At 71.1% G+C, this 57,671-nt stretch carries 49 protein-coding genes (2 of these 49 running past the window's edge); 14 read left to right on the top strand and 35 right to left on the bottom strand.

Annotated features, from left to right (window positions below; genetic code table 11):
- The 5 genes in view from rplB to rpsJ are tightly spaced (at most 16 nt apart) and all read right to left on the bottom strand, a layout consistent with a single transcriptional unit that may run on beyond the window.
- Positions 1–381: the beginning of a 50S ribosomal protein L2 gene (gene rplB, locus J2X63_RS11895; RefSeq protein WP_309977302.1), read on the bottom strand. It extends 459 nt beyond the left edge of the window; the window shows 381 of its 840 coding nt (coding positions 1–381); it begins with the start codon at positions 379–381; its stop codon lies off the left edge, out of view.
- A 16-nt stretch (positions 382–397) separates the two neighbouring features.
- Positions 398–703, bottom strand: coding sequence for a 50S ribosomal protein L23 (gene rplW, locus J2X63_RS11890; protein WP_309977301.1), 306 nt, complete (start codon positions 701–703; stop codon positions 398–400).
- On the bottom strand, positions 700–1,374 hold the full coding sequence (gene rplD, locus J2X63_RS11885) for a 50S ribosomal protein L4 (protein ID WP_309977299.1): 675 nt from the start codon (positions 1,372–1,374) through the stop codon (positions 700–702). Before rplD ends, rplW begins: the two co-directional genes overlap by 4 nt.
- Before the next feature lie 3 nt (positions 1,375–1,377).
- Positions 1,378–2,034: a 50S ribosomal protein L3 gene (gene rplC, locus J2X63_RS11880; protein ID WP_056734926.1), complete on the bottom strand. Its 657-nt coding sequence runs from the start codon at positions 2,032–2,034 to the stop codon at positions 1,378–1,380.
- An 8-nt stretch (positions 2,035–2,042) separates the two neighbouring features.
- Entirely contained in the window at positions 2,043–2,351 is a 309-nt protein-coding gene (gene rpsJ / locus J2X63_RS11875; protein WP_017201594.1) for a 30S ribosomal protein S10, read from the bottom strand.
- 503 nt (positions 2,352–2,854) lie between these two features.
- Here rpsJ and J2X63_RS11870 point away from each other — a divergent pair.
- The gene (locus J2X63_RS11870) at positions 2,855–3,331 is read left to right on the top strand and encodes an OsmC family protein (RefSeq protein WP_309977296.1); all 477 of its coding nucleotides are present in this window, start codon (positions 2,855–2,857) and stop codon (positions 3,329–3,331) included.
- Here J2X63_RS11870 and J2X63_RS11865 read toward each other — a convergent pair whose 3' ends face one another.
- The 18 genes from J2X63_RS11865 to rpoB all read right to left on the bottom strand — a co-directional run bounded on the left by J2X63_RS11865 (position 3,332) and on the right by rpoB (position 29,453).
- Positions 3,332–4,552, bottom strand: coding sequence for an acyltransferase (locus tag J2X63_RS11865; protein WP_309977294.1), 1,221 nt, complete (start codon positions 4,550–4,552; stop codon positions 3,332–3,334).
- A gap of 160 nt (positions 4,553–4,712) precedes the next feature.
- The gene (gene tuf / locus J2X63_RS11860; protein ID WP_159600513.1) at positions 4,713–5,903 is read right to left on the bottom strand and encodes an elongation factor Tu; all 1,191 of its coding nucleotides are present in this window, start codon (positions 5,901–5,903) and stop codon (positions 4,713–4,715) included.
- Between the two features lie 132 nt (positions 5,904–6,035).
- Positions 6,036–8,150 carry an elongation factor G gene (gene fusA, locus J2X63_RS11855; protein ID WP_309977291.1) on the bottom strand — a complete coding sequence of 705 codons (2,115 nt, stop codon included), beginning with the start codon at positions 8,148–8,150 and terminating at the stop codon, positions 6,036–6,038.
- A gap of 84 nt (positions 8,151–8,234) precedes the next feature.
- The gene (rpsG, locus tag J2X63_RS11850) at positions 8,235–8,705 is read right to left on the bottom strand and encodes a 30S ribosomal protein S7 (protein ID WP_159600517.1); all 471 of its coding nucleotides are present in this window, start codon (positions 8,703–8,705) and stop codon (positions 8,235–8,237) included.
- Positions 8,705–9,079, bottom strand: coding sequence for a 30S ribosomal protein S12 (gene rpsL / locus J2X63_RS11845; RefSeq protein WP_022889720.1), 375 nt, complete (start codon positions 9,077–9,079; stop codon positions 8,705–8,707). The genes rpsG and rpsL overlap by 1 nt, the downstream gene beginning before the upstream one ends.
- Before the next feature lie 313 nt (positions 9,080–9,392).
- The gene (locus J2X63_RS11840) at positions 9,393–10,040 is read right to left on the bottom strand and encodes a spermidine/putrescine ABC transporter substrate-binding protein (RefSeq protein ID WP_309977285.1); all 648 of its coding nucleotides are present in this window, start codon (positions 10,038–10,040) and stop codon (positions 9,393–9,395) included.
- A 73-nt stretch (positions 10,041–10,113) separates the two neighbouring features.
- On the bottom strand, positions 10,114–10,596 hold the full coding sequence (locus J2X63_RS11835; protein WP_309977283.1) for a DUF6121 family protein: 483 nt from the start codon (positions 10,594–10,596) through the stop codon (positions 10,114–10,116).
- 23 nt (positions 10,597–10,619) lie between these two features.
- Positions 10,620–11,531: a hypothetical protein gene (locus tag J2X63_RS11830; RefSeq protein WP_309977281.1), complete on the bottom strand. Its 912-nt coding sequence runs from the start codon at positions 11,529–11,531 to the stop codon at positions 10,620–10,622.
- Positions 11,528–12,091 carry a hypothetical protein gene (locus tag J2X63_RS11825; RefSeq protein ID WP_309977279.1) on the bottom strand — a complete coding sequence of 188 codons (564 nt, stop codon included), beginning with the start codon at positions 12,089–12,091 and terminating at the stop codon, positions 11,528–11,530. Before J2X63_RS11825 ends, J2X63_RS11830 begins: the two co-directional genes overlap by 4 nt.
- Positions 12,088–12,690, bottom strand: a complete 603-nt coding sequence (locus J2X63_RS11820; RefSeq protein WP_309977277.1) for a hypothetical protein — start codon at positions 12,688–12,690, stop codon at positions 12,088–12,090. The genes J2X63_RS11825 and J2X63_RS11820 overlap by 4 nt, the downstream gene beginning before the upstream one ends.
- Before the next feature lie 31 nt (positions 12,691–12,721).
- Complete coding sequence (locus J2X63_RS11815; protein ID WP_309977275.1) at positions 12,722–14,068, bottom strand: hypothetical protein; 1,347 nt, start codon at positions 14,066–14,068, stop codon at positions 12,722–12,724.
- Between the two features lie 13 nt (positions 14,069–14,081).
- Positions 14,082–14,408 carry a hypothetical protein gene (locus J2X63_RS11810; protein ID WP_309977273.1) on the bottom strand — a complete coding sequence of 109 codons (327 nt, stop codon included), beginning with the start codon at positions 14,406–14,408 and terminating at the stop codon, positions 14,082–14,084.
- An 85-nt stretch (positions 14,409–14,493) separates the two neighbouring features.
- A complete protein-coding gene (locus tag J2X63_RS11805) occupies positions 14,494–14,781 on the bottom strand; it encodes a WXG100 family type VII secretion target (protein WP_159603581.1) in 288 nt (95 codons plus the stop codon).
- A 123-nt stretch (positions 14,782–14,904) separates the two neighbouring features.
- The gene (locus J2X63_RS11800) at positions 14,905–19,395 is read right to left on the bottom strand and encodes an FtsK/SpoIIIE domain-containing protein (protein ID WP_309977270.1); all 4,491 of its coding nucleotides are present in this window, start codon (positions 19,393–19,395) and stop codon (positions 14,905–14,907) included.
- A complete protein-coding gene (locus J2X63_RS11795) occupies positions 19,392–20,585 on the bottom strand; it encodes an RDD family protein (protein WP_309977268.1) in 1,194 nt (397 codons plus the stop codon). Before J2X63_RS11795 ends, J2X63_RS11800 begins: the two co-directional genes overlap by 4 nt.
- Before the next feature lie 104 nt (positions 20,586–20,689).
- On the bottom strand, positions 20,690–21,826 hold the full coding sequence (locus J2X63_RS11790; RefSeq protein WP_309977266.1) for a hypothetical protein: 1,137 nt from the start codon (positions 21,824–21,826) through the stop codon (positions 20,690–20,692).
- Between the two features lie 197 nt (positions 21,827–22,023).
- A complete protein-coding gene (rpoC, locus tag J2X63_RS11785) occupies positions 22,024–25,920 on the bottom strand; it encodes a DNA-directed RNA polymerase subunit beta' (protein ID WP_309977263.1) in 3,897 nt (1,298 codons plus the stop codon).
- Positions 25,921–25,961: 41 nt separating this feature from the next.
- Positions 25,962–29,453, bottom strand: coding sequence for a DNA-directed RNA polymerase subunit beta (gene rpoB, locus J2X63_RS11780; RefSeq protein ID WP_309977261.1), 3,492 nt, complete (start codon positions 29,451–29,453; stop codon positions 25,962–25,964).
- A 346-nt stretch (positions 29,454–29,799) separates the two neighbouring features.
- Here rpoB and J2X63_RS11775 point away from each other — a divergent pair, with 346 nt between their 5' ends.
- Positions 29,800–30,570, top strand: a complete 771-nt coding sequence (locus tag J2X63_RS11775; RefSeq protein ID WP_309977259.1) for a fused MFS/spermidine synthase — start codon at positions 29,800–29,802, stop codon at positions 30,568–30,570.
- Between the two features lie 70 nt (positions 30,571–30,640).
- Positions 30,641–31,501, top strand: coding sequence for a fused MFS/spermidine synthase (locus J2X63_RS11770; RefSeq protein WP_309977257.1), 861 nt, complete (start codon positions 30,641–30,643; stop codon positions 31,499–31,501).
- A gap of 40 nt (positions 31,502–31,541) precedes the next feature.
- Here the strand turns inward: J2X63_RS11770 and J2X63_RS11765 are convergent, their stop codons facing one another.
- The 4 genes from J2X63_RS11765 to J2X63_RS11750 form a co-directional block, all read right to left on the bottom strand.
- Complete coding sequence (locus tag J2X63_RS11765; protein ID WP_309977255.1) at positions 31,542–33,179, bottom strand: family 10 glycosylhydrolase; 1,638 nt, start codon at positions 33,177–33,179, stop codon at positions 31,542–31,544.
- 101 nt (positions 33,180–33,280) lie between these two features.
- On the bottom strand, positions 33,281–34,141 hold the full coding sequence (locus J2X63_RS11760) for a biotin-dependent carboxyltransferase family protein (RefSeq protein ID WP_309977254.1): 861 nt from the start codon (positions 34,139–34,141) through the stop codon (positions 33,281–33,283).
- Positions 34,138–34,770 carry an allophanate hydrolase subunit 1 gene (locus J2X63_RS11755; protein ID WP_309977252.1) on the bottom strand — a complete coding sequence of 211 codons (633 nt, stop codon included), beginning with the start codon at positions 34,768–34,770 and terminating at the stop codon, positions 34,138–34,140. The genes J2X63_RS11760 and J2X63_RS11755 overlap by 4 nt, the downstream gene beginning before the upstream one ends.
- On the bottom strand, positions 34,767–35,528 hold the full coding sequence (locus J2X63_RS11750) for a 5-oxoprolinase subunit PxpA (RefSeq protein ID WP_309977249.1): 762 nt from the start codon (positions 35,526–35,528) through the stop codon (positions 34,767–34,769). The genes J2X63_RS11755 and J2X63_RS11750 overlap by 4 nt, the downstream gene beginning before the upstream one ends.
- 47 nt (positions 35,529–35,575) lie before the next feature.
- On the opposite strand from J2X63_RS11750, the gene J2X63_RS11745 reads away from it, so the two are divergent.
- From J2X63_RS11745 to J2X63_RS11735, 3 genes are all read left to right on the top strand, one after another.
- Positions 35,576–36,805 carry a PQQ-dependent sugar dehydrogenase gene (locus J2X63_RS11745; RefSeq protein WP_309977247.1) on the top strand — a complete coding sequence of 410 codons (1,230 nt, stop codon included), beginning with the start codon at positions 35,576–35,578 and terminating at the stop codon, positions 36,803–36,805.
- A 91-nt stretch (positions 36,806–36,896) separates the two neighbouring features.
- The gene (locus J2X63_RS11740; protein WP_309977245.1) at positions 36,897–37,394 is read left to right on the top strand and encodes a SprT-like domain-containing protein; all 498 of its coding nucleotides are present in this window, start codon (positions 36,897–36,899) and stop codon (positions 37,392–37,394) included.
- Positions 37,395–37,492: 98 nt separating this feature from the next.
- Positions 37,493–38,104, top strand: a complete 612-nt coding sequence (locus J2X63_RS11735) for a CGNR zinc finger domain-containing protein (RefSeq protein ID WP_309977243.1) — start codon at positions 37,493–37,495, stop codon at positions 38,102–38,104.
- 49 nt (positions 38,105–38,153) lie between these two features.
- Here J2X63_RS11735 and J2X63_RS11730 read toward each other — a convergent pair whose 3' ends face one another.
- A complete protein-coding gene (locus J2X63_RS11730) occupies positions 38,154–38,981 on the bottom strand; it encodes a 2-phosphosulfolactate phosphatase (protein ID WP_309977241.1) in 828 nt (275 codons plus the stop codon).
- Between the two features lie 259 nt (positions 38,982–39,240).
- Positions 39,241–40,560, bottom strand: coding sequence for a hypothetical protein (locus tag J2X63_RS11725; RefSeq protein ID WP_309977240.1), 1,320 nt, complete (start codon positions 40,558–40,560; stop codon positions 39,241–39,243).
- Between the two features lie 130 nt (positions 40,561–40,690).
- Here J2X63_RS11725 and J2X63_RS11720 point away from each other — a divergent pair, with 130 nt between their 5' ends.
- The 5 genes from J2X63_RS11720 (at position 40,691) to J2X63_RS11700 (ending at position 45,356) form a co-directional block, all read left to right on the top strand.
- Entirely contained in the window at positions 40,691–41,236 is a 546-nt protein-coding gene (locus J2X63_RS11720; RefSeq protein ID WP_309977238.1) for a hypothetical protein, read from the top strand.
- A complete protein-coding gene (locus tag J2X63_RS11715; protein WP_309977236.1) occupies positions 41,233–41,862 on the top strand; it encodes a DUF1684 domain-containing protein in 630 nt (209 codons plus the stop codon). Before J2X63_RS11720 ends, J2X63_RS11715 begins: the two co-directional genes overlap by 4 nt.
- Before the next feature lie 242 nt (positions 41,863–42,104).
- Positions 42,105–43,661: a DEAD/DEAH box helicase gene (locus J2X63_RS11710; RefSeq protein WP_309977234.1), complete on the top strand. Its 1,557-nt coding sequence runs from the start codon at positions 42,105–42,107 to the stop codon at positions 43,659–43,661.
- A gap of 167 nt (positions 43,662–43,828) precedes the next feature.
- Positions 43,829–44,332, top strand: a complete 504-nt coding sequence (locus J2X63_RS11705) for a GNAT family N-acetyltransferase (RefSeq protein ID WP_309977232.1) — start codon at positions 43,829–43,831, stop codon at positions 44,330–44,332.
- A 64-nt stretch (positions 44,333–44,396) separates the two neighbouring features.
- Positions 44,397–45,356, top strand: coding sequence for a nucleoside hydrolase (locus J2X63_RS11700; RefSeq protein WP_309977231.1), 960 nt, complete (start codon positions 44,397–44,399; stop codon positions 45,354–45,356).
- Between the two features lies 1 nt (position 45,357).
- On the opposite strand, the gene J2X63_RS11695 is transcribed toward J2X63_RS11700, so the two are convergent.
- On the bottom strand, positions 45,358–45,939 hold the full coding sequence (locus J2X63_RS11695; protein ID WP_309977229.1) for an NUDIX hydrolase family protein: 582 nt from the start codon (positions 45,937–45,939) through the stop codon (positions 45,358–45,360).
- Positions 45,940–46,145: 206 nt separating this feature from the next.
- Between J2X63_RS11695 and J2X63_RS11690 the strand changes: the two genes are divergently transcribed.
- On the top strand, positions 46,146–46,793 hold the full coding sequence (locus J2X63_RS11690; RefSeq protein WP_309977228.1) for an alpha/beta fold hydrolase: 648 nt from the start codon (positions 46,146–46,148) through the stop codon (positions 46,791–46,793).
- 31 nt (positions 46,794–46,824) lie between these two features.
- On the opposite strand, the gene J2X63_RS11685 is transcribed toward J2X63_RS11690, so the two are convergent.
- Positions 46,825–47,217 carry a DUF5997 family protein gene (locus J2X63_RS11685; protein WP_396133153.1) on the bottom strand — a complete coding sequence of 131 codons (393 nt, stop codon included), beginning with the start codon at positions 47,215–47,217 and terminating at the stop codon, positions 46,825–46,827.
- 140 nt (positions 47,218–47,357) lie between these two features.
- Here J2X63_RS11685 and J2X63_RS11680 point away from each other — a divergent pair, with 140 nt between their 5' ends.
- Both J2X63_RS11680 and J2X63_RS11675 read left to right on the top strand, forming a co-directional pair.
- Complete coding sequence (locus tag J2X63_RS11680; protein ID WP_309977226.1) at positions 47,358–48,125, top strand: LysR family transcriptional regulator substrate-binding protein; 768 nt, start codon at positions 47,358–47,360, stop codon at positions 48,123–48,125.
- Positions 48,122–48,853 carry a glutamine amidotransferase gene (locus J2X63_RS11675; RefSeq protein WP_309977223.1) on the top strand — a complete coding sequence of 244 codons (732 nt, stop codon included), beginning with the start codon at positions 48,122–48,124 and terminating at the stop codon, positions 48,851–48,853. The genes J2X63_RS11680 and J2X63_RS11675 overlap by 4 nt, the downstream gene beginning before the upstream one ends.
- Positions 48,854–48,877: 24 nt before the next feature.
- On the opposite strand, the gene J2X63_RS11670 is transcribed toward J2X63_RS11675, so the two are convergent.
- From J2X63_RS11670 to J2X63_RS11655, 4 genes are all read right to left on the bottom strand, one after another.
- Entirely contained in the window at positions 48,878–49,693 is an 816-nt protein-coding gene (locus J2X63_RS11670; protein WP_309977222.1) for a membrane protein insertase YidC, read from the bottom strand.
- A gap of 109 nt (positions 49,694–49,802) precedes the next feature.
- The gene (locus J2X63_RS11665) at positions 49,803–50,096 is read right to left on the bottom strand and encodes a DUF6412 domain-containing protein (protein WP_309977220.1); all 294 of its coding nucleotides are present in this window, start codon (positions 50,094–50,096) and stop codon (positions 49,803–49,805) included.
- A gap of 135 nt (positions 50,097–50,231) precedes the next feature.
- Positions 50,232–50,501: a GlsB/YeaQ/YmgE family stress response membrane protein gene (locus J2X63_RS11660; RefSeq protein WP_309977218.1), complete on the bottom strand. Its 270-nt coding sequence runs from the start codon at positions 50,499–50,501 to the stop codon at positions 50,232–50,234.
- Between the two features lie 152 nt (positions 50,502–50,653).
- Positions 50,654–57,671: the end of a hypothetical protein gene (locus J2X63_RS11655; protein ID WP_309977217.1), read on the bottom strand. The gene runs 21,791 nt beyond the window's last position; 7,018 of the gene's 28,809 nt are visible here — the last part of the coding sequence; its start codon lies beyond the right edge, outside the window — the gene reads right to left on this strand; its stop codon occupies positions 50,654–50,656.

Raw genomic sequence — 57,671 nt, 5'->3', positions numbered from 1 at the left:
GGGCTTGATGTCGGCGTTGGGGCCCGACTCGATCGGGTCGCCCTGCTGCAGCTTGTTCGGCGCGAGGATGTAGCGCTTGGTGCCGTCCACGAAGTGGAGGAGCGCGATGCGAGCCGTGCGGTTGGGGTCGTACTCGATGTGCGCGACCTTGGCGGGCACGCCGTCCTTGTCGTTGCGACGGAAGTCGATCACGCGGTACTGGCGCTTGTGGCCACCACCGATGTGACGCGTCGTGATGCGGCCCTGGTTGTTGCGGCCACCGGTCTTCGACAGCGGGCGGAGCAGCGACTTCTCGGGCGTCGAGCGGGTGATCTCTGCGAAGTCCGCAACAGACGAACCGCGACGACCCGGGGTCGTGGGCTTGTACTTACGAATAGCCATGTTTTTCCTCTGCTCCCTAGCCGACAGCCGTGAAGATGTCGATCGAGCCGGACTTGAGGGTGACGATCGCGCGCTTGGTGTCCTTGCGCTTGCCGGTGCCGAAGCGAGTCCGGCGGGTCTTGCCCTGGCGGTTCAGGGTGTTGATCGACGCCACCTCGACGTTGAAGATCTTCTCGATGGCGAGCTTGATCTCGGTCTTGTTCGAGCGGGGGTCCACGGTGAACGTGTACTTGCCCTCGTCGATCAGGCCGTAGCTCTTCTCCGAGACGACGGGCGCGATGATGATGTCGCGCGGGTCCTTGTTGTGTGCGGCGGAACTCATGCGGAAACCTCTTCCTTCACAGCGCTGTCAGCCTTGGGCGACTTCGCGGCCACGAAGGCCTCGAGCGCAGCGGTGCTGAAGACGATGTCGTCGGAGACGAGCACGTCGTAGGCGTTCAGCTGGTCGACCTGCAGCACGTGCACGGTCGGGATGTTGCGAACGGCCCGCGCCGAGAGCTCCTCGTCACGCGTGAGCACGACGAGGTAGTGCTTGGCCGGCGCGATCGCACCAAGGAGCGCGACGGCGTCCTTCGTCTTGGGCGCCTCGCCCGCGGCGAACGTCTCGACGGCGTGGATGCGGCCGCCGCGTGCGCGGTCGGACAGCGAGCCGAGGAGCGCGGCGGCGATCATCTTCTTGGGGGTCCGCTGCGAGTAGTCGCGCGGCTGCGGGCCGTGGACGATGCCACCGCCGGTCATCTGCGGGGCGCGGATCGAACCCTGACGGGCGCGGCCGGTGCCCTTCTGCTTGAACGGCTTGCGACCGGCGCCGGAGACCTCTCCGCGGGTCTTGGTCTTGTGCGTGCCCTGGCGCGCTGCGGCGAGCTGGGCGACGACGACCTGGTGGATGAGCGGGACGTTGGTCTGCACGTCGAAGAGCTCGGCGGGCAGCTCGAACGAGCCGGACTTCTTGCCGGTCACGTCGAGCACGTCGATGGTGTTGGCGGTAGCCATGGACTACGCCCCCTTCACAGCGTTGCGGACGAAAACGAGACGGCCGCGAGCACCGGGAACCGCGCCCTTGACGAGCAGCAGGCCCTTCTCGGCGTCGACGGCGTGCACGCGGAGGTTGAGCACGGTCACGCGCTCGCCACCCATGCGACCTGCCATGCGCATGCCCTTGAAGACACGGCTGGGGGTCGACGAAGCACCGATCGAACCGGGCTTGCGGTGGTTGCGGTGGGAACCGTGCGAGGCGGAGACGCCCTTGAAGTTGTGGCGCTTCATGACACCGGCGAAGCCCTTGCCCTTGCTCGTGCCGACGACGTCGACGAGCTGGCCGGCCTCGAAGGTGCCGTCCGCGGTGAGCTCCTGGCCGAGCTCGTAGCTCGACGCGTCAGCGGTGCGCACCTCGGCGAGGTGACGGCGCGGGGTGACGCCGGCGGCCTTGAAGTGGCCGGACGCGGGCTGGTTCACCTTGCGCGGGTCGATGGCGCCTGCGGCGATCTGCACGGCCTCGTAGCCGTCCTTCTCCGCGGTGCGGAGCTGGGTGACCACGTTCGGGGCGATCTCGATGACGGTGACCGGAACGAGCTTGTTGTTCTCGTCCCACACCTGGGTCATGCCGAGCTTCGTGCCGAGCAGACCCTTCACGTTCTTGGTAGCGGAAGACATCTGTTACCTCAGAGCTTGATCTCGATGTTGACGTCGGCCGGGAGGTCGAGGCGCATGAGCGAGTCGACGGCCTTGGGCGTCGGGTCCACGATGTCGATGAGACGCTTGTGGGTGCGCATCTCGAAGTGCTCGCGGCTGTCCTTGTACTTGTGGGGCGAACGGATGACGCACACCACGTTCTTCTCGGTCGGAAGCGGCACGGGGCCGACGACCGTGGCGCCCGCGCGGGTCACCGTGTCGACGATCTTGCGCGCCGAGGTGTCGATGACCTCGTGGTCATACGACTTCAGTCGAATGCGGATCTTCTGTCCCGCCATTGCTGACTCTCTCTCTGTCAAGGCGTCTTACCCCTTCCGAGGGCATTGGACGCCGCGTAGCTACTCCGTGTGAAGCACCACTGTTCATCTGTCAAAGGCCGTGATCGAGCCTGTCGAAATCACCCCGCTGGCGCGGTGACCTCGGCACGCTCGACCCTGTGCCCCACCGACCCCCGCACTCGGGCGTGTCGCCCTCGCCGAACGGGCATGGCGGAACCATGCTCGAAAGTGGTTGTCGGTTGTGTGTTCTGCTGCCTGCGGCCTAGCCTGACCCGTGCGGCTCCGAGAGCTTTTTGGTGGCTATGCACTGCCTGGCAGTGATTCGAACGGCACGCAGCATGGCACGCCGTTCGAAATGTTGAACTCATCGAGTTTGCCACAGTCGCGGCATCCGTGCAACCCGGGCGTGTCGCGCCGTCGCGGGTTCACAGGGAGGTCGCAGCCTCCGCGACGATCCGGCCCGGAACATGATGGAATCGAGGTCCACGACGACGGGAGTCCACATGGCCGAGCAGCCCATCGAGCAGTCCCTCGAGCACGCCCACGCGGTCAGCGAGCGCATCGCGCCCGGCAGCGTCTCGGTGGCCAGGATCGCGCCGCGCCGGTACCAGGGCCTCAACGAGCGCGGAGCCACGGTGACCATCGGCGGCGAGGAGCTCGAGGGCGAGCACTTCACGCCCGGCGAGCTGCTGAAGATCGCGCTCGTCGGCTGCGCCGGGCTGAGCGCCGACACCGTCGCCGCACGCCGTCTCGGCGACGACTTCGCGATGACCATCTGGGCGCACGGCCGCTCCAACGAGGAGAACCGGTACGCCCGGATCGACGAGGAGATCCTGGTCGACCTCTCGGTCCTCGATCCCGAAGACCGCGACAAGCTCATCCACATCATGGACAAGGCCATCGAGCGCGGATGCACCGTGGCGCGCTCCATCGAGGACAGCGTCGAGCTGCGCACCACCATCGACGGCGTCGAGGTCTGATCAGCCCCGGTCGCCGGCGCGCTCGCACGCCACCTGCTGCTCGGCCGCGATGCCCGGCGCGACGAGACCGGCGCCGACCACGGCGGCCACCAGCATGCCGAGGGCGCCGAGGAGCACCGCGGGCCGGCGCGACACTGGGTTGCGCCTCGTGCGGAACGGGTCCTCGATGAGCTGCTTCGAGAGCCCCGCCACCAGGAGCGAGAGCACCACGAGCAGCACCATGACCCACGAGGGGCTCGGCATGCCGATGAGGAACGGCGTGAACATGAAGATCGGCCAGTGCCAGAGGTAGAGCGAGAACGACACGTCGCCGACCCACTGCACCGGCTGGAGCCCCGCGAGCCGCGCCGGCGACCAACGGGTGACGGGCATGCCGGCCCAGATGACCGCCATCGTGCCCGCGACGGGCAGCGCCGCCCACATGCCGGGAAACGCGTCGTGGTCGCGGAAGGTCAGGATCGGCACCACGATGAGCGCGAGCCCGGCCCACGACACGACCGTACGGAGCCGCTCACGGCCCACGAGGGGTGAGGCGGCGAGCAGGGCCAGCAGGCCCCCCGCACCGAACTCCCACGTGCGGGCCGTGGTCGAGAAGTAGGCGAGATTGTGGTCGGCCGCCGTCAGCACGACCGAGTGGATGAGGGATGCCGCGGTCACCGCGCCGAGGGCGACGAGGAGCACGGGCGCGATGGCCCGGCTGCGTCGGCGCGCATACCAGACCGCGAAGAGGAGCAGCAGCGGCCAGACGAGGTAGAACTGCTCCTCGACGGCGAGGGACCAGTAGTGCTGCACCGGCGTCGAGGCGAGGTCGGCGTAGGCCGGCGTCTGCGAGTCGGCGGCGAGCTGCCAGTTCTCGTAGTAGAGGGCGCTGGCGACGATCTGACGGAACCAGTCCGCCCAGTCCCGCTGCGGCACGAGCGCGAGCGTGGCTGCCGCGACGACGAGGAGCACGGTCACGGCGGCGGGCAGGATTCGGCGGGCCCGTCGGAGGTAGAACGCGCCGAGGTCGATGCGCCCGGCGCGCTCGTGCTCACGGAGCAGGAGCCCGGTGATGAGGAAGCCGGACACGACGAAGAAGACGTCGACGCCCATGTATCCCGCAGGGGCCACGGCCGGCCAGCCATGGTGCAGGACGACAGCACCGACGGCCACGGCCCGGAGCGCTTGGATCTCGGGCCGCGTGGTGGTGGTGCGAGGCGGTGGCGGAGCGGAGACGGCCATCCCGTCGAGGGTAACCCGTTCGGGGGGTGTGCCCGAATTCCGTCGCCGACCGTTGACCCGATCGTCACGAGGAGGTAATGCCACCGGGGACGACGAAGGGGCCGGGCCGCGAACGGCCCGACCCCTGTCGGTTCCGCACCCGCGAGGGGTGCGAAGGGTGTTACTTGACGATCTTCGTGACCGTGCCGGCGCCGACGGTGCGGCCGCCCTCACGGATGGCGAAGCCGAGGCCCTCCTCCATGGCGATCGGCTGGATGAGCTCGACCGTCATGTCGGTGGTGTCGCCGGGCATGACCATCTCGGTGCCCTCGGGCAGCGTGATGACGCCGGTGACGTCGGTGGTGCGGAAGTAGAACTGCGGACGGTAGTTCGCGTAGAACGGGTTGTGACGCCCGCCCTCCTCCTTGGAGAGGATGTACGCGGTGCCCTCGAAGTTCGTGTGGGGGGTGACCGAACCGGGGGCCACGACGACCTGGCCGCGCTCGACGTCCTCGCGCTTGGTGCCGCGGAGGAGCAGACCGCAGTTCTCGCCGGCCCAGGCCTCGTCGAGCTGCTTGTGGAACATCTCGATGCCCGTGACCGTGGTCTTCTGCGTCGGGCGGATGCCGACGATCTCGACCTCGGAGTTGATCTTCAGCGTGCCGCGCTCGGCGCGACCCGTGACGACCGTGCCACGACCGGTGATGGTGAAGACGTCCTCGATCGGCATGAGGAACGGCTTGTCCTTGTCACGCACGGGGTCGGGGATGCTGTTGTCGACGGCCTCCATGAGGTCGAGGATCGACTGGACCCACTTCTCGTCGCCCTCGAGCGCCTTGAGGCCCGAGACGCGGACGACCGGAGCGTCCTCGGCGAAGCCCTGGCTGGCGAGCAGCTCGGACACCTCGAGCTCGACGAGCTCCAGGATCTCCTCGTCGTCGACCATGTCGGCCTTGTTCAGCGCGACGAGCAGGTAGGGCACGCCGACCTGCTTGGCGAGCAGCACGTGCTCACGCGTCTGGGCCATCGGGCCGTCGGTCGCCGCGACCACGAGGATCGCGCCGTCCATCTGCGCCGCACCGGTGATCATGTTCTTGATGTAGTCGGCGTGACCAGGGGCGTCGACGTGCGCGTAGTGGCGCTTCGGCGTCTCGTACTCGACGTGCGAGATGTTGATCGTGATGCCGCGCTGACGCTCCTCGGGAGCCGAGTCGATCGACGCGAAGTCACGCTGCACGTTGGTGGCCGACGGGTACTTGTCGGCGAGCACCTTCGAGATCGCTGCGGTGAGCGTGGTCTTGCCGTGGTCGACGTGACCGATCGTACCGATGTTGACGTGCGGCTTGGTCCGCTCGAACTTGGCCTTAGCCACTGTGGGTCCTCCTCAGGACTCGTGTAGGAACCCCGGGCGCTGGATTGCGACCGGTGTGCTACGGGGGTTGTGTTGTTATGTTACGCGACCCGGCTGGGTCGTGCGGGCAGGGCCCGAACTCCTGCGAAGGAGCTATTCGCCCTTGTTCTTCTGGACGATCTCGTCGGCCACAGCCTTCGGGACCTCCGCGTAGCTCTCGAATTCCATCGAGTACACCGCGCGGCCCGAGGTCTTCGACCGCAGGTCGCCGATGTAGCCGAACATCTCCGAGAGCGGGACGTGCGCACGCACGACCTTCACGCCGGCGGCATCCTCCATCGACTGGATCTGACCGCGACGCGAGTTCAGGTCGCCGATGACATCACCCATGTATTCCTCAGGGGTGCGGACCTCGACGGACATGAGCGGCTCGAGCAGAACCGGGTTCGCCTTCCGAGCGGCTTCCTTGAAGCCCATCGAGCCGGCGATCTTGAACGCCATCTCCGAGGAGTCGACGTCGTGGGCTGCGCCATCGAGCAGGATGCCCTTGACGCCGACCATCGGGTAGCCGGCCAGGATGCCGTACTGCATGGCGTCCTGGAAGCCGGCGTCGACCGAGGGGATGTACTCGCGCGGAACGCGGCCACCAGTGACCTTGTTCTCGAACTCGTACGACTTGTCGGCCGTGATCTCGAGGGGCTCGAGCGCGAACTGGATCTTCGCGAACTGGCCCGAACCACCCGTCTGCTTCTTGTGGGTGTAGTCGTGCTTCTCGACCGCGCGCTTGATCGTCTCGCGGTAGGCCACCTGGGGCTTGCCGACGTTCGCCTCGACCTTGAACTCCCGCTTCATGCGGTCGACGAGGATGTCGAGGTGCAGCTCGCCCATGCCCTTGATGACGGTCTGGCCGGTCTCGGGGTTGAGCTCGGTGCGGAAGGTGGGGTCCTCTTCGGCGAGCTTCTGGATGGCCGTGCCGAGCTTCTCCTGGTCGGCCTTGGTCTTCGGCTCGATGGCGACCTCGATCACGGGGTTCGGGAACGTCATCGACTCGAGCACGACCTGGTTGTCGGGATCGCACAGCGTGTCGCCGGTCGTCGTGTCCTTGAGGCCGATGACCGCGTAGATGTTGCCCGCGGTGACCGAGTCGACCGGGTTCTCCTTGTTGGCGTGCATCTGGAAGATCTTCCCGATGCGCTCCTTCTTGCCCTTGGTCGAGTTGATGACCTGGCCGCCGGAGTCGAGGTGACCCGAGTACACGCGGATGTAGGTGAGGCGACCGAAGAACGGGTGCACCGCGACCTTGAACGCGAGCGCGGCGAAGGGGTCGTTGGCGTCGGGGTGACGCTCGATGATCTCGTCCTCGTTGCGGGGGTTGCGACCCTCGACGGCCGGCACGTCGAGCGGCGACGGCAGGAAGTCGATGACCGCGTCGAGCATCGGCTGCACGCCGCGGTTCTTGAACGCGGAGCCGCAGAGCACGGGGTAGATCTCGGAGTTGACCGTCAGCTTGCGGATGGCGCCCTTGATCTCGTCGATCGTGAGCTCCTCGCCACCGAAGTACTTCTCGAGCAGCGCGTCGTCGGTCTCGGCGACGGTCTCGAGGAGGGTGTGACGGTACTCCTCCGCCTTCTCCTTGAGGTCGGCGGGGATCTCCTGCACCTCGTACTTGGCACCCATCGTCACGTCGCCCTTGGCGTCGCCCGGCCACACCAGGGCCCGCATCTCGATGAGGTCGACGACGCCGACGAAGTCGCTCTCGGAGCCGATCGGCAGCTGGAGCACCAGCGGCTTCGCGCCGAGGCGCTTGACGATCGTGTCGACCGTGAAGTAGAAGTCCGCGCCGAGCTTGTCCATCTTGTTGACGAAGCAGATGCGGGGCACGTTGTACTTGTCGGCCTGGCGCCAGACGGTCTCGGACTGGGGCTCGACGCCCTCCTTGCCGTCGAAGACGGCGACCGCGCCGTCGAGCACGCGAAGCGAGCGCTCGACCTCGACCGTGAAGTCGACGTGACCGGGGGTGTCGATGATGTTGATCTGGTTCTTGTTCCAGAAGCAGGTCACGGCGGCAGACGTGATCGTGATGCCGCGCTCCTTCTCCTGCTCCATCCAGTCGGTCGTCGAAGCGCCGTCGTGGGTCTCGCCGATCTTGTGGTTCACGCCCGTGTAGAACAGGATGCGCTCGGTGGTGGTGGTCTTGCCGGCATCGATGTGCGCCATGATGCCGATGTTGCGGACCTTGCTCAGGTCGGTGAGCACGTCTTGTGCCACGGGGGTTCCTCCGGATGGTTCAGGAAGGGCAGATGAGGGTGAGCGGATGCCGCGAGCCGCGGCCTGCGGCATCCGCTCGGCCGACTACCAGCGGTAGTGGGCGAAGGCGCGGTTCGACTCGGCCATCTTGTGGGTGTCCTCGCGGCGCTTGACCGCGGCACCCAGGCCGTTCGACGCGTCGAGGATCTCGTTGGTGAGACGCTCGGTCATCGTCTTCTCGCGACGGGCCTTCGCGTAGCTCGTGAGCCAGCGGAGGGCGAGGGTGTTGGCGCGGTGCGGCTTGACCTCGACGGGGACCTGGTAGGTCGAACCGCCGACGCGGCGCGAACGCACCTCGAGGGTCGGGCGCACGTTGTCGAGCGCCTTCTTGAGGGTGGCGACGGCGTCCTGGCCGGACTTGGTCGCGACGTTCTCGAGCGCCTCGTAGACGATGCGCTGCGCGAGGTCCTTCTTGCCGTCGACGAGGATCTTGTTGACGAGCTGGCTGACGACCGGCGAGCCGTAGACGGGGTCGGCGACGACGGGGCGCTTCGGAGCGGGTCCCTTGCGAGGCATTACTTCTTCTCCATCTTCGCGCCGTAGCGGCTACGAGCCTGCTTGCGGTTCTTGACGGCCTGCGTGTCGAGCGCGCCGCGGATGATCTTGTAGCGCACGCCGGGGAGGTCCTTCACACGACCGCCGCGCACGAGCACCATCGAGTGCTCCTGCAGGTTGTGGCCCTCACCGGGGATGTAGGCCGTGACCTCGGTGCCGTTCGAGAGCTTCACACGAGCGACCTTGCGGAGCGCGGAGTTCGGCTTCTTCGGGGTGGTGGTGTACACACGCGTGCACACGCCGCGCTGCTGGGGGTTGGCCTTCAGGGCGGGAGCCTTGGTCTTGGTGACCTTCGGCGAGCGACCCTTGCGGACCAACTGCTGAATGGTTGGCACTGCTTCTCCTTGTTGATGCTGCACGGTGACAGCGTTGATGGATTTCACATCACGACCCACCGGCACTGCGGAACCGCAGCGCCTTGGAGTGGTGGGTATGCCGTGGGGGCGACCGTCGAGGCGCCCTTGGAGTGTGCGTTCTGCCGAGAACCGGAGGTGCACCGCCACGACCATTGCTGGTCGATCGGCAGGCACGATTCAAGCGCGCGTCAACGCGCACACCCGATCAATGGTAATGCCGCGTAACCTTGCGGTCAAATGGGGCGGATGCCGCGGGCCGCATGTTCTCCGCAGGCGGAATGCCCCGAGCGGCTCAGGACGGCCATCCTGGTGCGTCGAGCTCGCGATCGAGATCGGCGAGCAGCTCCTCGACCTGCGGCTCGACGTAGGCGACGACCGCGGCCGCGATGCGCTCCCGGTGCTGTGCGAGCTCCACGCAGATGCGCCGCCCGAGCTGCTTCGCGAACTCGTCGGCGAGGCGCACCTCCTCGCGGAGCGCCTCCTTCTCCTCCATCGTGAACGGCCGCGGCGCGGGCTCGTTCGCCTCGGCCGCGGTGTCGGCCTCGAGCCCGGTGAGGGTGAACAGGAACGGCTGGTCGGGCACCGGCTCGGGGTCGAGGTCGAGGCCGAGGAACTCGGGGTCGAGCCCCTCCCCCGCCCGGTACGGGCGGCGGGCCTTGCGCTCCTCGGCAAGGCGGATCTCGCGGTGCAGCATGGGCAGGTTGCGGGCGGTGTAGTCGTCGACCGCGGCGTCGATGATGCCCTTCATGCGCATCGAGAACGCGTGCTGCACCGGATGCGGCACGTCGACGTCGAGGCCCGCCGCGGCGAGGATCGGCGAGCCGAAGCAGCGGGTGCAGAGCCGGACCCGGGCGCGATGCGTGCCCGGACGCCACCGGGGCAGCCACGCCAGCCACCGGTCGACCTCGTGGCTGACGCGCGCCTCGATCGATCCCTCCACGCGTTCACGATACTGCCCGGGTGTGGCGCGGCGTCGTTCCGCGTCGCGACTGGCGCGCCGCACGCGGCATCCGTCAGCCCTCGTCGTCGCGCTCCCACGGCCAGCGGGGGCGCTCCATGCCGCTGTCGCGGCCGCGCCCGACGAGCGCCGCGAGGGAGCCGATGATCGCCGCGAGCACCGGGATGAGCAGCCCGAACCAGCCGATGCCGAAGCCGAGGCCGAACAGGAGCGCCGCCACGATCGTGCCGGTCGCGAACGCGTAGCCGAGGCCGGCGACGACCACCGCGGCCAGCCAGCTCCACAGCGCGGGCCACGCGATGCTCGACCACTGCCGGTCGGGATGGCGCAGGGTGCGCGCGAGCGTGAGCAGCACCGCGGCGACGGATGCCCCGACGGCGGCCGGCCCCACGAAGCGGCCGGCCTCGGGGCTGGTGATCACCTCGGCGTCGGTGAGGAGGCTGACGAACCCGTAGGCGCACACCACCGCGGCGAGGTCGAGCGCCGCAGCGAACGCGGCGACGACCCACGCGTTGCGGTTCGCGGTGCCCTCCTCCACCCTTCGAGCCTACGCCGCACGCGTCAGACGTCTTCGGCGTAGCGCAGCGCGAACGGCGGCGCGGACCGCAGCCGGGACACCGTGGCCGGCGTGAGGGCTCCGCGTGCGACGATCGCCTCGATCCCGGCACGTCGGGCGGCGTCGAGCGCCAGGCGCCGTGGGCCTTCCATCGCCTCGAGCACCTCGGCGGCCTCGGCGGCGGCGGCAGCCCCGAACTCGGCCGCCTCGGCCTCGAACGGGACGCGCAGGGCGGCGATCGAGCGATCGAAGTCGCGGATGCGGCGGGCGAGATTCCAGGCTCGGACCGACGCGACGACCAGCAGCACGACAGCAGCCGCGCCGAGCACGAAGAGCGCGAGGACGAGAGCGGCGGTCGTGGGGTCATCCGTGACTCCGGGCCAGTTGGCGAGGACGATCGCGGAGCCGAATGCCGAGACCACCGTGAAGCCGAGATAGCCGGGCGTCGATCGGCTCGCGTGACCGTGTCGCGTGACGACGGCACTGATCGCGTGCAGCACTGTGCCCGCCGCGATGAGCAGGACTGCGCTCCACGCCGCCACGGCCATCGGCAGGCTCCCCGACCGGCCGGCGAACATGACGCCCGCGCCGACGATGGCGAAGAGGAAGCCGAGCCCGTCGAGCAGCTCTCGGCTCGCGCCGCCCGGATACTCCGGCGCGTCGGCATCCTCCGCCCGCGCGAGTTCCAGCCGGAGCTCGCGGAGACGGCGGTCGTAGCGGCGGTCGATGGCCTGGATCACCTGCATCGCCCTCCGATCGAGGGCACCGAGTGCCGCATCCTCGATCGGACGCACCACCACAGCGAGTCCGTCGCTCAACGTGCGTTCGTATCGTGCGGCGACGGCCAGTGCCGCTGCCGAGGCGACGGCCGACTGGTCGGGGCCGGCGGTGCCCGACTCGGGACCGCGTGTGCTCATGCCGCCTCGAGGCGGATGCCGCGGACCAGCTCGTCGAGGAACGGCGCCATGAACCCCGCGTCCCGGGCGCTGTCGGCCGTGCCGCTCACCGCCACGGCGACGCCTGCGGTGTCGAAGACGTAGTTGAGCCGGCCGCCGGCGATCTCGGGGTCGCTCGAGGGGAGCACGATCGCGGCACGGCGCCCGACACCGAGGTGCTCCGTCGGGAAGTCGATGACGGTCGGCGGCAGTTGGGCACGCTCGTCGTCGCCCGCTTCGTGCTCGAGGTCGACCAGATCGTCGTCGTGCTCGCCCACGAAGATGTTCGCGACGCCGAGCGCCGGCACCCCGCGCGGGCAGAACAGCAGGCACTCCGTGGCCAGTTCGGTGCGCTGCGCCCGGGCGAGCCCCGCGAACTCGCGGATCGCAGCCCGCGCGTCGGCCGTCAGCTCGCCGAGGTCGGTCTCGTAGGCCTCGACGAGCGCCTCGGTCCACGCCGATTCGTCGGCCCACGGGCCCCACGGAAACGAGGCCGGCGCGGGGAACCAGACGGCCGCGTCGTATTCGATCTCGTACTTCACGCGGCGGGCTCCCAGGCGAAGGTGCTCACGATCGTGTCGCTCAGCAGGCACAGCTCATCGACGAACTCGTCGCGGAACTCGTCGTCCTCCTCGGTGGGGTACGGGATGGTGGTGGTGAAGGCCACCGCCGACCGGCGTCCGGTCCCCGGCACCGGGACGAGGTAGTTGATGACGCGTGCCCTGGTACCAGCGAGGTCACCACCACTCGAGGCATCCGCCTGCCAGCGGACGATCGTGCGGTCATCGGTGAGGAATTCCGCACCGCGTTCCTTGAACAGGGCCGTCACCTGACGGTCGAGCGTTCCGCCGAGCTGGCCGTCGGCGACCGCAGCGGTCATGGAGATCGGCAGGATGCGCTCGGCCGGCACCGACGTCTGCAGGTAGAGGGCGAACACCCGACCCTGCTGCATCTTGCGATACGCCGTCTCGAGCATCCGCCGGAACTCGACATCGAGGTCGGGACGGTGCTGCGACGCGAAGACGGCACTCGAGCGTTCGATGAGCAAGCCGATGCTCGCGCGGTCGGCGGGCAGTTCCTCCCACCCGGCCGGCAGCATGAGGCGGAACGGGGGAACGGCGGGCGTTTCGGTCAGCGGCATCGTGAACACCTTATCGAGGTCGGTCGTGCCGTCACACGAGCTGGGCGCGCCAGGTGTCGACCGGCTGGGGTTCCCCCCACGAGCTGATCTCGTTGACCCGGCCGAGCACCATGCGGCCGCGCTTGACTCCGAACTCGAGCGAGTTCGCGATGCCCTCGCTCAACGCCACGGGCTTCGCGCCGCCGCTGATGACGTCGGCGAGAGCTCCGAGGTGCGGGGTGATCACGCGCTGGTGGTGCGCGGAGAGGTTGGCGAAGTTCTGCGCGATCGAGAGGGAGTACCCCCGGCTGGACCCGCCGATGATGCGATTGAGGATGTTCTTCGGACCTGCGCCCTGGAAGACCGAGAAATCGCGGCCGAGCCGCGAGGCGAGGCCCGAGGCGGCGCGGCTTCCGAGGTTGCCGCCCGCCCGGAGGCTGGCTGGATTCGTCAGCCCGCGCAACGCCGTGATGCGCCGGAGCGGCGTGGCGATCTCGAGGTAGGGACCGCCGAGGAACTCCTTGATCGCCGTCAGTCGCTTGCCGGATTGGAAGAGCTTGCCGAGCTTGCCGAACGGCAGCACCCCGACCACGGCCCACGCGACGTCGCCGAGGCCCTTGCGGCCCTTGGCGTAGAGGAACAGCGTGCCGATGAGCGCGATGACGCCCACGATGGCCGCGATGACGGCGATGAACGGGCCGCCGATGATGATGGCCGCGATCGCCAGTGCCACGCCGACCCACGTGAGCACCTCGAGCACGACCTCGACCACGCCCGCCAGGTTGTCGGTCCAGTCGTCGCTGACATTGCCCTCCGTCGCATCCGTGATGCCACGGAGCGCCGTCTCGTACGCCTCGTCCCACGTGTCCCACTGCGAATCGAACAGGGCGAACTGCGCGTCGAGGTCGGCCTCCGCGCTGTGCACCGCGCCCTGGGAGTCGGTCGCCGCCTCCTCGAGCCGACGCTGACGCTCGAGGGCCGTGGGATCGGTCGGTTCGGGATCGGGCGCGTTCGACGCCGTCTGCGCCGCGGTCGCTGCCGCGTGCCGCTTGCTGTCGAGCGTGGACTTCGCGTCCAGCGCATCGGTCACGATCGTGCGCATGGCCGCCTGCACGTCGGCGAGCTTGGACCCGTAGGTCTTCATGACCGTGCCGGTCGGCTTGTAGCGTTCGCCCGCCTTGCGGAGCTCGGCATGCGCATCACCGACCTCGTCGCGGATCTTCTCGATCGAACGGCCTCGCTCTTCGCTGGCGCCGTCGCCGATCTCACGCAGGACGTCGGCCGCGCCGATCATCTGCTCCCCGAGGTCCTCGATCTCCTTGCCCCGATCGATGACCCCCTGTGCGTTGCCCTCGAGCACCTCGACCCGATGACCGCGGTGCGTCCGCAGTTCACTCATCTTCCACTCCCCGTCATCGCGTCGGCAGGTTCGCGCCGTCGTGCTCCTGCAGTTTGAGGCTGTCCGCCGCCTCGAGGTCGAAGTCCTGCCATCCGGTGCACGTGCTCTCCACTGCGGCCTGGATGCCGCTGAGCTTCTGGATCAGCGCGTTCCGACGGTCGTCCCAGCCACCCTCGAACTCGTGCGTCCGATCGCGGAGGCTGCTGCGTCCGTCGGGACGGCCGATCATGTCCTGGAGCGCATCGGTGCGCTTCGCGGCATCCGCGAACTCCACGAGGATCTGCTTGAGCGAGCCGTTCAGCCGGTTCAGGTGATCGACCTTGATGTACACATCGGCCATTGCCATGTCCTGTTCGACGAGAAGGTGGTGTGCTGGGAGTGCCACGCCTCAGGGGAGGGCGAACGCCCTCCCCTGAGCGCGGGTGCTACTGCCCGGCGAGCGCGGCGTCGGTGTCCTTGATCGCCTGCTGCATCTTGCGCAGCGAGTCGCCCATGTCGCGGATGCCGTCGATCGCCGACTCGAGTCCGGTCGTGAGCTCCGTGTAGCCCTCGCCGAACTTGCCCGAGGCGTGCTCGGTCTTGAAGTCGTCGCCGAGCAGCGTGTCGACGCCCTGCTTGAGCTGGCGGAGGATGTCGGCGATGTCCTCGCGGCCCTGTTCGAGCTTGCCCGCCATCGCTTCCATCTCGGAGTACGTCGCCTTGAAGTCAGCCATTATCGGCCTTTCTCTTCTGATTTCGGCCCCCTGCGGACCATCCGGGTTCCACCGTATTGGGGGGTCGAGCCGGTACTCAATGGGGAGCGGTCCCCACCCCCGGGTCGCGCGCCGACCGACGCGTCAGTCGGCGGCGACGAACGGCAGCTGCACGGTCAGGGCGCGTCCGTTCTCCACGAACAGGCCGCGACCCTCGGGGAACTCGTGCCGCTGCACCCGCGGGAACGGGACCTTGAAGACCGCATCGCCGTCGTACGTGTCGGGCTTCAGCACGATGCCGCGACGGCCTCCCTTGAAGTCCCCGATGAAGCCGTATCCGGACCCGAGCTGGCTCACGTCTCCGTCGCCCATGAGGAAGTGATCGCTCCGGTTGATCGCCTGGAAGAGCTCCTTGAGCGGACGCTCGGCGTCGGAGTCGGCGAACTCCGTGACATTCTCGATCACGATCACGATCCGACCCGGAACGGTCTCGTCGCCGACGATGCCCGTGAGCTCCTTGGCGAGTGAGCGGGCGTCCTCGACGCTCCCCGCGGACCGGACCCACGGGCGGAAGTCCCGGAGCACCGCCCGTCGACCACCGAAGTGGAAGAACTTCGCGTCGGGATCGAACCGTGCCATGGAGGTGGCGAGCGCCCGCAAGGCCGTCGACTTCCCGCTTCGCGGCGGCCCCGTGACGACGAAGGTGCCCACGGGCTCGAAACCTCGCGGGCCGAGGATGTCCTCCGAGACGCCGAGGACGGGCTGGCCGTCCACGGCATCGGGAAGTGCGGTGATGTCCAACTCGGTCGGCAGGGCACCGATCTCCCCTGCCTCGACGGCGCCGCGCGCGCGGAGCTCGGCACCGAACGACTGGAGCGCGGTGGTCTGCTGGGCGACGTTGGCCGTTCCGCCCATGACGGCGAGCTGTGTCTCGAACCCGTCGACGATCGCGCGCCCGGGAGCGCTCCGCTCGTTGAGCACGTCCTTCGGCGCGCCGAGGATCGAATAGGCGCCCTCATCGGACATTCGCAGAACGATGCGGCGGCTGACGTTGGCGCTGACGGCGGTGGGTACGGCGCCATACCGGTCTGCGCTCACGACGGCGTGGACGCCGAGGGGTCGGCCCTCGCCGAGCACCCGCATGAAGATGTTGTAGAACGCGGAGCGCGCCGCCGTGCTCTCCCATTCCTGCTTGAACGTCCCGAATCCGTCGATGAGCAGGAGGATCCGCGGCTCTCGCGGCCGGCCTGCCAGTTCTCGGTACTCGCTGAGGCTTCCCGCGTTCACAGCCGAGAACCGCTTCGCACGGTCGTCGAGCATGCCCCGGATCGTGCGAAGCATCCGCTGCACCCGTTCGACGTCGTCGCCGGCGACCACGGATCCCACGTGCGGGAGCGCCTCGATCGAGCGAAGCGAACCCGTGCCGAAGTCGAGCCCGTAGACCGTCGCGGTGCCGGCCTCGGGCACCGCGCCCACCGCCGTCGCGATCGTGCGGAGGGCGGCGGTCTTGCCCGCGCCGCTCGTGCCGTAGACGAGGAGATGGCCGTCGGTGTCGGGCTCGAAGAACACCGGCTCCTGCGCCTGCCGCTCGGGGATGTCGGCGAGCCCGAGCGGGATGCGCCCGTCACCGTCGAGTGGCAGTTCGCGCAGGTCGACCGTCGTCTTCAGGTCGTCGAGCCATGGCCGCCGCGGCACGGGGACGCCCGCGGCGGATGCGGCCGCGACGAGATTCGCGACGATGCGCCGCTGGTCGTTCGGCCCGAGGTCGCCCTCGTGGGTGTCGGGTTCGTCGTCGGTGGCCGACTCCCAGACCTGCGTCGAGCCGAACCGGAGTTCGGCCACCTTCGCCTGGGCCACCGCGGGCGCATCGCTCGTCCAGCCGCCGGCGTAGCCCGACTGGAACGGGACGAGCCGCCCCGGGCCGGTCTTGGCGATCCCGCGGCCGGGGATGGACGGATCGAAGGTGCCGGCGACGGGGTCGCCCACGACATCGTTGGAGTCGGAGACATCCGCCATCCGCAGCGCCACCCGGAGGTTGGTGTTCGCACGCAGGTTGTCCTTGATCACGCCCGCCGGCCGCTGCGTCGCCATAATCAGGTGGATGCCCAGCGACCGCCCGCGCTGGGCGATGTCGACGACGCCGTCCACGAACTCGGGGACCTCGCCCGCCAAGGCGGCGAACTCGTCGATGACGAGGACCAGGGCCGGCGGCGTCTCTGGATCCTGCCGCTTCTCGAGCTCGAGGAGATCCTTCGCCTTCTTGCGATTGAAGAGGTGCTCGCGGTGGTGCAGCTCGGCGCGCAGGCTCGTGAGCGCACGGCGCACCAGATGGGGACTCAGGTCGGTCACGAGCCCCACGCAGTGCGGCAGCTCTACGCAGTCGGCGAACGCCGATCCGCCCTTGTAGTCGACGAAGAGGAAGGTCACGCGATCGGGGCTGTACTCGGCGGCCATGCCGAGCACCCAGGCCTGGAGGAACTCCGACTTGCCGGAGCCGGTGGTTCCGCCGACCAGGGCGTGCGGACCCTGCGTGCGCAGGTCGAGCGACATCGCGTCGGGGCTCCCCTGCCCGACGAACGCCTTCAGCGTGCCGGCCCGCTTCAGGCGCGGACGAGGACCGCGTGACCGGTCGAGGATCGAGTTGTTCTGCCGCCAGCGCTCGATCGCCGCGGTGGGCTGCGTGGCGAGGTCGGGGCCGAGGAGCTTCAGCAGGGACACGCTGGGCGGCAGGTCGCTCGAGTCGGCGGTGACCGAACTCGAATCGACGACGGGCGCGAGCCGCTTCGCGAACACCTCGGCGTATTCGTTGGAGACGCCTTCCACGACGATGCCCTCGTGCTCCTCGCCGGCCCGGACGACGCCCACGCGAGCTCGGTCCAAGCCCTCGGTGGCATCGATGTAGGTGCGGCACGCGGCAGGGAGCGACTCGACGGTCGGGGCGAGGAACACCGTGAAGATGCCCGCGTCGGCGCCGCGTTCGATGACCTGGGTGAGCCGCGGCCGGTCGACGGGTGCATCGTTCGAGGCGATGAGCACCAGTGCCAGATCGCCCTCGAGCTCGCTCCCGTTGCCTTCGCCGACCCTGGCCCCGAGCGCCATCGTGGTCTCCTCCTCGCGGAGGGGGCCGCGCCGGCTCGGCGTTCCCGACAGTTGCCCGAGGATGGCCTCCTCGAGGCCGTTGAGCAGGGCGGTCCCGGCCGACTGGCTGTCGGCGAGAGCGAGGTCGGCGAAGGGCGAGCGAGGGCTCGTGGTGTGCGGGAGCCACTTCATCCACTCCAGTTCCTTCGCCCAGCCCGGACCGACGATGGCGGCGGTGATCAGCTCGTTCGGCGCGTGCAGTCCGAAGATCTGGATCCCGATGCCTCGAAGCACGTCCGCCGCGAGATGGCGGGGGCCGGCGATGCCGATGGCGCCCGCGTGCGGCAGCATCTCGACGAGCGGCACCTCGTCGATCGTCTCGTGCCGTCGGCGCAGCGCATCCACCTGTCGGGCATATCGCACGATGCCCTTCTGCTCGTTGGACGCCTGGATGGTGTTGCGGCTCCTTGCCGCGCCGATCCCCAGGCGCAGGGCGAGGAAGTTCCAGTGCTCGGGGCGTCGCGTCCAGAGGAGCGGGCCGAGCCGCATGGCCGCCTCGTAGACCGTCGCCACCGCGGGTGCCTCGGCATGCCGGCGCTCGCGCTCGACGAGCGTCTCACGAGCCAGGGTCTCCTCCAGCTCTTCGAGCTGCTCCTCGAAGGTGTCGACCTCCAGCCGCAGCTTCTTCCCCTGCTGGGTGCGCTGGCCGATGAAGTTGCCGAACATCATCAGCGGCGACATGGCGACGATCGACAGCGAGAACGGGTTCCGGGTGATGAAGAACATGGCCAGCCCGAGCATCATGGGTGCGACGATCATGGGCCAGGGGAAGAGCCTCGGCTCCGCCTCGCTCGGCACGACGGGATGCTTGTGCTCCATGCCGGGATAGCGGGCCTCGACGCGCGGCGACCGGTTGAACATGAGGGCACCGCCGCGCTCGAGCACGGGATCCGGTGCATGATCCGTGCCCGCGACGAGCGTGAACGAGACCTCGCTGTCGCCGATGGTCACCACCTGCCCGGGTGAGACCCGCACCCGCTGCACGAGGCCGCCGTCGACGATGAGGCCGTTCGCGGAGTTGAGGTCGACGAGCTCGACCGTCTGATCCACCTCGATCCGGGCATGCCGCTTGGAGACGAGCGGATCGTTGAGCAGCACGTCGACGCCCGCCGCCCGACCGATGACGCTGTTGCCCCGACGGAGCGGGAACTCGCGGCCGGCGTCGGGCCCACCGAGCACCCGCATCACGGCTGCCGCGCCCTCCGCCGCGCGAGTGGAACGGGGGCTGTGCGGCACGACGGCCGCATTGAATCCGGATCCGATCGGCGCATCCCCGATCGGCAGCTCGGGGTCCAGCATCGTGGGCTCGGTCGACGTCGGCGGCGCGACCGCGAGCGTCACCACGCCGACGCCCGCGGCTCCGCCGAGTCGTGCCGTCTGGGGGTCGTTCGTCAGGATCGCGTGCGCGATGTCCTGCACCGTGGCGGTCGAGTCGGCGGTGACCATCACGTCCACCGGCGACCCGCTGTGTCGCCGGAGTCCGAGCTTGAGCTTCATGCAGTGCCTCCGGGTGCCACGGTCACGGTGAATCGTCGTCCGCCGAGCATCACCGTGGCGCCGGACGGCACCAGGGTGCGGACGCCCGGGGTCAGCTGGCGGGAGGTGCCGTCGGGCAGCTCCATGGAGGTGCCGTTCTTCGACGAGCGATCGGCCACCCAGAGGGCGCCGTCGTCGACGCCGTACGCCGCGTGCGTCTTGGAGATGCGCATGCTCTCGTCGACGAGGGGCACCAGTCGCAGGGGCGACTCCCCCGGCGCGACGGCCGGGCTCCGACCGAGGAGCCCGGGCTCGGAGACGGGGAGCCTGGTGCCGTCGTCGAAGACGAGCACGAACTCCGAGCGCAGAGCCGGTGCGGCGGCGGCTGCGGTGGCGACGACCGCACTCCGCGGGGAAGCCGGCGCCGGCGCCGCGTCGGCGACCGGCACGAGCGGCGGCGGGGCCCAGGCACCGGCCTCCGAGGGCGATGCGGACACGACGCCCGAGCTCGACCGTGCCGATGGGATGAAGAGTCCGTCGCCGACGGGCCGGTCGGAGGCGAGTGACGGCAGGGGTGCCTCGGGCTCGCGCGCGCCGGCCTCGACCTGGCGGCGGGCATGCCGCAGCGCCTTGGCGTCGAAGGGGTCGAGCCCGTTGCGGATGTCGACGGCCCAGCAGCGGCCGATGCGGTCGAGCCAGCTGCGCCCACGGGACTCGGGGTCCCAAGCGGACGAGGCGAAGAGGACGGCCGGGCCGGCGAGCGGCAGCACGACCCACGACGCCCACAGCACGACTACCCGCAGCACCACGCGCCAGAAGCCGGCGGGGCCGAAGGTGGTCACGCGCACCGAGCGGATGCCGAGGCTCGCCTTGCCGAGCGTCACGCCCCTGCGCCCGTGCAGGACGAGCTGCACGAGTCCGAACACCAGGAGGAGGAGCTCGCCCACGCCCAGGAGCACGAGCGGGAGCGTGAGCGCCGCGGCATCCGGCAGCTGCGCCTGGCCGAGCACGAGGCCGGCGAGCATGACGGACCCGATGACCGCCGGAACCGCGAGCACGACCCACACGGTCGCGTCGAGCGCGAACGCGGCCGCACGCCGGCCCGCGGGCGCCGGCACGAGACCGAGCGCACGCGCGTAGGCGGGGTCGGGACGTCCGTCGGGACCGATGCCCGGGGTCGGCTCGTCGTCGACGTGCATCGTGATGCTCACATCGCTCCTCGGGTGCGCAGGGTACAGAGCCACCCAAGGCCATCGGGGCTGCACTGTCGATGGGGAGTGGTCACCATCCCCGACACAGCAGCGTACCGGGCGGACTACGCGCGCTGCGGCTGCGGGCCTGCGGCGAGCTCCCGGTCGTACGCCTCGCGGGCGAGGCGGTTGCGCTCGGAGACGGCGCGGCCGCGCGACGCGATCCAGCCGCCGAACCAGATCGGCACCTCGAGGGCGATGATGCCAGCGACGATCGCGAACGGGTCGACCCAGCGCTGCGCGACGAAGTCGTTCGCCTGGTCGAGCGTGAAGGTCCACGCCTGCACCGTGAGCAGCGCCGCGCCGATGTAGGAGAAGTACACGAATGCGCCGACCAGCAGGCTGAACACCGCGTAGCACCACCACGGGCCGCGGTTCACGATCAGCGCGAGCACGGCGAAGCCGACGAAGCAGGCGAGCACCGGCACCCAGAAGACGGGCTGGAGGAGGAACTGCGTGAACACCGACGACGCCTGGGCGACGTCCCCGCGTCCGAGGAGGATCAGGTAGGACACGCCGGCGTAGAGCAGGGCGAACACGACCGTGCCGATCAGGGCCACGAGCACGCCGAATCCGCGGTTGCTGCGGACCTTCGGCGGCGTGGGGGCCTGCACGTACACGGTCTGCGGCGCGGGGGCCGCGACGGCGGCCGGGGGCGCGAGGTCGGGCTCGGGGGCGAGGGTGGCGGCGCCTGCGGCTCCCGTGGCGACGGTCGCGGACGGCACGTAGGTCTCGCGGCGCACCGCGCCTGCAGCGATCGGCTCGGGCACGTCGCGGTCGCCGACGTCGTCGGGGTCGGATGCCACGGGCACGGCGTTCGCGCGTTCCACGGCCTCGTCGAGCCGGCTGGTCGACGCGGGCTCGGGCTCCGCGACGACGGGTTCGACCACGGCGGGCTCGGCCGCGGCGGGCTCCGCCTCGTACACGTAGTCGGGCTCGGCGTCGGTCGCGTCGGCATCCGCGGCGGTCGTCGTCTCCGCATCGGCGGGGACTGCGGCTGCCCCGGACGTCGACGTCATCGCCGTGTTGTCGGCCTCAGGGGTGTCGGATGCCGCGGCGGGGTCCGTGAGCGCGTCGGCGGGCTCGTACGCGGCCGTGTCCGCCGGGTCGGTCTCGCCAGGACCTGCCACCTCCGCGCGGTCGTCCGCCGCGTCGGGGTCGGGCCGCTGTTCCGGGTCGGATCCGGGAGTCGTGCTGCTCATGATCGCGCTCCTTCCGGGCGCCGTCGCACCCGCGATGCGCTCACTGTAGCAACGGCGGTCGCGCCGGCCGCGGAGCCGCGCGGGCGCGCGGGAGACGAGGGCGGCCGCTCGCGGCATCCGCTCGCCCGGCCGGGGAGCGACCCCGGGTACGACGAAGGGCCCCGGATCGCTCCGGAGCCCTTCGGTCGTATCGGCGACTAGCTGTAGTTGCCGGGGGTGAAGTCGTCGCTCGAGAACGCGTCGAAGTCGACGAAGCTGAGGTCTCCCTCGGCGAAGGCCGCGTCATCGGCGAAGATGCGGTTCGGGTACCGCTCCGCCTTCGCCTCCTCGGTGGCCTCGACCGCGACGTTCCGGTACTTGTTCAGACCGGTGCCCGCCGGGATCAGCTTTCCGATGATCACGTTCTCCTTCAGGCCGACCAGCGGGTCGGACTTGCCCTCCATGGCGGCCTGCGTGAGCACGCGGGTCGTCTCCTGGAAGGACGCGGCCGACAGCCACGACTCGGTCGCGAGCGAGGCCTTGGTGATGCCCATGACCTCCTGGCGAGCCGACGCCGTCTTCTTGCCCTCGGTGAGCGTGGCGCGGTTGATCTCGTTGTACTTCGAGCGGTCGACGAGCTCGCCGGGCAGCAGGTCGGTGTCGCCGTGGTCGACGACGGTGACCTTGCGCAGCATCTGGCGCACGATGACCTCGATGTGCTTGTCGTGGATCGGCACGCCCTGCGAACGGTAGACGTCCTGGACGCCGTCGACGAGGTGCTTCTGCACCTCGCGGACGCCCTTGACCCGGAGGACCTCCTTCGGGTCGACGGTGCCGACGATCAGCTGCTGGCCGAGCTCGACGTGCTGGCCGTCCTCGACGAGCAGCGTCGAACGCTTGAGCACGTTGTACGCGATGGGCTCGTCGCCGTTGTCGGGCGTGAGGATGACCTTGCGCTGACGCTCGGTCTCGTCGATCGTGATGCGACCCGGGGCCTCGACGATGGGCGACGCACCCTTGGGGGTACGTGCCTCGAAGAGCTCCTGCACGCGGGGAAGACCCTGCGTGATGTCGTCGGCCGAGGCCGAACCACCGGTGTGGAAGGTACGCATCGTGAGCTGCGTGCCGGGCTCGCCGATCGACTGGGCCGCGATGATGCCGACGGCCTCGCCGATGTCGACGAGCTTGCCGGTCGCGAGCGAACGGCCGTAGCACTTCGCGCAGACGCCGACCGCCGACTCGCAGGTCAGCACCGAGCGGACCTTGATGGTCTCGACGCCGGCACCGAGCAGCTTGTCGATGAGCACGTCGCCCACGTCCTCGCCGGCCTCGGCCACGACCTCGCCCTTGGCGTTCACCGCGTCGGCGGCGAGGCTGCGGGCGTAGACCGCGTTCTCGACGTTCGGGTCGCGGACGAGTTCGCCCGTGGCATCCGTCGTCGCGATCGCCAGGTCGAGCCCACGGCCGGTGCCGCAGTCGTCCTCGCGGATGATGACATCCTGCGAGACGTCGACGAGACGACGCGTGAGGTAGCCCGAGTCGGCCGTACGGAGGGCCGTGTCGGCCAGACCCTTTCGGGCACCGTGCGTCGCGATGAAGTACTCCGCCACCGACAGCCCCTCGCGGTACGAGGAGATGATCGGGCGAGGGATGATCTCACCCTTCGGGTTGTTCACGAGGCCTCGCATGCCGGCGATGTTGCGCACCTGCAGCCAGTTACCACGAGCACCCGACGTCACCATGCGGTTGATGGTGTTGTCGGTCGGGAAGTTCTCCTGCATGGCCTTGGCGACCTCGTCGGTGGCCTTCGTCCAGATCTGGATGAGCTCCTGGCGGCGCTCGAGGTCGGTCGTCAGACCCTTCTCGAACTGCGACGTGACCTTCGCGGCCTGCTTCTCGTACTTCGAGACGATCTCGCCCTTGTTCGGCGGCGTCAGGATGTCGGAGAGCGCGACGGTCACGCCGGAACGGGTCGCCCAGCGGAAGCCGGCGTCCTTGATCCGGTCGAGGGTCGCGGCGACCTCGGTCTTCGGGTAGCGCTCGGCGAGGTCGTTGACGATCGCCGAGATCTGGCCCTTCCCGGCCTGCTGGTTGAAGAACGGGTAGTCGACCGGCAGCGCCTCGTTGAAGAGCGCACGACCGAGCGTGGTCTCCATGAGGAACGGCTTGCCCGACACGAAGCCCTCGGGCTCGTCGCCCTCGGCGAAGTGCAGCCCCTCGAGGCGGATCTTCACCGTGGCGTTGAGGTCGAGCGCGATGTCACCCGGTCGGTTCTGGTCGAACGCGAGGATGGCCTCGGCGATCGACGAGAACGCGCGACCCTCGCCGGCTGCGCCGGGCTTGTGGGTCGTCAGGTGGTGCAGGCCGATGATCATGTCCTGCGTGGGCAGGGTCACCGGACGGCCGTCGGACGGCTTCAGGATGTTGTTCGACGCCAGCATGAGGATGCGGGCCTCGGCCTGGGCCTCGACCGACAGCGGCAGGTGCACGGCCATCTGGTCGCCGTCGAAGTCGGCGTTGAACGCCGCGCAGACGAGCGGGTGCAGCTGGATGGCCTTGCCCTCGACGAGCTGGGGCTCGAACGCCTGGATGCCGAGGCGGTGCAGCGTGGGCGCGCGGTTCAGCAGCACGGGGCGCTCGCGGATGATCTCCTCGAGCACGTCCCACACCTGCGGGCGCGAACGCTCCACCATGCGCTTGGCGGCCTTGATGTTCTGCGCGTGGCTCAGGTCGATGAGGCGCTTGATCACGAACGGCTTGAAGAGCTCCAGCGCCATCTGCTTGGGCAGGCCGCACTGGTGCAGCTTCAGCTGCGGACCGACCACGATGACCGAACGGCCCGAGTAGTCGACGCGCTTGCCGAGCAGGTTCTGGCGGAAGCGACCCTGCTTTCCCTTGAGCATGTCGCTCAGGGACTTCAGGGCGCGGTTGCCGGTGCCCGTGACGGGGCGACCACGACGGCCGTTGTCGAACAGCGCGTCGACGGCCTCCTGCAGCATCCGCTTCTCGTTGTTCACGATGATCTCGGGAGCCCCGAGGTCGAGCAGGCGACGAAGGCGGTTGTTGCGGTTGATCACACGACGGTAGAGGTCGTTGAGGTCGGAGGTCGCGAAGCGGCCGCCGTCGAGCTGGACCATCGGGCGGAGCTCCGGCGGGATCACCGGCACCACGTCGAGCACCATCGCGGCCGGCGAGTTGCCGGTCTGCAGGAAGGAGCTGACGACGCGGAGCCGCTTGATCGCACGGATCTTCTTCTGGCCCTTGCCCTCGGCGATCTGCAGGCGGAGGTCTTCCGCCTCGGCCGCCAGGTCGAACGCCTCGAGGCGCTTCTTGATGGCCTCGGCGCCCATGTAGGCGTCGAAGTACATGCCGAAGCGGTCCTGGAGCTCGTGGAACACCGAGTCCTCGGGCTTGAGGTCGCCGACCTTGAGCGTGCGGAAGTCCTCCCACACGCGCTCGAGGTGCGCGATCTGCTCGTCGGCGCTCTTGCGGACGCCGGCCATCTCCTTGTCGGCGGCGGCCTCGGCGCGCTTCTTCTGGTCGGACTTGGCGCCCTCGGCCTCGAGACCGGCGAGCTCCTCCTCCTTGCGTGCCATGAGCGTGGCGATGCGGGCATCGCGCTGGTCGCCGATGGTCTTGATCTCGAGCCGGAGCTCGTTCTCGAGGCCGGGCATGTCGGCGTGACGACCCTCGTTGTCGACGTCGATCACCATGTAGGCGGCGAAGTAGATGACCTTCTCGAGGTCCTTCGGCGCCATGTCGAGCAGGTAGCCGAGGCGCGAGGGCACGCCCTTGAAGTACCAGATGTGCGTGACGGGGGCGGCGAGCTCGATGTGGCCCATCCGCTCACGGCGCACCGAGGACTTCGTGACCTCGACACCGCAGCGCTCGCAGACGATGCCCTTGAAGCGCACTCGCTTGTACTTGCCGCAGGCGCACTCCCAGTCGCGGGAAGGTCCGAAGATCTGCTCGCCGAAGAGGCCGTCCTTCTCGGGCTTGAGCGTGCGGTAGTTGATGGTCTCGGGCTTCTTGACCTCGCCATACGACCAACGACGGATGTCGTCGGCGGTGGCCAAACCGATGCGAAGCTCGTCAAAAGTGGTTGCGTCGAGCAATTTCTCTCCTAGAAAAATCTCAGTCGTCGTTCTGGCCGGGTTCAGATCTCGTCGATGTTCGACGACTCGAAGCGCGCGGAGATGTTGATGCCGAGCTCCTCCGCTGCGCGGAAGGCCTCGTCATCGGTGTCTCGCAGCGAGACCGCGGTGCCGTCGGCCGAGAGGACCTCGACGTTCAGGCAGAGCGACTGCATCTCCTTCATGAGCACCTTGAAGGACTCGGGGATGCCGGGCTCCTGGATGTTCTCGCCCTTGACGATCGCCTCGTACACCTTGACGCGGCCGAGGATGTCGTCGGACTTGATCGTGAGGAGCTCCTGCAGCGCGTAGGCGGCGCCGTAGGCCTCGAGGGCCCACACCTCCATCTCACCGAAGCGCTGGCCACCGAACTGCGCCTTCCCACCGAGCGGCTGCTGGGTGATCATCGAGTACGGGCCGGTGGAGCGCGCGTGGATCTTGTCGTCCACGAGGTGGTGCAGCTTCAGGATGTACATGTAGCCGACCGAGACCGGGTACGGGAAGGGCTCGCCGGAGCGACCGTCGAAGAGCTGCGTCTTGCCGGTCGAGTCGATGAGGCGCTCGCCGTCGCGGTTGGGGAGCGTCGAGTCGAGCAGACCCGCGATCTCCTCCTCGAGGGCGCCGTCGAACACCGGGGTCGCGACCTTGGTGCCGGGGGCGGCCTCGTGCGCGTCCTTCGGGAGCTTCTTGGCCCACGCCGGGTTGCCGTCGACCTTCCAGCCCTGCTTGGCGACCCATCCGAGGTGCGTCTCGAGCACCTGGCCGAAGTTCATTCGGCCGGGGATGCCCAGCGGGTTCAGGATGACGTCGACGGGGGTTCCGTCGGCCAGGAACGGCATGTCCTCGACCGGGAGGATCTTGGAGATGACGCCCTTGTTGCCGTGACGGCCCGCGAGCTTGTCGCCCTCGGTGATCTTGCGCTTCTGGGCGATGTAGACGACCACGCGCTGGTTGACGCCCGAGCCGAGCTCGTCGTCGCCGTCCTGCGAGTCGAACACCTTCACGCCGATGATCGTGCCCTGCTCGCCGTGAGGCACCTTCAGGGACGTGTCGCGCACCTCGCGGCTCTTCTCGTTGAAGATCGCGCGGAGCAGGCGCTCCTCGGCCGAGAGCTCGGTCTCGCCCTTCGGCGTGACCTTGCCGACGAGGATGTCGCCGGGGCGGACCTCGGCGCCGATGCGGATGATGCCGCGCTCGTCGAGGTCGGCCAGCAGGTCGGGGCTGACGTTGGGGAGGTCACGGGTGATCTCCTCCTTGCCGAGCTTCGTGTCGCGCGCGTCGACCTCGTACTCCTCGATGTGGATCGACGAGAGCACGTCGTCCTTCACGAGGTTCTGGCTGAGGATGATCGCGTCCTCGAAGTTGTGACCCTCCCACGGCATGAACGCCACGAGGAGGTTCTTGCCGAGCGCGAGCTCGCCGTTGTCGGTCGCGGGACCGTCGGCGATGACCTCGCCGGCCTCGATGCGCTCGCCTGCCGAGACCACCACGCGGTTGTTGTACGACGTGCCCTGGTTGGAGCGGTCGAACTTGCGCAGGTAGTAGGTCTGCGTGCCGCCCTCGTCGAGCTGCACGGTGACCGAGTCGGCCGACACCTCGGTGACGACGCCCGCCTTGTCGGCGGTGATCACGTCACCGGCGTCGACGGCCGCGTAGCCCTCCATGCCGGTGCCCACGAACGGCGAGTCGCTGCGGAGCAGCGGCACCGCCTGGCGCTGCATGTTCGCACCCATGAGGGCGCGGTTCGCGTCGTCGTGCTCGAGGAACGGGATGAGCGAGGTCGCCACCGACACCATCTGGCGCGGCGAGACGTCCATGTAGCCGATCTCGTCGGCGGGGAACAGGTCGACCTCGCCGCCCTTCTTGCGGGCGAGGACGCGCTCCTCCTGGAAGTGGCCGTCGGCCTTCAGCGGCGCGTTGGCCTGGGCGACGATGTAGTCGTCCTCCTCCATCGCCGTGAGGTAGTCGATCTGCTCGGTGACCTTGCCCGAGACGACCTTGCGGTACGGCGTCTCGATGAAGCCGAACGAGTTGATGCGCGCGAACGACGCGAGCGAGCCGATCAGGCCGATGTTCGGGCCTTCAGGGGTCTCGATCGGGCACATGCGGCCGTAGTGCGACGGGTGGACGTCTCGGACCTCGACGCCCGCGCGGTCGCGCGAGAGGCCGCCGGGGCCGAGCGCGCTCAGGCGACGCTTGTGCGTCAGGCCCGCGAGCGGGTTGTTCTGGTCCATGAACTGCGACAGCTGCGAGGTGCCGAAGAACTCCTTGATCGCGGCGACGACGGGTCGCACGTTGATCAGGGTCTGCGGGGTGATCGCCTCGATGTCCTGCGTGGTCATGCGCTCGCGAACGACGCGCTCCATGCGGCTGAGGCCGGTGCGCACCTGGTTCTGGATGAGCTCGCCGACCGCGCGGATGCGGCGGTTGCCGAAGTTGTCGATGTCGTCGACGTCGAGGCGGATGTCGACCGCCTTGCCGCCGCGGCGACCCGCGATGGTGGTGCGCTCGTCGTGGAGGGCGACGAGGTACTTGATCGTGGCGACGATGTCCTGCACCGTGAGCACCGAGTCGGTCAGCGGAGCCTCGAGGCCCAGCTTGTTGTTGATCTTGTACCGGCCGACCTTGGCGAGGTCGTAGCGCTTCGGGTTGAAGTAGAAGTTGTCGAGGAGCGCACGCGCGGCCTCGGCGGCGACCTGCTCGCCCGGACGGAGCTTCCGGTAGATGTCCTTGAGCGCCTCCTCCTTGGTGAGGATGTTGTCCTTCTCGAGGGTGAGCGCGATCGACTCGTAGCCGGCGAACTCCTCGAGGATCTCCTCGCTCGTGAGGCCGAGGGCCTTGAGGAAGACGGTCACGGACTGCTTGCGCTTGCGGTCGATGCGCACGCCGACCTGGTCGCGCTTGTCGATCTCGAACTCGAGCCATGCACCACGGCTCGGGATGACGCGAGCCGAGTAGATGTCCTTGTCGGAGGTCTTCTCGGGGGTGCGCTCGAAGTAGACGCCGGGCGAGCGGACGAGCTGCGACACGACGACACGCTCGGTGCCGTTGATGACGAAGGTGCCCTTGGGGGTCATGAGCGGGAAGTCGCCCATGAAGACGGTCTGCGTCTTGATCTCACCGGTGAGGTGGTTCATGAACTCGGCGTTCACGTAGAGCGGGGCGGAGTAGGTCTTGCCCTTCTCCTTGCACTCGTCGATCGTGTACTTCGGCGGCTCGAGCTCAGGGTTGGTGAACGAGAGCTGCATGGTCTCGCCGAGGTCCTCGATCGGGGAGATCTCCTCGAAGATCTCCTCGAGGCCCGTGTGCTCGGGCAGGTCCTGGCGGCCGGCCTCCTCGGCCTCGGCGACGCGTGCCTTCCACGCGTCGTTGCCGACCAGCCAGTCGAAGCTCTCCGTCTGGAGTGCGAGCAGGTCGGGCACGGTGAGGGTGTCGGTGACCTTTGCGAACGAGAGGCGGCTTGCACCGCGTCCGTTCTTGGGGGTGGGCGTGGTCGCGTTGCGCGCAGCAGCCAAGTGAATAACCTCCATCGGCCCCGTCGGGCCGGTTCACTGTCGGTAGCGGAGAGTGGAACCCCTCAGACGTTTGCGGATGCACGAGGTCTGGAACCCCGGCACGCGAAGCCGACCGCAATATGAAGGCATGGTGGGTCTGGGAGCGCAAAGGTCAACTATATGTCAAACGACGCGCCATGTCCAGCGAGATTCTTGATTTGTTCCGGGATCTCCGGTATAACCACGCGGACGCCCCGCCGATTCCCGGTTCCGGCAGGGAGATCCGGCGGCGGTCGGCCCGACCTCTCGCGATTCGCGCGGCCGGATCGGGCAGCTCGAGCGGGCGCGGACGTGGCACGATGCAGGCATGTCGCACCCCCGCATCGAGTTCGAGGCCGACGTCTTCTCGCCGACGGGCCTCACGCTCCTCGTGGAGGGCACGGCCCAGTCGCACGTGGATCCGGGCGATCCGACGAGGCTGTTCTTCGAGTACATGCGGCGCCTCGGCCACGTGCTCGACGCCGTGGCGCCGGCGGGCGAACCGATCCGGGCCCTCCACCTCGGCGGCGGCGCGATGACGCTGCCGCGCTACGTCGCGGCGACCCGGCCGGGGTCGCACCAGGTGGTCGTCGAGCTCGATCCCGAGGTCGCCGCCACCGTGCTCGACCGGCTCCCGCTCCCGCCCGGCGAGGACATCGAGCTCCGGCTCGCCGACGCCCGCGATGCGGTCACCGTCCTCGCGACGGCGACGGAGCGGCCGGCCCTCGACGCGGTGGTGGTCGACGTCTACGAGGGACTCGATGCGCCGTCGTTCGTGGACGAGCCGGCATTCCTGGGCGGATGCCTCGCGCTCGTGCGCGCCGGCGGCATCGTCGCCGTGAACGTGGCCGATGCGCCCGGCCTCACCCGCCTGCGCGCGCAGGCCCGCGGGTTCGCCCGCGCGGACCCCGCCGCGGAGCTGCTCGTCGCCGGCGACCCGGCGGTGCTCTCCGGCGCAGAGGAGGGCAACGTGCTCCTGGTCGCCGCTTCCGGCGGGCTCCCCGACGGGCTCGCCGACCGGCTCGCCGCGGCCGGGCCGTTCCCCGGCGCGGTGGTCACCGGCCACCGTCTGGACGCGGCGCTCTGGGGCGCCTGCTGAGGTGACGTGCGACGCGGTGGCGGATGCCGAGGCGCCGCGCCCCTCGCTGCAGGCGGGTAGCGTGGCATCCGTGCCAGACCTCGAACGACGCCTCTCCGTGAGCGGCCATGTCGCCCGCCTCGAGGAGTCGCGCTCGGTGCCCGGGTCGTGGACGCTGTACGTCGACGGCACGCCGCAGTCGCACGTCGAGGTCGAGCGCCCCGACTGGCTCGGGTTCGAGTACGTCCGGCGCATCGGGCACGCCATCGACCTCGTGCGTCCCGACGGCGCGCCGATCACGGCCGTGCACCTCGGCGGTGGCGCGCTGACGCTCCCCCGCTACGTCGCCGCCACGCGGCCGGGCTCGCGCCAGCAGGTGGTCGAGCTCGAGAGCGAGCTCGTCGACCTGGTGCGCGAGCACCTGCCGCTCCCGCGCGGCGCGCAGGTGCGGGTGCGGCACGGCGATGCCCGCGAGGTCCTCGCGAAGCTGCCCGCGGGCCTCGACGGCGCGGTCGACATCGCGGTGGTCGACATCTTCTCGGGCGCGCGCACCCCCGCGCACGTGACGAGCGCGGAGTTCTACGGGCTCCTCGTGCCGCGCCTCGCGCCCGGCGGCATCGTCGCCGTCAACGTCGCCGACGGCGCCGGCCTCGCGTTCGCGCGCTCGCAGGCCGCGACGCTCGCGCACGTCTTCGCGCACGTCGCGATCGCCGCCGACACCTCGATGCTGAAGGGCCGGCGGTTCGGCAACGTCGTCATGTACGCCTCCCACGACGAGCTGCCCTTCGCGGGCCTCCCCCGCCGGCTCGCGAGCGATCCCGCTCCGGCGAAGCTCGTCGACGGCGCCGAGCTGCACCGGTTCATCGCGGGCGCGCCGGTGGTGACGGATGCCACGGCGGTGCCGTCGCCGCCGCCCGCGCGCTCGATCTTCCTGTCCAAGCCCGGTCGCTGACCCGGCCGGCGACCGGCGGGCCGGCGTCGCAACGCTGCGGTCAGCTCGAGCGGCGCACCACGCTCGGCGCGCTCTCGTTCCACACGCGGTCGAGCGCGGTGAGGACGTAGCGGTACGTCGATCCCTCCGCGGCCGAGGCGTCCGTCCAGCGCTGCACGACGCCCGACTGCGCGCGGACCGTCGCGAGCAGGTTGGCGGCGTCCTCGACGTCGATGGCCCCGGTGCCGCCCTCGACCCGGTACACGGCGAACGAGGTGGCCCGCAGGCTCGGCGGCGCGGCATCCGACCACTGCAGCTCGACGCCCGCGTCGGTGCGGGTCGCCCTCGTGAGCACGGGCGCGCGCACGTCGGTGGACGGCAGCCACTCCATGGCGGGCACGATGGCGGGGTGGGCGTAGTGGTCGGCGAGCACGCGCGACATCGAGCCCTGCGGGTCGGCGGGCACGTGCTTCGCCGAGAAGTACACGTTGCCGTGCACCGGCGTGCCGGCGTCGTCGATCCCCCGGTCGAGCGTCAGGTGGTTCGAGAGCTCGGCCGGGTCGGTGAACACGCCCGACGTCACCTTGTAGAGCGCCTCGCCGATGTAGAGATGCGTGCGGGATGCCGCGGCGACCCCGGCCCACCACGGCACGAGCTTCGCGTAGTCGGCGACGGCCAGGCCGATCTGCCAGTACACCTGCGGGTTGATGTAGTCGAGCCAGCCCTCGAGCACCCACTTCCGGGTGTCGGCGAACTGCAGGTCGTAGGACTGCGAGCCGCCCGTGTCGGACCCGAGGGGGTCGGTCGTGCGGTTCCGCCAGATGCCGAACGGGCTGATGCCGAACTTCACCCACGGCTTCAGCGCCTTGATGCGCTCGGAGATCGAGTGCACGAAGGTGTCGACGTTGTGGCGGCGCCACTCGGCGACGTCGGCGAAGCCGGCACCGTGCGCGGCGAAGGTCGCGGCATCCGGGATCACCTGCCCGGCCACCGGGTAGGGGTAGAAGTAGTCGTCGAAGTGCACGCCGTCGAGGTCGTAGTGCTCGACCGAGTGCAGGATCGCCTGCTGGATGTGCTCCTGCACCTCGGGCAGGCCGGGGTCGAAGTACAGCTTGCCGCCATACGCCCAGACCCAGTCGGGGTGCACGCGCGCGGGGTGCTCGGGCACGAGCTGCGTGGGGTCGGCCTGCATCGAGACGCGGTACGGGTTGTACCAGGCGTGCAGCTCGAGGTTGCGGCGGTGCGCCTCGTCGACGATGAACGAGAGCGGGTCGTAGCCCGGATCCTCCCCTTGCACGCCGGTGAGGTACTGCGACCACGGCTCGAGCGGGCTTGGCCAGAACGCGTCAGCCGTGGGCCGCACCTGCACGAACACGGCATTGAGGTGGAACTGCTCGGCGACGTCGAGCCAGTGCAGGAACTCGGCGCGCTGCTCGTCGGCGGCGAGGCCGGTTCGACTCGGCCAGTCGATGTTCACGACCGACGAGATCCACATCGCCCGCAGCTCGCGCTTGCGCGGGGCGAGTGCCGCGCCCGCGGCGGAGCCGGCGCCTTCGGCGTACGCGGTGCCGGGCGCGAGCGTGCCGACGGTGACGGTGAACGCGGATGCCGCGACACCGGCGACGGCCAGGGTGAGGAAGTCGCGGCGGCCGAGTCCGCTCGGCGTCGGGTCGTCATGTGTCGTGGCGTCGAGGGGCATCGTCGATCCTCCAAGGTCGGTATGGAAGATACTTCCACGCGATGCCCCGTTTGTGAAGAGTTGCTTCCGCACGCCGGGCTGCGGGCGGGCGACGGGCCGCCTCACGCGTGGCGGAAGCGGACCTCCTGGCCGGGCCGCAGCTGCGCCACCGCGTCGAGCGAGGCCGGCGCGACCACCGCGACGACCGGGTACCCGCCGGTGACCGGCCGGTCGGCGAGCAGGATCGTCGGCCGTCCATCGCCCGCGACCTGCATCGACCCGGGCACCGTCGCCTCGCTCGCCAGCTCCCCCGATCGGCGGCGCGCGAGCTCGGGCCCGAGCAGCCGCGCGCCGATGCGGTCGGCCTGCCCGGAGAGGCGCCAGGCGGACTCGAAGAGCGTCGCGGCCGCGGCATCCGTGAACCAGTCGGCTCTCGGCCCCGGCAGGAGCGAGAGCGTGACCGCCCCGTCGGGCGGAGGGAACGCGACGTCCTGGTCGACGACGGGCACGGATGCCGCGGGCTCCGCACCGATCGCGAGCACCTGCCCGGCGGCCACCGGCTCGGGCCCGAGGGCGGCGAGCGTGTCGCGCGAGCGCGAACCCAGGGCGGCGGGCACGTCGAGTCCGCCGCGCACGGCCAGCACGTAGCGGATGCCGCGTGCGGCGACGCCGACCTCGAGCACGGCACCGTGACGGGCGCGGGTCGCCGTGTAGGGCGGCACCGGTCGCCCGTCGAGCGTGACGGGCCCCCACGCCCCGGTGACCGCGAACCATGCCTCCCCCTCGAACCGGCCCCGGAACCCGCCCACGGCCAGCTCGAGCGCCGCGGCGCCGTCGGGATTGCCCACGAGCCGGTTCGCGAGCGCCAGCGCACCGCGGTCGAGCGCACCGGATGCCGCGACGCCCAGGTGCGCGAGGCCCGGCCGCCCGAGGTCCTCCACGAGCGCCGAGGCGCCCGGGTGCTCGACGCGCAGGCGGGTCATCCCGCGTCGACCGCCTCGAAGCGCACGCGACGCCCGGGCGCGAGCACCGCAGGGTCGGCCGACTCGGCATCCCAGAGCGTGGACGTCGTTCGCCCGATCAGTCGCCAGCCGCCAGGACTCTGGCGCGGGTAGACGCCGCCGAAGGCCCCGGCGAGCGCGACGGACCCAGCCGGCACCCGCGGGCGCGGCGCGTCGAGCCGCGGCACCTCGAACGGCCAGTCGTCGCTCACGAGGTAGCCGAAGCCCGGCGCGAAGCCGATGAACGCCACCCGCCAGTCGATCGAGGTGTGCCGGGCCACCAGGGCCTCCGTCGAGACGCCCAGCAGCGCAGCCGTCGCGACGAGGTCGTCGCCGTCGTAGGAGACCGGGATCGTGACCGGCGACGCCGCGGCGCCCGCGACCCGCGATCCCGCCTCGGCGGGGATGCGCCGCACCCAGGTCGCCGCGGACTCGAGCGCCATGCGCGCGGGATCGACGGCGACGAGGATCGTGCGCGCGGCCGGCACGAGCTCGACCACGCCCGGCTTCGGGTCGGCGGCCAGCGCGTCGTGCAGCGCGAGCACCTCCTCGAGCGAGTCGCACTCGACCAGCAGGGCCGCGTCGCCGCTCGGCAGGAGCCGGCGGGTCATGCGAAGGCTCGGATCTCGACGCGGGCGGCCTCGAGGGCGGCGCGGACGGCGCGCGCCATCGCCACGGCGCCCGGGGTGTCGCCGTGCAGGCAGAGCGAGTCGGGCGCGAGCTCGACACGGCTGCCGTCGTCGGCCGTGATGCCGCCGGTCTCGGCGAGCTCGAGGGCGCGGTCGGCGGCCGCGGCCGGATCGTCGACCACCGCGCCGGGCTCCCCGCGCGGCACGAGCGAGCCGTCGGCGACGTAGCCCCGGTCGACGAAGGCCTCGCGGGCGAAGCGGAGCCCCGAGGCATCCGATGCGCGCTCGAGGGCGCTCGACGGCGGCCCGAGCAGCGGCAGCGTGGCGTCGTAGCGGGCCACCGCCTCGGCGAACGCGTGCGCCGCCGTCTCGTCGACCGCGAGCCGGTGGTAGAGCGCGCCGTGCGCCTTCACGTAGCGCACCCGAGTGCCCGCCGCACGGGCGAGCCCGTCGAGCCCGCCGAGTTGGACCAGCAGCTCGGCGGCGAGCTCGGCCGGACTCGTGTCGAGCGCCCGTCGTCCGAAGCCGGCGAGGTCCCGGTAGCCGGGATGCGCGCCGAGCGCCACGCCGTGGCGAGCGGCTCGGCTCACGCTCTCCGCCATGGTCAGGGCGTCGCCGGCGTGGAAGCCGCAGGCGACATTGGCGCTCGAGACGAGGCCGAACATCGCCTCGTCGTCGCCCACGCGCCATGCGCCGAACGATTCGCCGAGGTCGCTGTTGAGGTCGATCACCGGCTCCATGCTCCCATTCTGCCGAAGCTGCGCGCAGACTGGAGCCGGGAGGGCGCATGCGCGAGGCGGCACGCAGCGGGCGAGACGGACGGCTGCAGCAGTCAGGGCGGAGCGGGCGGCGGCTCACGAGCGCGGCCGCCGTCGCGGCATCCGTCGCCTTCGCCCTCGTGATCACCGGATGCGTCGCGCCCGCGCCCGACCGCAGCCCCCTGCCATCGACGCCGCCGGGCACCGCAGCGCCGCCCCCGTCGACCCTCACCGCGACGCCGACGCCCACCGGACCTCCGCCCGTGTTGCAGCCCACCGGCGGTGTCGAGGTCATCGCCGAGGGACTGCAGGCGCCCTGGTCGATCCTCCGCCTGCCCGGCGGCGGCACCCTCGTGAGCGAGCGCGACACCGCGAACGTGGTCGAGGTGCTCGGCGACGGGTCGCTGCGGGTCGCGGCCACGGTGCCGGGCGTGGTGCCCGGTGGCGAGGGAGGGCTCCTCGGCCTGGCGTTCCGGCCCACCGACGGCGACGACCCCGACTTCGTCTACGCCTACTTCACCGCGGCATCCGACAACCGCATCGTGCGGATGCCGCTCACGGGCGCTCCCGGCTCGCTGGGCCTCGGGGCGCCGGAGGACGTGCTCACCGGCATCCCCAAGGCCGGCAACCACGACGGGGGCCGCCTCGGCTTCGGACCCGACGGGTTCCTCTACGCCACCGCCGGCGACGCCGGGAACCGCGACGTCGCACAGGACCCGAACTCGCTCTCGGGCAAGATCCTGCGCATGACGCCCGACGGGCGGCCCGCGCCGGGCAACCCCTTCGGCAACCACACGTGGTCGTTCGGGCACCGCAACCCGCAGGGCATCGCCTGGGACGCGAACGGCGAACTCTGGGCGGCGGAGTTCGGGCAGAACACGTGGGACGAGCTCAACCGCATCACCCGCGGAGGCAACTACGGCTGGCCGGTCGTCGAAGGCCAGGCCGGAGACCCTCGCTTCGTCGACCCCGTGCAGCAATGGCCGACGTCGGAAGCGAGCCCGAGCGGACTCGCGATCGTCGGCGACACGCTGTTCCTCGCCGCCCTCCGCGGCGAACGGCTGTGGTCGATCGCCCCCGCGACGTCGGGCGCCCCCCTCGCCGCGACGCCGTGGTTCACGGGCGAGCTCGGCCGCCTCCGCGACGTCACCGCAGGCCCCGACGGCGAACTGTGGTTCATCGGCAACAACACCGACGGCCGGGGGTCACCCTCCCCCGGCGACGACAAGCTCTTCCGGGTGCGCCTCGCACCCTCGTGAGCCGGGCCGACGGATGCCGCCGCGAAACGCGCACCCGTTCGGGGGTCACCACCTCCTGCCGCGCGGCGTTCCGCGGGATTATCCTCATCCCATGGCGGATCTCGAGCGGGTGCGACGGTGGGCCGACGCGCTCATCGCCCTGCACCTCGACCCCGCGGTCTGGAGCTTCGGCTTCGACAATGCGAAGAAGCGCGCAGGCCTCTGCAACTACACCGCGAAGCACATCTCGGTCTCGCGGTATCTCGCCGCCCGCTACGACGACGACGAGATCCACCAGATCCTCCTGCACGAGGTCGCGCACGCGCTCGCCGGACCCCGCGCCGGCCACGGAGCCCGGTGGGCGAGCATCGCCACGGAGCTCGGCTACGTCGGCCGTCGCACGCACGACGGCGAGGTCGCGCACGAACTCGCCCCGTGGGTCGGGCACTGCCCCGCGGGCCACGAGCATTTCCGCTACCGTGAACCCCAGCGCCCCCTGAGCTGCGGCCTCTGCCGTCGCGGCTTCGACCGGGCGAACCTCATCGTGTGGCGTCGTCGCGAGATCACGCCCGCGGTACGGCGGCGGGCCGCGAGCGCGGCCGCCGGCTGAGCGCCGCCTCGGCCGGGCCGCCGGAGCGCATGCCCGCCCGAGCATGCGTCGCACTCGAACCAGCGGATGCGGCATCCGCGACTGCCAAGGATGGTTCCATGCCCGTCTCGACCGTGTCCATCCCCATCGGACAGTGGTTCACCTCTGCCGAGGGCACGCGCTGGTGGTTCGACTCGGGCTCGTTCGCCCTCGACTTCGCCTACACCGGGCCGATGCGTGGTGCGCGGGAGGCCGAGCTGCTGCATTCGCCCGACGACCTCACCGCATGGATGCGCGAGCGGTTCCCCGTGGCGGTCGGCGCGGCCCGCTCCCGCGACCTGTTCGACGCGATCTCGCTCCGCGACGCGATCGGGCGCCTGGCTGTCGCCGCCGCCGAAGACGACGCACCCCGTGCGGCGGACATCGACCTCGTCAACCTCTATGCCGCCACGCCCGACATCCCGCCGGTGCTCGGCGGCGGCTCGCGGCAGGCCGGCCGCTCGGTGCAGACCGTCGGGCAGGCGCTGTCGACGATCGCCCGCGACGCCGTCGACCTGTTCGACCCCGCCAACACCGGGCGCATCCGCGAGTGCGACGGCGCCGACTGCGGCATGGTCTACCTCGACACCTCGCGCGCGGCCACCCGCCGGTGGTGCTCCATGCAGCGCTGCGGCAACCGGGCGAAGGTGCGGGCGCACCGGGCCCGCAAGGCGGTGCAGGCCGCGGCCTGAACCCGGGCGACCGGCCCGCCCTGGGCGGCGAGGACAGTGCCGTGGCGCGTCAGGCGCTGAAGACGCCGTCGCGCAGCTCGGGCACGACCTCGGCGGCATCCAGCTCGGTCGCGAAGCGCACGTCGGCACGGTACCCCTGCTCGACGAGGTCGACCGCGCTGCCCGACGCGCCGACGAGGTGGGTCGCCGCGTGCCGAAGTCCCTCGAAGGCGGCGCAGGCGACGGCCGCTTCGGGAGAGGTGTGGTCGATGCCGAGGGCGACGAGGGCGTCGACGATGGCGCCGACGGCCAGCTGGTCCTCGATCGCAAATCGGATGGGGTCGTCGGCGGGTGCCGCTCCGGCTCCGGCTCGGGCTCGGGCTGCTGAGCCGTGCGCACCCGACGACCGCTCGCCCGCGGCGACGATCGCGACCACGGTGCGCTCACCGCGCTCCTCCTGCAGCGCGAGGATGCGGCGGGCGACCGCCGCGCGGTTGCGCAGCGCGCCGGCGAGCACCACGACGCCGCGATCGGCGAGCGCGGCGGCGATGGCTCCGCCGTTCGGCGACGGCAGCACGACGGGCCCGTCGAGCTCGTCGTAAGCCTCGCGGCCGGTGAAGCTCGTCGGCGAGAGGGTCGGGCCCGGCTCGCCGCGTCGAGCGGCGACCGACCCGCCCAGCCGTTCGGCGAGCGCCGCGGCCCCGTGCGGGTCATCCGTCGGCCAGGGCGCCACGGGAACGCCGTGCTCGACCGCCGCCACCACCGCCGTCGTGAACGAGAGCACGTCGACCACGACCACCACGTGGGCGCCCGGCAGGATGCGTTCGGCGCCCGCCGCGCCCCAGTCGAACCGCACCTGGTACTTCGCCTGGCCGAACGGCGTGTTCGAATCACTCACCGGGTCAGGGTATCGCCCGGATGCCGCGGATGACGGCCCGCGTCGCGCGGCCCCGGCGCCGTTCCCGATGCAGAGATGGAGGAAGTTCCGGGCGGCGCGCCGCGGAGCGCCGGGCCGGCGCCGGCGTGTCCTCCACTTCTTCCTCCATTTCGGCGGGGCGGCGTGAGGCGGGCGGCGCGAGGCGGCGCGAGGCGGGCGGCGCGAGGGTGAGCGGCGCGAGGTAGGCGGCGTGAGGAGGCGGCTGCGCGGCGGGCGGGCGTCAGCGCGCGGCGCCGCCCATGGCGTCGTACGCCGCGAGCGCCTCGGCGTCGCTGGCCCGAGCGGAGGCACGCCGCGCGGCGTCGAGCGCGGCGACCGGATCGGGCTCCTGCCGGGCGATCACGAGCTGGCGCTCGGCCTCGGCGAGCCGGGCCCGGGCGTCGCCGCCGATCCGGCCGCCGCCGCGCTCGATCGCGGCGTGGGCCACCCGGACCTGGCTCTCGGCGATGGCGATCGCCCCGCCGAGCGCACCGCGGGCTCCGTCGAGGCGCCCCTGTGCGTTCCGCGCGGCCGCCCTCGCCACCTCGAGGCGGTCGCGGGCCGCCCGCAGCCGGTCGCGGTCGGCGACCGGGTCGACGCTGCCCACCGGTCGGCCGACGTCGCCGGGTGCGGCCTCCACCCGTTGGGCCCCGCCGGGCGTCCTGCCCGCGAGCACCGCCGAGGCCTCGCCGATGACCACGCCCAGGCCGGCCTGGGCGTCGCGGTCCTCGGTGGCGTCTCGTTCCGCACGCGCGGCGGCGAGGTCGGCGTCGAGCGCGGAGGCGGCGTCGTCGGCCGCCGCCTCCGCCGAGGCGAGGTCGGCCTCCGTCCGTTCGACGACGGCGAGGTCGTGGTCGGCGCGCTCGAGCCGGTCGGCGACGGTCGCGAGGGGCTCCGCCGCGGGCTCGGCGGCCGCGATCCGGCGATCGGCCTCGGCGAGCGCGGCCAGTGCCTCGGCGAGGGCCGCGTCGGCGCGCCCGGCAGCAGCGAGCGCCGAGCGCACCGCCGTCGGCGCGAACCGTTCGACGAGGCGCTCGAGGGTGGCCGCGGCATCCGTGCGCCGTCGCTCGATGCGGGCGACGTCCTCCCGGAGCGCCGCGAGGTCGGTGCCGGCGCCCCGTTCGAGGCGGCGGCGGGCGGCGAGCCCCGACTGCGCCGCCTGGAGCGTGCGCAGGGCGGAGTCGCAGAGGTCGACGATGTGCGCGCTCCACCGGCGCCGGTCGGCGGCCGACTCCTGCTCGGCGTCGTCGAGGCGCTGCTGCAGGAGGATCGCCTCGCGGAGGCGGGAGCCGGCGGTCTCGAACGCCGTACGCAGCTCGCGGGCGGCGGCGGGACCGAACTGCGCCTCGGCGAAGGCGATCTCGCGGTCGGCCTCGCGCACCGCGGTGTCGGCCTGCACGATGAGGCCCTTCGCTCGCACCTCCAGCTCCCGGCCGGACTCGAGCGCGGCGCGCTCCCGGCGCACGCCGAGCCGGCGCACGCCGACGACCCCGCCCGCGATCACGAGCGCGGTCGTGCCGAAGACGACGAGCGACGGCAGCCACCACAGTGCTTCGCCCATGTGGCGGAGTCTAGGACGTACGGGTGCGACGCGGCTGGGACCACGGCGCAGGCTGCGCGTCGGCCGGGCGGGCGCCGTGAATCCGGTCACGGTGCTTTGCCGTGGCATCCGCTGGCCATACTCTCGGCTCATGCGGGTCCTGCTGAAACTCACGCTCGATTGCCCTCCGGATGCCGCGTGGCGGGCGCTCCGGAGCCCGGCCGTGCTGCGCGAGGTCGTCGCCCCCTGGCTCGACTTCTCGTCGCTCGAGCACGGCGGCCTGCCGACGACGTGGCCAGAGGGGCCGCATCGCGTGCGGGCGCTCGCGTTCCGCCGGTTCCCGGCCGGCGAGGAGGTCGTCGACGTGAGCTACCCGGGCGGCCTGCCCGCGGGCGTGCGGATGCTCCGCGACGGCGGCGGCGCGCTGACCGGCCCGCTCGCGGTGTTCGACCGCTGGGATCACCGCATGGCGGTGTCGGAGCTGCCCGACGGGCGCACGCTCTACCGCGACCAGCTGCGTGCGCACGCCGGCGCCCTCGACCTGGTGGCGTGGTACCCGACGTGGGCGTTCTGGCAGTGGCGGGGCCTCCGGCTCCGGCAGCTGGCCCCGACGTGGTCGTTCGACCCGCCGGGCACCGCCGACGCGCAGGCCGCCGACGCCGCGGCATCCGGAACCCGATCGGAGGCGACCGCATGAACGACTCGATCGGCTCACTGCAGCTCTCGGACTGGCGCCGCCGGGTGTTCGGCCTCTACACGGGCGTGCGCCAGCTCAGCGTGCACGACCCCGCCGAGGGCCACGAGCTGTGGCTGTCGGGACGCGACGAGCTCTTCGCGGGGCATCCGCAGTCGCCGCTGCTGCCCGACGACCGGGCGCGCTTCACCGGGCTGACGGTGTCGCGCTACGACCCCGACTGGCGCTTCGAGCTCGAGGTGCGCCGCCCCGACGAGCCGGTGCGGATCACCGTCGACAGCGCGTCCGACGGCGCCATCCCGTTCTCGCTCGTGGGCACGGTGCGCATCCCCTACCTGGGCACGCTCGATGTGTGGCGGCTCACGACGTACGGCGGCGGGCTGTTCGTCCCGGTGAAGGACGCCCTCGCCGGCGTGCCCGGCGGCACCTACGGCGGCGGGCGCTACCTGCTCGACACGGTGAAGGGCGCCGACCTTGGTCCGGGCTCCGACAGCGACTCGCTCGTGATCGACTTCAACTTCGCCTACAACCCCTCGTGCGCCTACGACCCGTCCTGGTCGTGCCCCCTCGCGCAGCCGGGCAACACGCTCGGCGAGGAGGTGCCGGTCGGCGAGCGGATGCCGCGCTGAGCGGCCGCGCACAGGGGGCGTGCAGCGGCATCCGCTACAGTGGGTGACGGTGTGCGCGACGAACGCGCCGCCTGCGTCGTAGAAACGCTTCCGGGCAGGGCCTCATCAGAGGGCGCCCGATGATTCTCATACGGCGAACGGATGCGCCGACCGGCGCCTTCGCCACTCTCCCACCGACGGGTCCGAACCGCCGCCGAATGCGGCGCCATCCCGTGCGGTGCGCTCTGCCCCGAAAGGCACCAGTGACCGACACCACCTTCAGCACGCTTGGCGTGCCCGCTCCGATCGTCGCGGCCCTCACCGCCGACGGCAAGACCACCCCGTTCCCGATCCAGGTCGACACCCTGCCCGACACGCTCGCCGGACGCGACGTGCTCGGCCGGGGCAAGACCGGCTCGGGCAAGACCCTCGCGTTCTCGATCCCCATGGCCGCGCGCCTCGGCGGATCGCTCGCCGGCGGCAAGCGCCGCCCCGGCCGCCCCCTCGGCCTCGTGCTCGCCCCCACGCGCGAGCTCGCCACCCAGATCGACGCGGTGCTCGCGCCGCTCGCCGCCGCCTACGGCATGAAGACCACGACGATCTTCGGCGGCATCAACCAGAAGCGCCAGGTCGACGCGCTCCGCGCCGGCGTCGACATCGTCGTCGCCTGCCCCGGCCGCCTCGAGGACCTCATGAAGCAGGGCTTCGTGACCCTCGACGCCGTCGAGATCACCGTGCTCGACGAGGCCGACCACATGGCCGACCTCGGCTTCCTCCCCGTGGTCACCCGCATCATGGACAAGACCCCGCAGGGCGGCCAGCGCCTGCTGTTCTCGGCCACCCTCGACAACGGCGTGGACAAGCTCGTCAAGCGCTTCCTGCAGAACGAGGTGCTGCACTCGGTCGACGAGGCCACCTCGCACGTCGCCGCCATGACCCACCACGTGTTCGAGGTGGACGACGTCGACGCGAAGAACGACCTCGTGAAGGCGCTCGCGTCGGGCACCGGCCGTCGCATCCTCTTCATGCGCACCAAGCACCACGCGAAGAAGCTCGCCAAGAAGCTCACCGACCAGGGCATCCCCGCCGTCGACCTGCACGGCAACCTGTCGCAGCCGCAGCGCGACCGCAACCTCGCGGCGTTCTCCGACGGCTCGGCCCGGGTCCTGGTGGCCACGGATGTCGCGGCGCGCGGCGTGCACGTCGACAATGTCGAGCTCGTCATCCACGTGGACCCGCCCATGGAGCACAAGGCGTACCTGCACCGTTCGGGCCGCACCGCCCGCGCCGGCAGCGAGGGCGACGTCGTCACGATCTGCCTGCCCGCGCAGAAGCAGGACCTGAAGACGCTGCTCCGCAAGGCCGCGATCACCGTGACGCCCGAGCGCGTCACGGCGAACTCGCCGTCGGTCACCTCGCTCGTCGGCGATGTCGCCCCCTACGTGAAGCCGGCTCCCCGCGCTGCGGTCCAGCCGCAGGGCGGCGGCCGCTCGCAGGGCGCGAACGCCCAGCGCAAGCGCGCAGCGCGCGACGAGCGCAGCCCGCAGAGCGGCGCCTCGCGCGGCTCCCGCGGCGGTCGCGGCACCGGCCGCAGCGGCGGGCAGGACGACCTCGCCCCCGCGACGCCGCGCCGGGACCGCTCCGGCCGCCCCGCCGAGGCCAAGGCGCACGCACCCAAGCAGGGCGCGGGCCACAGCCGCGGCGCACAGGCCACGGGCGCACAGCGCGGGGCATCCGCCCGCCAGGGCCAGGGCAAGCAGCCGCTTCGCGTCGGCAGCCTCGTGTCGCCCGCGCGCACCAACCGTCGCGCGCAGGGCTGACCCTCCGCACCACGTGCCGAAGGCCCCGCCGCCGACCACCGGGTCGACGGGGGGCCTTCGCCGTCTCCGCGGCGGACCTCCTCGCCGGACACGCGCTGCTCGGGCGCTCAACGCAAGGGCGTATCCCACGATTTCGCGTCCCGCGCGCCCTGGCTTAGCCTTCTCGCATGAGCACCGAAGTTGCTGCCGAGGTCGTCGTCCGTCCCATCCGCGATTCCGACGTGGAGGCGCTGGGGCGCGTCCACGCCACCTGCTGGCACGAGACCTACGACCACCTGATCAGCGCGGCGGCCTTCGAGCACCTCTCACCGCGGCGCATGGCGGAGCTCTGGAACCACTACGCCGAGCGGGGCGAGGAGTACCAGCAGTTCGCCGCCCTCGTCGACGGCGAGATCGTCGGCTTCGTCGGCTCGGGTCCCGCACGCGACGAGAACCCACCCCGGGAGCGCGAGCTCTACTTCATCTACCTCCTCGACGCGTACCACGGCACCGGCATCGGCCAGAAGCTGTTCGACGCCGCAGTGGGCGACGACGCGGTGTACCTCTGGGTCGCCTCCGACAACCCCCGCGCGCACCGGTTCTACGAACGCAACGGCTTCGTGCTCGACGGCGCCGACCAGCACGTGCCGTTCCTCGGCGAGGAGATCCACGAGGTGCGGTTCGTCCGCTGACGCGGCACGAACGCGCGTCGAATGACGGGCGCGGCGACCCCGGCGGTCGCGTTACGGTGATGCGATGAGCGTTCCCGTGATCCTCGACGTCGACACGGGCGTCGACGACGCCCTCGCCATCCTCTTCGCCGTGCGGCATCCGGGCATCGACGTGCTCGGCATCACGTGCGTCGCGGGCAACGCCTCGCTCGCGCAGGTCGTCGACAACACGCTTCGGGTGCTCGACGCCGCGGGCGCGCCCGACCTGCCCGTCGCGGCCGGCGCCGCGCGGCCCCTGCTCGAGCCGCCCCGCTCCGCCGGCCACGTGCACGGCCTCGACGGCCTCGGCGGTGTCCCCCTGCCGCCCACGGAGCGGCGACCCGAACCCGTCGGCGCCGTCGAACTCCTGCGCCGGCTCATCCTCGAGCACCCGACGCCCGTCACGCTCGTGGCCCTCGCCCCGCAGACGAACCTCGCGTTGTTGCTGCGCACCTACCCCGAGGTCGCCGGCAACCTGGAACGGATCGTGTTCATGGGCGGCTCGGCCAGCGTCGGCAACGCGACGGCCGTGGCCGAGTTCAACGTGTGGCACGACCCCGAGGCCGCCGCCATCGTGCTCGACGCGAACGTGCCCGCCTACATGTACGGGCTCGACGTGTTCAACCGCGTCTCGGTCGGGCAGGACCTCGCGGCCGCGCTCGAGCACGGCGACGACCCGCTCGGCCGCGTCGTGGGCGCACTCCTCGGGCATCGCATCGCCCTGTCGGCCGACGAGCAGGAGGAGTACACCGGGCTCATCGGCGACGCCGGCGCGGTGTGCTCCATCGTCGACCCGCTGGCCCTCCGCACCGAGGTGCGTCCGGTGCGCGTCGAACTCGCCGGCTACGGCCGCGGGCAGACGCTCGTCGACCTGCGCGAACGTCGCGGCGAAGACCTGGTACACGGGCTCGCCGACGAGTGGGCGAACGTCGAGGTCGCCCTCGAGGTCGATGCGACGCGGCTCACGCGGCTGTTCCTCGAGACGCTCGGGCTCGCCGGGCGCTGACTCAGCGCAGTGCGCCCACCGACGCGAGCGCCTGCTTGACGAGGATGCCGCGCCCGCCCTCCATCTCGGCGGCGATGCTCTCGGACACCGCCTCGACCGGGGTCATCCACGTGACCTCGAGGGCGTCCTGCCGCGGCTCGCACGTGCCCGTGACGGGCACCACGTAGGCCAGCGACACGGCGTGCTGGCGCTCGTCGGAGAACGGCGAGATGCCGGGCAGCGGGAAGTACTCGGCCACGGTGAACGGCACGGGGCTCGCGGGCAGCAGCGGGAACGCCATCGGCCCCAGGTCCTTCTCGAGGTGGCGGAACAGGGCGTCGCGCAGCGTCTCGCCGAACATCACGCGGCCCGACACGAGCGTGCGGGTCATCTCGCCGACGGCGTTCGCCCGCAGCAGCACGCCGACCTCGGACACCTGCCCGAGCCCGTCGACCCGAACCGGCACCGCCTCGACGTAGAGCAGCGGAAGGCGGCCCCGGATCTCGGCGAGCTCGAGGTCGGTGAGCCAGCCCGGGTTGGCGGGCGGCCGCACGACGGGCTCGTCGTCGGGATTCCAGTCCGGGTCGGGGGTGCGCACGCTCATGCCTCGATTCTGCCCCACGCGCCCCCGCTTCCCCCGATGCGTCGAGATCTCGTCTTCGGTGCGCGCAGGGGCGGGTATTCGCACCGAACACAAGATCTCGACGCGAGGGGGCGGGCGAGTGGCGGGCGAGGGGCGACGGGTACGCTCGAAGGCGGGCGTGCGGCATCCGGTGGCTCGCAGCATCCGCCGCCCGGAGCGGAGGACCCATGCCCGAGGTGCGCGTCGACGACGAGGCCGTGCTCTGGTCGGCGTCGGCCGCCGATCGGGCGGGCCGTCCGCTGCTGCTCCTGCTGCACGGGTACAACTCGAACGAGGGGGACCTGTTCGGCCTGACGCCGTACCTGCCGCTCGAGCCCGCCATCGCGTCGTTGCGCGCACCGCTGTACACCGGGTACGGGCACGCGTGGTTCCCGCTCCTCGCCGAGGGCGCCGAGCTCTCGGTCGAGGGGGCGGATGCCGCGACCGACGCGATCCTCGACTGGCTCGACCGTGCCGCCCCCGGCGCCGGACCGATCGGCCTGCTCGGCTTCTCGCAGGGCGGTGCGATGGCCCTCGAGCTCCTGCGACGGGCACCCGAGCGATTCGCGTTCGCGGTGAGCCTCGCCGGGTTCGCGCTGCCCGGCGAGCGCGACGGCGACGAGCGGATGTCGCAGCTCGCCCCCCACGTGTTCTGGGGGCGCGGCACCGTCGACGGGGTCATCCCCGTGGCATCCGTCGCCCGCACGCAGGCGTGGCTGCCCGCGCACTCGACGCTCGACGAGCGCATCTACGAGGGCGTCGGCCACTCGGTGTCGGACCGCGAGCTCGCGGACGTCGCGGCGTTCATCCGCGCCCGGTTCGCACCGGCCGCGTAGCGGTCGTCACCGAGCGGCGGGCGCCAGAGGCTCAGACCCCCGAGCCGCCTCCGCCGCCGCCGGCCTGGCGCGCGGCGCGCTCACGGTCGCGGTCGGCGACGCGGATCTTCTCGGCACGCACGGCGGCCTGCGTGGCCCGCTCCTGCACGAGCCACTGCGGCGGTGCCACGAGCAGCGCCTTGATCTCGGCCGTCGTGAGCGGCTCGGTGATGCCGCCGCGGGCGAGGCCCGAGTTGGAGATGCCGAGCTTCGCCGCCACGACGTTGCGCGGGTGCGGTCCCTCGCGGCGCAGCACCTGCAGCCACTCGGGCGGATCGGCCAGGAGCGCGTTGAGCTCGTCGCGGGTGACGTCGCCCTCGCGGAAGTCCTCGGGCGCCGCCTCGAGGAGGATGCCGAGCTTCTTGGCTGCGGTCTCGGGTTTCATCGACTGGGACTGGCTCACCCTCACACCGTAGCCCGTCACGCGGCATCCGCCCACCGGCCCGCGGCAGCGCGGCTGCGACGGCACCCGTCGGTAGGCTGTGGGGAGGCCGGGAGCGGCCGGATGACTGGACTGGGGGCGCCGTGACGCTGAGGCTGCGCTACGTGGCCGGGGTGAGCCCCGCGAAGTGGCTGCGCGCGTGGAACGAGCGACGGACCGATCTGCCGCTCGAGGCCGTGCGCGTCGAGGAGGCCGAGCAGCTCGCCGACCTGCGTGCGGGCGAGGCGGATGTCGCGTTCGTGCGCCTGCCCATCGATGATGCGGGTCTGCACGTCATCCAGCTCTGGGAGGAGCTCGCCGTCGCCGTGCTCCCGAAGGACCACCCCCTCGCCGAGGCCGAGGCGCTGACGCTCGCCGATCTCGTGCACGAGCCACTCGCGCCGGCGCAGCCCGACGCCGCGATGACCGTCGAGCTCGTGGCCGCCGGCACGGGCCACGCGATCCTCCCCCACGGCGTCGCGCGCCTGCACCACCGCCGCGATGTCGTGGCCGTGCCGCTGACGGATGCCGCGCCGACGCGCATCGCGCTCGTCTGGCGCGTCGAGCGCGACGACGCCGACATCCAGGAGCTCGTCGGCGTCGTGCGGGGCCGCACGGCCCGGAGCTCGCGCCGAGAGGGCGACGACGAGGACGCCGCTGCGCCCGCGAAGGCCACGGCCAAGGCCAAGGCGAACGCGAAGGCCGCGGCGGCTGAGAAGGCCAAGGGCGGGAAGGGTGCCGGCGGCAAAGCCGCGAAGGGCGGGAAGGGCGCGAAGGGCGGGAAGCCGGCTGGCGCGTCCCGCGCCAGCGGCCGCGCGTCGTCGGCCCGTTCGGGGCGCAGCGCGCGCAAGCGAGGCGGTCGCTCGCGATGAAGCCGTTCCTCTTCCTCTCGGCGCGCCCCGAGGTCGAGGCCGTCGGCCCCGAGTACGAGTCCGTGCGACGCGCCATGGGACTCGACGCCGGCCGGCTCGAGCACGTGCGACTCGACGTGGATCCCCTCGGCGACCTGAGGCTCGACGAGGTCGCCGGGGTCGTGGTGGGCGGCAGCCCGTACAACGTGACGACGCCCGAGGCGTCGAAGCATCCGGTGCAGCGCCGCGTCGAGGCCGACCTCGCACGCCTCGCCGAGGACGCGGTCGAGCGCGACCACCCGCTGCTGTTCACCTGCTACGGCATCGGGGTGCTGACGCGCGTGCTCGGCGGGGTCGTCGGCACGGAGCACGGCGAGGAGGCCGCCGCCGTCGAGATCAGCCTCACGCCCGACGGCGTCGCCGATCCGCTCGTGGGCGAGTTGCCCCGCCGCTTCCATGCCCTCGTCGGCCACAAGGAGGCCACCGAGCGGCTGCCCGCCGACGCGGTGCTGCTCGCGTCGTCGGCGGCGTGCCCGGTCCAGGTGTACCGGGTGGGGCGCCGGGTCTACGCGACGCAGTTCCACCCCGAGGTGTCCACCCACGACTTCGTGGCCCGTGCACAGGTGTACCGCCATCACGGCTATTTCCCGGCGAGCGAGCTGCGGGCCGTGAGCGAGCGGCTCGCCGCGGCATCCGTCACCGAACCGCAACGGTTGCTGCGCCGCTTCGTGGAGCTCGCCGACGCCTGAGCCGAGCGGGGCGGGCGCGGCCGCTCACGCCGGAAGGGCGGGCAGCGCGGGCGGCAGCGGATACACGCGCCGCAGCACGAGGCGCTGTCCGAGGGTCCACGTCACGGTGACGAGCAGGTAGAGCGCCGCCGCGAGCGGCACGAACGCCGCGATCACCGCCGTGACGAACTGGAGGAGGCCCACCACGCGGAGCATGGCCGCCGACCCGAGCACCGCGGCCGCGGCATCCGTCCCCGATGCGCCTTCGCCCGGGCGCGCAGCGGGTCCGTCCTGCGGCGTCGGCTGGGGGCGGAACGCCCGCCGGGTGAGCTCGCCGACGAGCGCGATCGCGCCGATCAGTGTCCCGAACACGAGCAGCGCACCGGGCGTGAGGGTGCCCGAGGCGATCGAGCCGGCGAGGCTGGAACCGAGCGGCACGCCGAGCAGGGTCTGCTCGAGCAGCGCGTTCGGATGGCCGGCGATCGTCGGCAGCACGAAGAGGGCGTAGATCACGCCGACGATGGGCGCCTGGATGAGCATCGGCAGGCAGCCGGCGAACGGCGACGCGCCCTCGTCGGCGTACAGCGCCATGGTCTCGCGCTGCAGCCGGTCGGGGTCCTTCGCGTGGCGGCGACGCAGTTCGGCCAGGCGGGGGGCGAGCCGGGCGCGCGTGCGCTCCGCCTTCGCCTGCGAGATGCCGACCGGGATCAGGGCCGCGCGCACGAGCAGCGTGACCAGCACGATCGCGGCGGCCGCGCTCGACGCGCCGGCGAACGGCGTGAGCACCGTGGCGAGGTGCATGAGGAGGGCGTGCGCCGCGTCGAGCACGGCGGCGACGGGCGGAAGGTCGTACAGGTTCATGAGGTGTCCTTGCGGTCGAGGGATGCGGGATCCGTCTGGCCGCGAGGGCAGGACCGTGCACGTGCGAGCGTCCCGCCAGGCGGGACGTCGATGGGCGATCGGTCGGGAGCTACGCGGCCGGGATGCCGCGCCCCGGCGCCCTGGGACGCGGGCGCCCGGCCGCATCGGGGTCGCTCTGCGCGAGGAGCCGGCCCGGGTCGGCGGTCTGCCGGAGCCGGGTCGCTGCGCCGCTCCGATCGGCGGCGACGAGGGCAGGGATGGCCCGCCATGCCGTGACGACGAGGGCGAGGGCCGCGGCACCGAGCACGCCGACCAGCAGCGCGCCGACATGCGCGTCGGACGCGACGGCCAGGTCGAACGCGGCCTGCAGCATGCGGAGCACGACGACGAACGGTTCGAGCACGTCGTCTCCTCTCGCTCCACGGGCGTCGCCGCCGATGCTAGCACCGCACGCCGCGCGCGGCCCCGGCGGCGGCCCCGAGACACGGACGAGCGGATGACACGTCGTCGCGTCATCCGCTCGTCATGGTGCTTCGAATCAGGTGGTGCGGCTGCGGTTCCTCGTGATCAGGCCCCAGATCAGCAGCACGATGATCGACCCGGCGATGGCGAGGAGCCACGTGCCGAGGTTCCAGAAGTCCTGGAGGCCCACTCCGAAGAGCAGGCTGCCGATCCAGCCGCCGAGCAGTGCGCCGACGACGCCGAGCAGCAGCGTGATGAACCATCCGCCGCCCTGCTTGCCGGGCAGGATCAGCTTGGCGATCGCGCCGGCGATCAGGCCGAGGATGAGAAATGCAAAGAAACCCATTCGTGCTCCTTCGTTCGGGGGTGCCCAACGAAATCACGGTATGCCGAAGCCGCGCAACCCCTTGAACGCCACTCTGGCGTATCGTATGCGGAGCGCTTCATCCGTTTCGACGCGTCCGGGCCGAGGGGGGCGCGCGGAACTGCGCGTGCGGGTCAGACCGCGGTGAACGTGAGGGTCTCGAGCACCCGCACCTTGCCGCCGCCCTTGGGGATCTCGAGCGTGGCGACGCAGTCGCCGGCGGGCGGATGCACGACCTGCGTGGTGCCCACGCCGTCTGGGCCGACCTGCAGCACGAGGGTCGTCGAGTAGACGATCGCGCCGGCCGCGGTGCACACCAGGCGGACCTGGTAGAAGTCGCGATTGTCGGCGCCCGCGGCGGTGAAGCTCACGCCGCCGTCGGGTGCGATCGCGACCGAGAACGGGCTCGTCGCGTTCGGAGCAGCAGGCTGGGGCACCGCGGCCGCGGTGCCGTCCACCGTGCCCGTCGCCGTGCCCGCCGTCGTCCCCGTCGTCGTGCCGGCCGTCGTCCCCGTCGCCGCGCCGGAGGTGGTCGCGGTCGTCGCGGTCGAGGTCGTCGCGACGGATGTCGTCGTGGCGACGCGGGCCCCGCTCCCCGCGGCGCCCTGCGCCGGCGCCCCAGTGAAGGCGGCGTCATCCGTGCGGAACCGGAAGGAGTCGAACGACTGGCCCGTGCCGCGCCCGAACACGCCGGTCTGCCCGTCGGCGAGCGGCGAGTTGTAGGCGTAGGAGGTGATGACCTGGCCGTCGAGCGTGATCGTCACGACCGTGCGCTTCAGCACCAGGTTGAGGCGGTAGTCGCGCCCGGCGACGAAGACCTTCGCGACCGCGGCATCCACGACCCAGCCTCCGCGGGGCGAGACGTGACCGACGACGATCCGCTTCCCGGTGACGTCGAGCGCGACGAACTTGAAGTCGTCGTTCGCGTACCAGTCGAAGACGATGCCGCTGTAGCCGTTGGCGGCGAGCACCGCCTCGACCTCGAGGTAGCTCATCGGGTCGAGTCGCACGCCGGTTCCACCGGGCGCCGGCGCGCCGCCCGCGGTGTAGCCGACGAGCGCGGCAGCGAGGCCGTCGACGCCCGGCATCCCCATAACCCTGCCGGGCGTCGACGACCACGTTCCTGCGACGGGGGTCAGGGCGGCGGATGCCCCGTCGAATGCCTCGGTGCGGTCGATGGTGATCGCGGGCGAGATCACCGTGAGCGCGATGTTGTCGAACCAGCCGCGCGCCTGCTGCGAGCCGAACCCGACGAGGCCCTTGTTGAGCGCGACCGAGTCGCCGTCGACGAGGCGTGGTGCGAACGTGTAGCTGAACGCGTTGCCGCCGTCGATCGTGACGGTGACGATGAGCCCGTTCACCACGACGTTGAGGTCGTAGTACTTGCCCGAGCGCACGCCGCCGGGCACCACGCCCTGCGCGTCGACCCACCACCCGCTCGCGTTCCGGTGCCCGATGACCATCTTGTTGATCGACTCATCGATGCCCGCGAACTTGAAGTCGAACGGCCCGAAGTAGTCGAAGACGATGTAGGCGTTCGCCTTCCAGCCGCCGGTGGCCTTGTCCATTGAGATCTTCGCCGACAGCTCGAAGTAGACGCTCTTGTAGGCGTCCGAGTACCAGACGGCGACGGCGTCGTTCGTGACACCCGCCGCGGTCACCTTGAGCACGCCGCCCTGCACCGAGAACGCGCCCGAGTCGGTGGCGAAGCCCTGGGTGGTGCCGTCGTTGAAGTCCGCGCCGCGCAGGGTGTCGCGACGTCCGCCCGGGATGTTGCCGGCCTGCGGGTCGGTCGGCCCGCCGGTCTGGGTCTGCCACTGTCCGTGATCGTGCTGGGTGATGAGCCCGAGCTCGCCGTAGGGCTCGCCGTTGCGGGCCGGGTCCTCGCCGGTGTCGGTCGCGCGCGTCGGGTCGGCGCCCTGGCTGCGCGAGAGGGCGTAGAGGAACTGCGGCAGCTGCGGCTCCACCTGGCGGCTCACGGTGGCGATGCCGAACGGCGCGAACGGCACGAGGTAGGTGTTGAACTCGCCCACCCAGTCGATCAGGCGGTCGCCGCCGGTGTTGCCGATGAGGATGTCGAGGCCGGCGCCGCCGTAGACGCGGTCCTGGTAGCTGGAGTTCACGCCGTCGGGCACGTCGTTCAGGCCGTTGTTCGTCGTGAGCAGGTCGTCGGCGTTGGAGAGGTCGTTGCCCCAGCCGCCCCAGATCGTGTCCTGACCGGTGCCACCCACCGCCCAGTCGTTGCCGAGGTCTCCGAAGAGCACGTCGTCGCCGTCGGAGGGCTGGTGTACGCCGATGAGCGGATCCAGGGTCGTGAACTGCGTGCAGTTGCCCTGGTTGTCCACGGCGATGCAGGCGACCACCCAGTTGCCGGAGAGCGCCTCGTTGTTCAGGAAGAACGGCCGCGTCCACGGGATGGCGCCGCCCTTCCAGACCGTGCCGTCTCCGTTGAAGAGGATGACGCGGCGGGGGTCGTACTCGTCGTAGAGCAGGAACTCGCCGAGGCGGATCTCGTTGTGGTTGTTCGAGTGCCACGCGTTCGTGTCGGCGCCGAAGTGCAGCACGTCACCCGGGTTCCACGGGTGGGCGAAGTCGATGAGCTCGAGCCCGATCGGGTCGCCGATCGGCGAGAAGTGCTGCGCGTAGCCGGACGTGGCGCCGACCCCGATGGCCTCGGCGCCCGAGATCGCGTCGTCGCCCGCGCCGCCGTGGATCCAGTCGCCGCCCCAGCCGCCGAAGATGATGTCGTCGGAGTTGTTCGCGTCGAACGTCGGCTGGTTCGCCACCTGGTGCTGGCTCATGTTCTCGTTCGGGCCGAGGTTGTAGACCGTGAGGTCGGCGGCCTTGACGAGCTGGCCGGCCACGTTGATCGTCGCGGTCTGCACCTGGCCCGGCGTGGAGATGGACTCGCCGAGCACATCGCCCTGGCTCGTCTTCGTGTCGGGGTCCACCTGGCGGAACTTCTTGATGCCGTAGAGCGGCTCCGCGTCCTCGTTGCAGACGGACGAGGAAGCGACGGAGCATCCGGTGTTCCGGCTCGTGAAGATGCGGCCGTCGTCACCGAGGATGCCGTCGGAGCCGGTGCCGCCCGAGATCCAGTCGTTGCCCCAGCCGCCGATGAGGTCGTCGTTCTGAGCGTCGCCGTAGATGACGTCGTGGTCGGCGCCGCCGTAGACCGTGTCGTCGCCGGTCTCGCCGTGCACCTCGTCGCGCCCGCCGATCTGCGTGGTCTTCCAGGCGCCGGTGGCCGTGTCGAGGATCGAGGAGCAGGTCGGTTGCGTCGCCGAGCCGTTGCAGTCGGCGCCGGTCGGGAGGCCGAAGTTCTGGGGCACGAAGTCGGGACCACCGACCGTGTAGTCGAGCAGGTGCACGCCGCGTACGACGAGGCGCTGGCTGCCGCCGATGTCGTAGTTGAAGGTGACGTAGTTCGGCTGACCGGCTTGCGTCTGGCCGATGCCCGACGTGTTCACGTCCGTGTGCTCGATGCCGACGATCCGGATGATGCGGCCGTTGTCGGCGACGATCGTGTCCGCGTCGCGTGCGTCCATGTTCACCGGGAGCGTGCCGTCGGCGAGGACACCGCCGTCGAGGCCCGGGACCGTCGGCGTGCCCGAGACCTGGTTGTTGATGCCGATCTGCGTGCCCGCACCGCCGAAGAGCAGGTCGGCACCGCGGTCGTCCTTCGGCCCGTACCAGGCGCCGGGCGTGGGCAGGCCGTCGGGGCGCAGGTCGGCGGTCACGAGGCTGAAGAAGTCGCTCGACCCGCCGACGATGTCGTCCTGGCCGAGGTTGCCGAAGATGCGGTCGTTGCCGGCGTTGCCCTCGAGGTAGTCCTCGCCGTCGGTCGCCGCCTCGAACGACGGCACGACCACGAGCACGCCGGTGGAGTCGCAGACCATCGCTCCCGGGGTGCCGACGCAGCCGAGCGGCGTGCGGCTCGCACCGACGTGCCAGGTGACCGTCGGGTCATCCGTCATCCTCGCGAAGGCGCTCTCGATGCCGCCGTCGCCCTGGATCGTGTCGTTGCCGAGCTGGCCGAGGATCACGTCGTGCGCCTGGCTGCCGGCCAGGTAGTCGTTGCCGAAGCTGCCGGCGCCCGATGTGCCCTCATCGAACGCGAAGGTGTGGAAGAGGTTCGTGACGTCGTACTCGGCCCACCACGGCGCACCGTCGGGGTCGCGGTAGGCGCGCGGCGTGCCGTCGACGAGGAGGAGGCCCGAGTTGTCCTCGCCCACCACGCCGCCGCAGGCGTTCACGCGATCGGTGCGGCTGTAGAGGAGCGTGCCGCAGAGGGTCTGGAAGCGCGGGCTCGTCCAGTCGCCGGGCGTGCGCACGAAGGTCACGTTGTCGCCGAAGAGGATGTCGTCGGCCTCGTCGCCGTCGACCGAGTCGTGGCCGGCGCCGCCGACGAGTACGTCGCGCCCGAGGCCGCCGAAGACGACGTCGTCGGAGCCGCGCTGCAGGTTGCGGCTCTCGATCGAGCTGATCGTCGAGATCGCGGTGGTCTGGATGCGCTGGAGGCGCGGGTCGGGGAGGTTCGGGTCGGCCGTGTTGGAGGCGGCCGGGCCGTTCTGCACGATCTCGCCGTGGTCGCCGAAGACGATGTCGTCGTAGGCCGACTCGGGGCCGCCGCCGAGCGTGCCGACGCCGTCGCCGAAGAGCAGGTCGCGACCGGCGACGAGCAGGTCGTCGCGCACCGGCGACGGGTAGGGCTGGATCGTCGTGCCGTTGTCGAGGTATCCCGCGCCCGTCACCGAGGGCTTCGGCGAACGGTCGCTGACCGGGATCTCGAGCGCCCTCGTGAAGAGGTTCGCGTTCATGCCCGAGTCGCCGTAGATGTGGTCGACCCCGCGGAGGCCGCGGATCTCGTCGTCGCCCGAGCCGCCGGCGAGGTGGTCGCCCGCCTGGCTGCCGATGATGAGGTCGTCGCCGAGTCCGCCGTAAGCCGAGAAGCCGACGGTCGGCAGGTTGGTCGCGGCGCGGTGGGCGAAGAGCCCGGAGGCGTCGATGATGTCGTTGCCCGCGTTGTCGTAGGGGTGCGCGAGGCCGAGCATCCACTCGTCGTCCTCGTTCTCGGCGTCGGGGATGTGCGTGAACGGGTCGAACGGCTTCGGGCCGAACTCCATGCCGAGCACGTCGGACGGGTGGCCCGAGTACCAGACGCCGTCCTGCGAGGTGTCGCCGTAGACGACGAGCGGCGAGTTCGGACCGGCCGTCTGCTCGAGGTCGCAGGCGACGCCGTCGATCGGGTTCACGAGGTTGCAGACGGTGATGGTGTCCCCGCCGATGCGGGGGCCGCCGTCGCGCAGCGGGTCGTACCCGGTGACGGTGAACAGCGGGGCGCTCCAGACCGCCGCCCCGGCGGCGTTCAGCGACACGGTGGGCTGGAACGCGACGTTCCAGAACGTCATGGTCTTGCCGTCGGCCGAGATCGACTTGATCGTGTACGCGCTCGGCATGCCCGAGATGCGCACCTGCATGCCGACCTTGAAGCCGTCGGCGGCGAACGAGCCGGCGTCGGTGCGGACGATGAAGTCGGTGTGCACCTGGATCGGCGCGGTGACCGTGACCTCCACGGGCTTCGCCACGTGCACCGTCGTCGCGACCGTGCCGAGCGGGCCGCCGTAGACGGGTCCGGACAGGTACATGACCGTGCCCTCGCCGCAGTGCGGGAACGGGTCGGCGTAGGGGCACGGCGCGTTGCCGAAGCCGAGGATCAGGCGCGTGAAGCTCTCGCCGGCGAGCTGGACGTGCTGCGGGCCGGTGCCGTACGGGTTGCCGACGACGTAGCCGCTGCCCGCGAGGGACGGCGTGAGGCCCCACGGCAGCCCGTCGAGGCGGGTGAGCACGAGAGCGGTGCCGGCCGGGGCGCCGGCCGTGGGCAGCGAGCGCACCATCGCGAACGAGTTCTGCACGGGCGAGTTGCCGCCGCCGTGCACGGCGGTGATGCCACCGTGCGGGCCTGGCACGAACACCGTCGGCGAACCGGCGACGGGGGCCGCGATGACGTCGCCGCGCTGCAGGGTGAGGGTCCTGCCGTCGGCGGAGATCGCCATGAGCCGCCACTGGCCGGTGAGGCCCTGGATCATCACGAGCTGGCCCACGACGAAGCCGTCGGCGGCCCAGCTGCCCGTCGAGCGGGTGACGGTGCCGCCATCGCCCGTGACGTTCGGCGTGATGACGACCGGGGTCGTCGTCGTCACCGGGACGTCCGTGCCGATGATCGTGCGCAGCGCCGTGCCGGTCGCCGCCGTTCCGCTGAGCAGCTTGAGGTACATGACCGTGTTGTCGGTCGTGTCGCCCGGATCGTCGTCGCCGAAGCCGACGACCTTCCAGAGGCCGGTCATGCCGCTGATCGTCACGGGCATGCCGACGAGGAAGCCCTGGGCCTTCCAGTCGAACGGCGCCTGCCGGCTGAGGCGGTGCGTCGAGCCGAATTGACCCGCGGATGCCCCGAGCACGACGGTGCCCGTGAGCTTCACCGCATCGTCGGGCTGCAGCGTGCCCTGGATGTCGAACCGGTCGTTGCCGACGCCGAGCATGAGGTTGAAGATCTCGATCGAGCTCTTCGCGCCGTTCGTCACGAAGCGGCCGTCGACGAACTGCACGGTGCCGTAGCTGATGCCGCCCGGGAAGACCTGCGGTTCACCGAAGGTCTGCCCCTCGGCGCCGCCGTAGCCCGCCCCGAAGTCGAGGCTCTTCGCCATGCCGAAGCCCGTGAGCGACGTGCTGTTCATGACCCCGCGGCCGTGCGCCTGGCTGGAGTCGTTGTAGATGTTCAGCATGTCGATCTGCTTGGTCTCGGGCGCCTGCGTCGCGATCGCGAACAGCGGGCCGTCCTGCTCCCCCGGCAGCTTGAGTCCGAGCTCGAGCGACCGGTCGGCGCCGCTGACGCCGCCCTCGACGGCGAGCGGGCCGCGCAGCTTCGACACGAGGTGTGTGGAGGCCGGGAAGATCTTCACGCCCTGGCGCTGGATCGGCTGACTGTACGCGACATCCGCCCGCAGCTCGATGACCTTCTCGGTCGCGTAGTCGTTGCCTGCCGCGACGAAGGTCACGACCGCGGCGATGCGCACGACGGTGAACTGGCCGCCCGAGAGGAAGGCGGCGAGGGAGTCGCCCGAGAGGCCGAAGGCCCGCAGCTCGAGCTTC

The organism is Agromyces sp. 3263, assembly GCF_031456545.1.
Classification (GTDB): Bacteria; Actinomycetota; Actinomycetes; order Actinomycetales; family Microbacteriaceae; genus Agromyces.
The sequence above is the reverse complement of the archived record's forward strand: the minus strand, read 5'-3'. Positions and strand labels throughout refer to the sequence as shown.

Excerpts from the sequence above, each read along its gene's own strand:
- rplW (WP_309977301.1), bottom strand. The coding sequence starts at position 703 with ATGAGTTCCGCCGCACACAACAAGGACCCGCGCGACATCATCATCGCG.
- rplD (WP_309977299.1), bottom strand. The coding sequence starts at position 1,374 with ATGGCTACCGCCAACACCATCGACGTGCTCGACGTGACCGGCAAGAAG.
- rplC (WP_056734926.1), bottom strand. The coding sequence starts at position 2,034 with ATGTCTTCCGCTACCAAGAACGTGAAGGGTCTGCTCGGCACGAAGCTC.
- rpsJ (WP_017201594.1), bottom strand. The coding sequence starts at position 2,351 with ATGGCGGGACAGAAGATCCGCATTCGACTGAAGTCGTATGACCACGAG.
- J2X63_RS11870 (WP_309977296.1), top strand. The coding sequence starts at position 2,855 with ATGGCCGAGCAGCCCATCGAGCAGTCCCTCGAGCACGCCCACGCGGTC.
- J2X63_RS11865 (WP_309977294.1), bottom strand. The coding sequence starts at position 4,552 with ATGGCCGTCTCCGCTCCGCCACCGCCTCGCACCACCACCACGCGGCCC.
- rpsG (WP_159600517.1), bottom strand. The coding sequence starts at position 8,705 with ATGCCTCGCAAGGGACCCGCTCCGAAGCGCCCCGTCGTCGCCGACCCC.
- J2X63_RS11830 (WP_309977281.1), bottom strand. The coding sequence starts at position 11,531 with ATGAGCACACGCGGTCCCGAGTCGGGCACCGCCGGCCCCGACCAGTCG.
- J2X63_RS11820 (WP_309977277.1), bottom strand. The coding sequence starts at position 12,690 with ATGCCGCTGACCGAAACGCCCGCCGTTCCCCCGTTCCGCCTCATGCTG.
- J2X63_RS11815 (WP_309977275.1), bottom strand. The coding sequence starts at position 14,068 with ATGAGTGAACTGCGGACGCACCGCGGTCATCGGGTCGAGGTGCTCGAG.
- J2X63_RS11810 (WP_309977273.1), bottom strand. The coding sequence starts at position 14,408 with ATGGCCGATGTGTACATCAAGGTCGATCACCTGAACCGGCTGAACGGC.
- J2X63_RS11805 (WP_159603581.1), bottom strand. The coding sequence starts at position 14,781 with ATGGCTGACTTCAAGGCGACGTACTCCGAGATGGAAGCGATGGCGGGC.
- J2X63_RS11800 (WP_309977270.1), bottom strand. The coding sequence starts at position 19,395 with ATGAAGCTCAAGCTCGGACTCCGGCGACACAGCGGGTCGCCGGTGGAC.
- J2X63_RS11790 (WP_309977266.1), bottom strand. The coding sequence starts at position 21,826 with ATGAGCAGCACGACTCCCGGATCCGACCCGGAACAGCGGCCCGACCCC.
- J2X63_RS11775 (WP_309977259.1), top strand. The coding sequence starts at position 29,800 with ATGTCGCACCCCCGCATCGAGTTCGAGGCCGACGTCTTCTCGCCGACG.
- J2X63_RS11765 (WP_309977255.1), bottom strand. The coding sequence starts at position 33,179 with ATGCCCCTCGACGCCACGACACATGACGACCCGACGCCGAGCGGACTC.
- J2X63_RS11760 (WP_309977254.1), bottom strand. The coding sequence starts at position 34,141 with ATGACCCGCCTGCGCGTCGAGCACCCGGGCGCCTCGGCGCTCGTGGAG.
- J2X63_RS11755 (WP_309977252.1), bottom strand. The coding sequence starts at position 34,770 with ATGACCCGCCGGCTCCTGCCGAGCGGCGACGCGGCCCTGCTGGTCGAG.
- J2X63_RS11750 (WP_309977249.1), bottom strand. The coding sequence starts at position 35,528 with ATGGAGCCGGTGATCGACCTCAACAGCGACCTCGGCGAATCGTTCGGC.
- J2X63_RS11745 (WP_309977247.1), top strand. The coding sequence starts at position 35,576 with ATGCGCGAGGCGGCACGCAGCGGGCGAGACGGACGGCTGCAGCAGTCA.
- J2X63_RS11740 (WP_309977245.1), top strand. The coding sequence starts at position 36,897 with ATGGCGGATCTCGAGCGGGTGCGACGGTGGGCCGACGCGCTCATCGCC.
- J2X63_RS11735 (WP_309977243.1), top strand. The coding sequence starts at position 37,493 with ATGCCCGTCTCGACCGTGTCCATCCCCATCGGACAGTGGTTCACCTCT.
- J2X63_RS11725 (WP_309977240.1), bottom strand. The coding sequence starts at position 40,560 with ATGGGCGAAGCACTGTGGTGGCTGCCGTCGCTCGTCGTCTTCGGCACG.
- J2X63_RS11720 (WP_309977238.1), top strand. The coding sequence starts at position 40,691 with ATGCGGGTCCTGCTGAAACTCACGCTCGATTGCCCTCCGGATGCCGCG.
- J2X63_RS11715 (WP_309977236.1), top strand. The coding sequence starts at position 41,233 with ATGAACGACTCGATCGGCTCACTGCAGCTCTCGGACTGGCGCCGCCGG.
- J2X63_RS11705 (WP_309977232.1), top strand. The coding sequence starts at position 43,829 with ATGAGCACCGAAGTTGCTGCCGAGGTCGTCGTCCGTCCCATCCGCGAT.
- J2X63_RS11700 (WP_309977231.1), top strand. The coding sequence starts at position 44,397 with ATGAGCGTTCCCGTGATCCTCGACGTCGACACGGGCGTCGACGACGCC.
- J2X63_RS11695 (WP_309977229.1), bottom strand. The coding sequence starts at position 45,939 with ATGAGCGTGCGCACCCCCGACCCGGACTGGAATCCCGACGACGAGCCC.
- J2X63_RS11690 (WP_309977228.1), top strand. The coding sequence starts at position 46,146 with ATGCCCGAGGTGCGCGTCGACGACGAGGCCGTGCTCTGGTCGGCGTCG.
- J2X63_RS11685 (WP_396133153.1), bottom strand. The coding sequence starts at position 47,217 with ATGAAACCCGAGACCGCAGCCAAGAAGCTCGGCATCCTCCTCGAGGCG.
- J2X63_RS11675 (WP_309977223.1), top strand. The coding sequence starts at position 48,122 with ATGAAGCCGTTCCTCTTCCTCTCGGCGCGCCCCGAGGTCGAGGCCGTC.
- J2X63_RS11670 (WP_309977222.1), bottom strand. The coding sequence starts at position 49,693 with ATGAACCTGTACGACCTTCCGCCCGTCGCCGCCGTGCTCGACGCGGCG.
- J2X63_RS11660 (WP_309977218.1), bottom strand. The coding sequence starts at position 50,501 with ATGGGTTTCTTTGCATTTCTCATCCTCGGCCTGATCGCCGGCGCGATC.